Origin of the sequence: Sphingomonas sp. CBMAI 2297 (assembly GCF_029870595.1) — a bacterium.
In the GTDB taxonomy this organism is placed as follows: Bacteria; Pseudomonadota; Alphaproteobacteria; order Sphingomonadales; family Sphingomonadaceae; genus Sphingomonas.
This window is the reverse complement of sequence record NZ_JAPDIR010000014.1, coordinates 1-56,351: the sequence shown is the minus strand read 5'-3', so window position 1 is coordinate 56,351 and position 56,351 is coordinate 1. Positions and strand designations below refer to the sequence as shown.

The following is a 56,351-nucleotide window of genomic DNA, read 5'->3' as shown; positions in this document are numbered from 1 at the left end:
TGCGTTATTCTTCGTCTTCCCACTCAGGCCATGGAGAATCGGAGTTAAATGGCCAAAGCCACCCCTCGTCACCTTCAACATTCTCCACCATCCGTAACGTTTGCTCTGCAGCCCATTTCTTCGGCAGGTTAGCTAAGTCAGCACGTTCGAGATATTCCGCCATCACAACCGCACGCGCGATCCACGCCGTTGCCGCATACAGCACGAGATGGCGTGCTTCCGAAGCATGCTCATCCAGCAGCTTTTTCCATTCTCTGGCAGGTCCGACTCGCGCCAGTTCAAGCGCCGCTGGACGCATTTGATGCAGGTATAGCGTCACCTTTGCGGAACCCATCGGGCCGAGTTCGGCACGCAACTGCTGTTGCATTTGGGGGGGCACCATCCCCTGAGCACGCTCTAGAAGTGGCCCCAGTGCTGCACGAACTGCCTTCATTGCTCTCCCCCAAGCCAACTGCAGCTAAGACTGATCCGTGCAGGGGTACTCGCAAGACCATCGCTCCAAGTCCACCACCGCACCATCCCGCTGCTTCTTGATGGATGAGCCTTTAGGCCGGGCCCGCCTCAGGTAAACCCAGCTCGCTTCCGTGCTGCGCGTGTGCAGCTCCGCTCCCTGCGGGCGCATGCGCGTGGTGTGACCCGAGGCTCGATGCCCCAGCCCCTTTGCTCCCCATGAAGCCGCCGGATGGCCGGTGGCGGAAACCAAGGAGCAGACCGTGACCAAGCAACGCAAACTTCCCGGCACAAAACCCACCCACCGCCTATATAGCGTCGATGGCGAAGGCAAGTCCGCCCGCTGGACCGAGATCGGAGCTGCCTGGCCTAACCGTGACGGCATGGGCTTCTCACTCACCTGCGGCGCGCTGCCATTGCAGGGTCGCATTGTCATGCGCGCGATCACCGAGCGCGCAAGCACTGGCGGGCAATGATGCCCGCCAGCCCGGCGGCGGCTACCACCGCCGTCGGTTCGCGGCCATCACCTGCGCGATGGCCGCGATGACCTGGCTGAAAGCTTGCACGAGCAGGATGATTTCGGTGGTCGTCATGGGTTCCTCCCTTTTTTGCGCCTCACGCGGGATGCGCGATGGACGAGGAAGGACCGGCCGACCGAATGAGCCGAGCATGCACAGGCCGCCAGCCGCGAAGCGGGGCGCTGCTGCACGTCAGGAAGCGAGCCGCCTTGACTGCCCGGCGCGGTCGGCCACAACGCCCGAGAACCTGAGCGCCTCCCGCACGAGCGCGGGAGGAACCCTTGATGATCGCTGTCACCGATTACTGCTACACCTTGCGGCATGACCACCGTTGCCGAGTATTTCGACGCCCTATTGCTGCGTCGGCAAGAAGCGCTCCGTGTGCGCTTCCGCGTCATCCATTACCGCGACAGCTCGCGGCCCCAGCACGCCCATTGCCATGCAAACGTAGATCGTTGGGTAGCAGAGCATCCTAGGCTGGAAGCAGTCAGGGGCTGGCTGGTTAGCGACTATGGCACGACCTGCATGTTTGAGGCGCATTCCATCGCCCGCTTGCCGCGCGGCAGGCTGATCGAGATCACCTATCCGGTGACCCCGCGCTTCCTGCCTCACCGAGGGGCCGCTGCCGATTTCGACTCCCTGAAGCTGAATCACGCCCAACAGTTCTGGCCACCACCACAACCGTTAGGCGAATATTAACCATATCTTAGCGATTGCACCGGTATACTGCGTGAAGATTCACACGCCCTCGAGGCAGGTACTCTATAGCCGCCCAAATTACAGTTTCCGAGCCCGGTCAGCCGCTTGCGGCTGACCCGCTGGCTAGCCAGCGGGTTGAATTGCTGGGGCAGTTGGTTGCCGCGCAATTCGATCTTGAGAACCTAATTGCCAGCCTCGGCGGCGCGGGCGCAGCCCTTGCCGACAACCAGCTTCAACAGCTCATGCAACTGCAGCGGCGCATCGGCTCTGCCGACCCCGCCGCCCTTGCAAGCCTGCGCGGCGAAGTCACCGGCATGTTGGCGCAGGCGCAGCAGGTGGCCCAGCAGGCGCGTGCGGCGGCCAGCGGTGCCGAAACCGCCGACGCCATCGCCCTGGCCACCGCTAGCGCCGATGCGCGCAGCCAGGTCGTCGCCACCATGCAGGACATGCACCGCTTCGATCCCTATTTGCAGTTCGACAGCGCCGAGGAAGAAGCCGCTTACCGCAAGCGCGAAGCCGAGCGCCGCGCCTATATCGACGACGAACTGCACAAGGGCACCCCGGAAGGCAACCTCAACGCCAGCGCCGGTGCCCTCGGCCAGATGGCCGACGCCAAGGCCCACGGCGCGGGCAACAGCCCCGAGTTCCAGCAGCGTTGGGATGCACTGGCCGCCTCGACCGAAAAGCTGCGCGACGAAGTGCGCCGCTCGGGCGGCTCCATCCACGAATTCGACAACCGCCTGCGCATCGACCTGCGCGCGATCCTCAAGAGCAAGGGCCTCACCGACACCGAGATCGACGCACAATTCGCCGCTCGCCCCGATCCGCTGGACGCGATGAAGGCATTCGTCGCCGAAAAGGACTTGGACGCGATCGCGGCGAAGCTGCGCGCGGACGGCGCTTCGCCCGCAGCAGGGCCGATGAAGGAAACGGCAACGCCGTCACCCGCCGCTGCCAGCGTTCTGCCAGAGAATATCAACGATGCGGTGAGCGATCTAAAGGCGATGGGTTTCGCCGTGACCGAACACGATGCGGCAGCAGAGCCGGTACATGGCGTTTCCGGCAAGGTGGTCGCGGCAACCAGCCGGACGACCGCCCTCGGCTAAATGAGCCCTTAGTCCGGGTTATGAAATCCGCCCCGTCCGCCGCAAGCGCCGCAGGTGAAGCCACCACGGCCACCGCAGTATCGGCAGCGGTCATTTCCCAATTGCCCGGTTCCTGCACACGATCCGCAGCGCTCGCTTCCCGTGCCGTTGCAGCGAAAGCAAGGATCAACCCCTGCCGTCACCTGATGCCCTTCAATATCCTTCGGAGAGAAATGGCGCATGGTCGATCCTCGCAATGGCTGAAGCGCGTTGGGCAAAGGTCAGGAAATCGGCACGGTTTCGCCGTGTGCTGCGCGCGCACCCAGCACGTAGCCAACGGTGGTGCACAGGCGACTGTTCGTTTCTGCGTAGCGAAGGCAGCGATCCGCCACCGGCAGCAGCATTGCCATCGTCGGCGCATCGGCCGGTAGCTGCTCGCGTTTGAGATAGCCGCTCACGAAGCCAGTATCGAAGGTGCTGGCCGGAGTTGTCCGCCCTTCGCCGAGGCTCACATAACGCAACGTTCCATCGCGCCCTGCGCGCGTCAGCACGCTCACGCATAGTTGCGCCACACTAAGCGAGAAGCTGGCGCGCGTGGCGTTCAACAGCATGGCGCTTCCAAAAGCAGGATCGCCCGCCGCGCAGTTGGAGCGCAGGTCAGCAACCGAGCTAGCGGCCATGCGGGTAAGTATCGATTGGATACCGCGCTGTTGCTCAGCGCGCACGTCGCGGGCTTGACCCGCCGCTGGAGCAACCAGCGTGAACAAGCCGACCGCCCCGGCCAAAATCAGCCGTCGCATAACCACCCCTCATTGGCTTTGAGACGGGTTGAGCTATGCCTTCCTGCAACAGAATGGGCAATTTTGTTGCAGGGTGATCTGTTTAGATTCAGCTACTTAGCCTGAATAACGCAATGTCAGCTTTGCGCGCTAAATGACGGCACTCGCTGCGCGCTTCGCCAGTTCTGGAAGCAGACATTGGGCATCGCATCCGTGCCGCTCTAGCTGTCAAATAACACCGCTCTACAAATCTCAATAAAGAGGATTACAGAAATTAAATCTGTAAAAGGACAAGTTGTGGCAAATGCCAATAATTAAGCCAAGATCATGGCATTTCATTCGGATTTATTATCCTTGCGCACTTCGATTCTCTCGGCTTCTCTCCCAGCTGCTCCAAAGCAAGCCGGATGCCTGAGGCTGAGGTTACAGGGCCAGCAATGCATTCTACTTTCTTGAGATTCTGGTAGAGCAGGGGAATATATGGCTTCGAGCGAATACCTATTTCGCCAAGGCTTCTAGATGCCCAATAACTAACGACAGGAGTATTGGACGACACAAGTGTAGATATGCTTTTAATATCGTCATCGGACAAGCTATCCGAAGCAACAAGCGATATTACGTAAAGTTCTTCCGCTGATTTTGCTTTATATTCTATAGAATTGCTTGCGCCTATGCCATAGACGCGCTTGCGTACTTCGCGACTGGCGTTTGAATCCTTAATATTTTGACACCCGGACGCGCCCAAGGCTAGCAATGTCAATGAGAGGGCTATCGAACTACGGAAAGTTCTTGAATTACATCGCATGGCTCGCTCCTAGTTAAAATGATGGGCGCCAAGATCTCATCACAGGCATTGTCCCAGGATGTTGCCTGAGAATAGGATTCATGTCTTTCGGTGTAGAGAATGCATGAAATGACTCGCTTGCCAAATCTCTCTTAAACTCCGACGGTAGATTTAAGCCTTCATAGAATCTTGCAGACGATACGGCTCTGTTGCCTCCCGTTTGCCAAGTGTCGCCATATGTGGCGGCGCTTGAAGTTCTTTCACCAGGATAAACCTCAAAAGCTTCAAATCTATTAGCTTTTACCTTTCCACCATTATCAACAATTACGACATGTTGTATTATCCATCCGCCTTTTGGTGATGCCTTGCCCAGTATCCATTGAATAGTCCAACTAGATTGACCTTTACCGCCGTTAGTTGTTCTATAAAATAGCTGCTGATCCTTGGTTTCTTCGTCTTCCCAGTTAAAATTATTATTTATCTCTCCATTTATATTTGTGCCATTGACAATCTTTGGCTTGGGAAATGAGTGGTCCTGCATGTCCGCTACCGCGCAAGCTACGGCTCCAGAACCGCAGCCGCCAGAAGGGAACAGGCTTCCGGTAGCATTACCCGTCGGGTCTTTATTATTGAGCGGATCATTAGAGACATAGCTATATAAGTTTATTTGATCCTCATATCCAATTGGATCCCTTTGCATGAACCGCCCGAGCATCGGCGCATAGATGCGGGCCTTGTAGTAATACATGCCGAGCTCCGGGAGCCACGCCTGGCCGGTGTACTGGAACCGCCCGCCATTGGCCGTGCCCGGCACGCCATATTCGTCATAGCTGTTCACCCGCGTCACGGTGCCGCTCGCATCCGCCACCGCGATGATCGAGCCCTGATAGTCCGCGTACAGATAGAGCGGCGCCGACACTCCGCCGCCCTCATATTGCACCACCGGATCGTCCGCTCCCGCGCCATGGACATAGCGGCGCAGCATCGCGCCCGCGGCGTCATATTCCGCCACCAGCTCGTCGCCATCGTACAGGAACCGCGTGTCGCTCGCCCCGCCATATACCCGGTACAGCCGCCCCAGCGGATCATAGACCAGGTTCGCGCCCGACGACGCCACCACCAGCCGGTTCTCCGCGTCATATGTATAGGCAATGCCCCCGTCCGAGGTCAGGTTGCCGTTGGAATCATAGCCATAGCTGTTCGCGCCCACCGACGCGTAGCGGTTGAGGCCGTCCGCGACATAGGCCCGGTTGCCCGGCACCAGGCCGCTATAGGCATAGGGCGCGATATTGTCCCGGTCCCGCCGGACGATCTGGCCCGCCGGATTATAGCCATAGCCCGTGTAGAGATTGTGCGTCCCCGCGCTCGCCCCATAGATCTGGTATTCGCCCGTGAGCCGCCCGATGCCGTCATAGCTGTAGTTCGTATACCCCACGCCGTGCCACAGATTGCCCCGATTGCCGTCCGGCCGGAACGTCGTGTCCATGATCCCGACCAGGCTGTTCACATTGGTGTGCGTCAGCCGATCGAGCCCGTCATAGGCCGAGGCGAACCAGTTGCCGTCCCCATGCGTGATCCGCGTCCGGTTGCCCCCGGCATCCACCTGGAACGTCAGCGTCCGGCTCACTCCCCCCATCGCCGTCGTCGTCGACAGCCGCCGCCCGAACCCGTCATAGCTGTTGAGCACCGCGTCCGCGCCGCTCGCGCTGTCGAACCGCGCGGCCGTCTGCAGACCCCGCGCATCATAGCTGTAATAGACGCTGCGTGTCATCGAGGCTGGTACGTTGGTACAGGCATAGCCCGCCACGCACGCCGTCGGCACGATCTTCGCCGTCATGCGGTTGAGCGCGTCGAAGGTGAAGCTGAACACCCGCCCGTCGCGCTTCCTCAGCGACGTGCGATTGCCGTTGAGGTCATAGCCATATTCCTCGCGGTCATTGGTGTTGACCGCACCCGAAGTCGCCAGGGCGTTGGCGGGTGTCGAGGGATTGTAGGCGCCCGGCACGCTCGTCGAGGGGAATTGCCACTGCGTCTGGCGGTCATGGCCGTCATAGACCAGCCGCGCCTTGTTGCCGTTCGCGTCGACGACATATTCCTGCTTGCCATTGGCCGTGAAGCCATAGCTGGCATAGGCCTGTTCCAGGCCCGACCCCACCGCCTTGCGCACCTGCACCAGCTGGCCCGCCGGATCATAGATATTCTTCGTGATCCGGTCGATCGGATTGGACGGGTTGCTCTGGTCGCAGGCGCTCGCCGGCAGGCTGCCGAACAGCGCCGGATCCATCCGCACCGCAGTACATTGCAGGCGTCCGACGCTATCGTAGCTGTATTGGGTAACGCTTGCGATCGTGAAGGGATCGCTGTCCGCAAGCCGCCCGGAGAACACCTCCTTCACCTTGCGATCGAGCAGGTCGTAGCTGGTCTCTACCTTCTGCTGCACCGAGAAACCCGACCAGCTGGCCGGCGCGATGCCTTCCGGCTGCCAGGCGGCAAGCTCGCCCTTCTCGACCAGCGTCAGCCGCCCATTGGCGTCATAGGTGTTGCGCACCGCCAGATGGTGGAGCGGTCCCGAACCGTCCGGATCGGGCGCGATCGTCCCCACCACCCGGCGCGCCGTGTCGTACCGCACGCCGACGGTGAAATCCGAAGGCGCGGACTGCGCCATCGCGGCGAGCGGTGCGAGCAAGGCGGCCGAGCCCAGCAGCCGAGCGACAATTTTCTTCATGGTCATGTCCCCCTGCTTCCGCTTCACGAACAGCTCGCAAGACCGGCGCGCGGCTTGGTCTCGAAGATCCTGTTGCCGGTCTCGTCATAGCCGTAGCAGGTGCGCAGGCTGACTCCGCCCGAGCTCACCACCAGTCCGCGCAGCAGCAGGTTGTCCGCCGTGCCGCTCGCGCCATATTCATAGCTGGTGACCGTGATCGGCGCCGCCGGATCGCAGCTCGCCGCGCTGCTGCCGGCATAGGTCTGGCACAGCGTCTCGGTCGCCGGCAGCCAGACCGGCGACGCCGCCGCCACCAGCGCCCCGCCGGAATTCTTCACATAGGCATAGCCCTGCATATAGGTGTAGAGCTTCAACGGCCGCGCCGCGCCCGCAACCGGCGCCGGCTGCATCTCCGACACCATCCCTCCCCAACTGGTATAGGCGAAATCGGTCCGGTTGCCGTTGGCGTCCGTCTTCGATGTCGGCTTGGCGGAGTTTTGCGGGGTGGTGCCGCCATAGCCGAGCTGGACCACCAGATCGGCAAGCCCGCTGCCGGGCTTCGCCTGCATCACCTGCTTGATCAGGCGATTTGCGCCGTCATAGGTGGCAATATATTTGTTGCCCTCCGGAAACGTCGCCTCGGTCAGCAAGGTCCCTTCCGAATTCGTCGGGCCGGAGGTGAAATATTCCTGCGCGCCCATGTATCGATACTGAGTGGTGTTCCCATTGCCATCGGTCGCGGAATAGGGCGTGGACTTGGTGAAGGTCGCGCTGAGCCCATTGCCCGTGGGGTCCATATAGCCCGAATTGTTCGAACCATCCGGATAGAAGCCGGTTTCCTCGACGATCATCCCGGCTCCAAGATCAGCGCCATATTGCCACACCGAGCCGTCGGCGAGCGTCTGCTGGCGGAGTTGCCAGCTGGATCCGTGGACGCCGTAGGTGTTCGCGATCTTGCAGCTGGAATATCCCGATGGCTTGACGCAGGTGATGCCATTGACATCCCAGGCATAGGCCGTCGCGTTGCCGAGCACGTCGGTCACGCCGGCCAGCAGGCTTCCCGTATAGCCCGATGAAAGCGAACCGGTCGTGTAGGTATACCGTGTAGCGAGCGCCGCACCCGTGCAGCTCGACGACGCGGTCACATAGGTTCGCGACAGGTTGAAGCCGCACGCCGCGGACACCGTTCCGCTCGCATTGTAATCGAACACAATTGCATAGCCCGAGCTGTCGCTGACCAGCTTCAGCTTGCCGCCGCCGTCGTACGAAAAGGTCTGAACGCGGCCGTCCGGGAAGGCGATGGTCGATACGCGCTGCGAACCGGTATAAGTCGCCCCCGCGGCGGGCACGGCCGAGGTGAAGCTGTAAATCGTCCCGGACGCGTCGGTATAGACATATTGGCCGCCAACCTTGGTAAGGGTCGTTCCTTCGGAATCGCGATTGCCATTTCCAATGGTCGTGCCTTCGAAGAAGATTCCGCTGGCACTGGTTCCAAGATGCACGGTCGCGCGCCACTCGTTCGGCCTGACCAGGCGCCGCGCGACATAGATGTCGAAGTTGTGACTCGTATGGGCTCCGAAGAACATCGTGTTCGGGTCGGCCGAATAGCTGCCGATTTGATAGCGTTCCAGCTTGAGCGGACCGATCTGGAAATCGTCGACCGAGTAAGTAAAGGAGGCATCGGCCAGATTTACCCCGGTCGGCGTCGTCACATATGTCTTGGGCGGGACGATCTGTGCCGTCGCGGGTACCGCGCCGAGCATCGCCGAGGCCGTGAGAAGCCGTGCAACATGCCTATGCATTCTGGTCTCCATCAGGAATTTGGGGTGGCGGCGCGGCGCGCTAGACGGGCGGCTCGCCGATGCAGACGTTGTTGTTGCCGGTGGCGGTGACGGTGACGGTGCCGGTGGCCGTCGCACCCAGGCTGTTGGCGATCGTGTAGGTGAAGCTCGCCGTGCCGGTATAGGCCGCGCTGAACGTCACCGAGGTGCTGCTGACGATCGAGGCATAGATCGACCCTGACCCCGAGGACGGGTTGATCGAGACCAGCGTCAGCGGAACATTGCCGTTCGGGTCATAGTCGTTCGCCAGCAGGTCCACCGTCTTCGTCGTCGAGCAGACGAACGAGGTCGAGTCATTCACCGCGACCGGCGGCGCCGGCGTCGGCGTCGGCGTGGGTGTCGGGGTCGGTGTGGGAGTAGGCGTCGGCGTGGGTGTCGGAGTGGGTGTGGGCGTCGGCACCGGCGTGGCGCAGGCGGGCGGCGCCCCGGTGCCGGTGAAATATTGCGCGCGATTGCCGGCTGGATCGAAGCACGTCGCCATCGTCACCGCGCTGTTCGGCCCGCCGCTGATCGACGACCGCACCAGCCGTCCCAGCTGATCATATTGATAGGTCGTGCTTTCCTGCGCATGCGCCGGCAGCGACGCGAAACCTATGGCCAGCGTGCTCGTGCACGCCAACAAGCGAAGACGCATATGCCCTCCCCTTTTGAGGGCTACTAGAATTGTGCCCTTCTCGTATCGATCAGGTCACAGAAATTGCCCCGAATCCCATCGATGGAGCGCAGGCTATTTTCGCGAATGGGATAGGTCCATAAACGGAATCAACCAAAATGGTGCAATCGCAGCGCCATGGATTTGATGCGTCGGAAGAAAGGTGAATCCATAGGCTCAGCGGCGAAAATTTATGCCTGCAACCCTATTGCCCATTCTGTTGCAGGAGGAGCGCGTGGCGTTTGCGCGGAACAGTCAGTGGCAAGTTTTCGATGCGACCGGACAGCGCAAGTATCTCAATGCGTATGAGCGCCGCCGTTTTCTGACTACGGCCGATAGCCTCCCCGCCGACAGGCGGGCTCTCTGCTATGTGCTCGCCTACACCGGTTGCCGTATATCCGAGGCGCTCGCGTTGATCCGTGAGCAGATCGAGACCGACCCACCGATGCTGCGCTTCCGCACCCTGAAGCGCCGTCGGCTGATGTTTCGCACGGTGCCGGTGCCTCTCGAACTCGTAACGCGGCTCCTGGCGCTGCCCAAAGCGGCGGATGGGTTGATCTGGCACATGCATCGCGCAACCGCCTGGCGGTGCGTTAAGGGTGTCGCCGTCACGAGCGGCATCTATGGTCCAATGGCCTGCTGCAAAGGGCTGCGCCATGGCTTCGGCATTCACGCCATCGCCAACAATGTACCGGGGAATCTCGTTCAACGATGGCTCGGCCACGCATCTTCCGCGACGACTTCGATCTACCTTGATGCGGTAGGGGTGGAGGAGCGGCAATTTGCGGAGCGCATGTGGTGACCCGGCTCCATCTGACAATTGTCACACAATCTTCACACGCAATCATTGCGCGATACAGTATATCACGCTCAAGTATCAATTTTCGGGAGCGCATCATGCAATTAACTGAACAAGAGAAGGTCTGCCTGCGGAAAGCTGTAGAATTCCGTAAGGAGGCAGCAGCGCACATTGGATTCTCATCCAATGGTGTCTATGCAGATAGCGTCAGGGAAGCGACGGCTGCAATGCTAGGCGAGATAAGTGCCGATAAATATCGAACCTGCATGTCAGAGCAGACTCAAAAACCTCGACCAGTTACTGGTAATCGCCGATAATGTGATCTGTGAGGTGAAGTGTGGTCGAGCAGATAAGTTCCCTCGACATCGCCCTTAAGATTTCTGGGATAATCGTTGCCATTCTAGGTGTATTTTTAGCCTCTATTATGGCAGCGGTCACTCTCCGAACCAACGCTTCCGTCAATTTGAGAAATAAGAAGATTGACGTCATTCTTAACTGCAATAGCAAGTACGACGACATTTATCAGAACAAAATACTAATATTAAAAACTATTTCAAATCAAAAAAATATCTTGTCGCACCTTGAGATGAACAAAATATACGGCCAAGAAATAGACCTATATTATAGAAGGTTCTGGGGATTAAAAAGCGATCAATTTGACTACTGGCTGGCGGGGTATATTGACCCGGAAACCATAATTAGCTGGTTTATGTATACCGTTGATGCAATTCACAACAACGATGCACCTTGGTCAAATATATATCGATTCAAAAATGCCGGTTGGCTTTCAGTAAAAAAGCATCATGAGATAACAAATTTTAGATTTTACAATCTGATAGAGGAACTAATTAAAGAAGAATATTCAAAGATGAGTCAAGCTGAGCTATATGCCATGCTCTTCCATCATTTCGAGAAAATAGAAATGGAAGAAGATAAGCTTATAAAGCTGGTTTCTAGAAAAAGTGCTAGACGCATATCCATGGACGATTTCTATGATAAATTAAATTTAGGACTAAAATGGGCAGTAGGCGCACTGCGCCGCAGGAGTAATCTTGAAAGAAAAATATTTAGACGAAAGAGCTTATATGGGAAGATTTTGATAAGTATCAGCTTGGCTTTTCGAGGTATAAATACGTCTCTTTCGTGGTATACGTGGTGGTACGATCCCTTTGTTTGTTATTCTGAGGAAATTTTTACAGCTTATTATAACTCCAACAATCGGCTGAATATTTCTACTCGTTCGACCTAGAGCGCCCGAAGCGTTACACCGGTTTGATCGAAATGCATCCTGCGCCGCTCGATAATGGCTTCGAGCGAAGGGCGTGTTGAGCCCTCTAGCAAGCGCTTATGGAACTCCGAGGCGATCTCATATTGCCCCGCTTCGATGAGTCGATTGATGGCGTCGAAGGTCTTTTCCTTGAGGGATTCGTCGCGGGTGAAATCCGCTAGCATGGCGGTTTCGATCTCGTGGAAGGCGGCACTGATTTCGGCCATGGTGGTTCCGTGATGGGTGTGGATCGCGGTTAGGTCGCGCTCTTCGGTGGCGACCAGTTTGCCGAGTTCGAGCGCGCTGCCGATGAGGCCGACATAGGCGGTGAATTTATCGAGCCCCGGTGGCAGCACCGTGAAGCCGGTGGCTTCCTGGCCGCGCTGTCGGGCGGCATCGAGCAGCGTTTGCATGCGGTCCATCAATTGCCTGCCTTTCGGTCGATGAGTTGCCTTCCCTCTGCCACCGCGAGGCCAAGCCGCAGCGCGATCTCTGGCGGTGCTGTGCCTGGGCCTGCCACCGTCTCATGCTGGTCGAGGTCACTGGTGAGGTTGCCGAGCTGGTCGAGCACGCGGATGATCCAATCGAACTGCGGCAGCAGCCGCGTGCCGATGAGCGTGGAGAACTGCTCGGCGTCGCCGCGCATAGCCGTCGCCATGCGGGCGACCTGGCCTTCTGCATCTTTGAGCTGACGCAGACGGCGGCTACGGTTCACCTGGTCCATGATGAACGCGCCTGCCGCCGTGACGAGGACAGCTTGCCATGGCAGCTGCCCGGTCATCGCGCGCGTGGCAGCTTGGGTCACGCCCGCGCCGTAATCGAGCTTCTGTGTCCAGTGCCGCTCGAAGGAGACCACGCGCGCGATGCCCTCAATGCTGGCGCTGGCCGGAGCCGCGAGCGCGCCGGGATCGATCCGGTAGCGCCGCAGGATGGTCTCCGCATCCGCCAATGCTGCGGCCAGGGCCGTACGTCCCTGATCGACCGTGCGGATCGCGGCGTTGAACCGGTCACCGGCCTGCGCCCAGTTCGCGCGGTTGAGCTGGTCCGCCTCCACGAGCATGGGCTCAATCTCTTCCGGTCGCCCGCGCTGCCACGCCTCAGTGAGCGTTGCGCCCGCGCGGTCGAAGAAGTGGAGCTGGGGCAGAGCCGCCATGGCATCCGCTAGTTCCGCGCGCTTCAGCCGAAGGATCGCCAACGTGAGCGGCGGCGCGGCGACCGGGGCAGCCTTACTCGCTTCGAGTGAACGGAAATGGAGATAGAACCCAACCGACACCATGAGCATGCCGATCAGCGTCCATTCCACTGCTGCTCCGCCTGCTAAAGGTCGATGCCGTGCGATGCGCACGGCGGCTCGCGTTCCGGCGCGGGATCATGCCCATGCTCACGCGCTCCCCACAGCGTTTCGAACGGGTCAGCTTCCTCCGCCATGACCGGGCGGTAGAAGCTATCTATCGGTCGCTCCGGTTGCTCAGGCGTGATGCTACGCCCGAACCAGCCTTCCTCCACCAGCCGGTGCCGGATGTCGGCGATGGCATCGCCGAGCACGCCGGTGATCTGATCGAAGAGGCTGGCCATACCGACATCTTCGCCAGCCTTTTCGGGTCAACAAGTTGTTGCTTGTCCGAAACGGATCATGATCCGCCCCGTCGGCGCCGCCCGCACGATAAACATGGCGCGGGCCGGGCATGGCCGAGGGGCGGGCATGAGCTATCAGGGCGAACTCGACACCAGGCTGTTGCGGCTCTCGACCAGCGACTATTTCACCCTGCGCGACGCCTGTCAGGGCGTGCATATCTTCGGCGGTATTGGCAGCGGCAAGACCAGCGGCTCGGGCGCGGCGCTGGCAGGTGCATACTTGCGCGCGAGTTTCGGCGGGCTGGTACTTGCCGCCAAGCCGGACGAGGTGGAGCTCTGGCTGCGCTACGCGCAGGCCCATGGTCGCTCCAACTCGGTGTTGTTGTTCGGCGGCGCTGGCGGCGGCTTCAATTTCATCCGCTATGAACTAGCTCGCCAGGGCGCGGACGGGATCGGCAGCGTCATCGAATGCCTGATGCGCATTCTGGAAGCCGCGCGGCTGGCCAAAGCCAGCCCCGGCACCGAGAGCGGCAGCTTTTGGGAGGACACCAGCCGCCAGTTGCTTCGCAACACCATCCCGATCCTGTTCGCCGCCACCGGCGACGTGCGCATCCCCGACATCCTGCGCTTCATCGTCGCCGCGCCGGTCACGCAAGACCAACTCCGCGATCCCGATTGGCAGGAGCGCTCCTTCATGTTTCAGGCGCTGCTCGCGGCACGGCGCAGCCCCATGCACCCGCTCAGTCAGGACGATTTCGACAAGACCGCTCGCTACTGGCGCGATGAATATGCGCAGCTCGATCCGAAGACGCGCGGCAACATCGCCATTTCGTTATCCACCGCGCTCGACCGCTTCAATCGCGGCCGGTTGCAGGCCGCGTTCTGCGGCGAAACCACGCTCATGCCCGAGCTTAGCTTCCACGGCGCGATCATCATCATGGATATGTCGGCGCTGACCTGGAACGAAGACGGCATCGTCGGCCAGCAGCTCTTCAAGTTCATGTGGCAGCGCGCGGTGCTGGCGCGCAACGCGCTCGCGCCGCAGCAGCGCGAGCGCCCCGTGTTCCTCTGGGCCGACGAGAGCCAGTATTTCGTCAACTCGTTCGACGCGGATTTCCAGTCTACATGCCGCTCGAGCCGCGCCTGCACCGTCTATCTTACCCAATCGCTGCCCACCTACTACGCCAAGATCGGCGGCCACGATGCCAAGCACCGCGCCGATATGCTGCTGGCGAATTTCGTGACGAAGATCTTCCACAACAACGCCGACCCCGAAACTAACCGCTGGGCGGCCGAGACTATCGGCCGTTCGCTTCAGCGCCGTGCCACCTTCAGCCAGGGCAGCTCGTGGGGGCACAATATGGGCATGAGTGACGGCGAAAGCGCCAATTGGAACCGCAGCAGCAATGTTGGCGGTGCGAGCGGTCGCCATGGCGGCAGCAGCTCGTACAGCTCGCAAAGCAGCCACGGCGAAGGCGAGAATTGGGGCCGCAGTCAGGGCCTCAATAACGGCGGCAGCGCCAGCGATGGCTACAGCGAGACCATGGATTACGAGATCGAACCGGCCGCATTCTCGCGCCAGTTGCTCACCGGCGGCCGGACGAACGGCAATCACGTGACCGGCATCTGGTTTCAGGCGGGCAAGCGCTTCAACGACAGCGCGCGCAACTACCTGCATGTGCAGTTCGACCAATGAAACGCCCACCCGCATCGGTCATGTTCTTCGGCCATCCGCTGGTCGTGGCCGCCGTTGGATGCTTCGCCCTGTGGCTTGGCTATCTCTGGTGGACGGGCGCGGCCGAAGGTGTTGGTGCGCTCGTCGCCCTTCTCGCCGCGACGGGCTGCGCCCGCGCCGGTGAACGCGCCGGGAAATACCGGCAATGGCAACGCGAATGGAATGCGATGAGCGGCACGCCGCGCGGAGGCGTCAGCCTCGGCGGCCTGCGAAAGGTCGCCGCGATCGTCGGCGGCCTGCTCGCCGGTTTGCTGGCCTTGTCCTACCTGAGCCATCCTACCCTAAGCTGGGCGGCAATCCTGACCCTGCTCGGCCTTGGCATCGCGGTTCTCCGCGCAATGACGGGGGGCGCGAAGACCAAAGCGTCCGCAAAGCGCGCCGCTTCGACGCCCTCGGTCGCGCAATGCCTGCGCCCGCCCGGCCAATCCACGCACCTAAACCAGGCTTACGCCGCCCTGCCGGACTATTGCCGCCGGATGCTTCGTACGCCTTAGCCTCTGCGATGATGCGCCGCCTCTGGGCGAACCACCGTAATGGATTCGATGACCGGATCGCCGTTGGGCGGCGGTCCCCAGATCAACGGTGTGTATTGCTGGATGAACGTGACTTGCCGCCGCGCCAGCTTCTTGCGCAGGTCGCGCAGGAACCGGCCTTCGATGACGACGATGCAGTCGGGCAGGAACAGCTTGATCTGCTCGTCGCCGACATAGCCGATCTGCATCAAAAACCGGTACTGGAACTCGATGCCCTCGGCGATCTGGGTGCCATCGAGCCAGCGCTGCACATCGCAGCTTTCACTTCCGCCGGCGGGCATCGAACCATAGGGCTTGTAAACGCTCGTGCCGGGCATGTCCTCGGGCAGCGGCGCTGGCGCGGGGACGGGCTCCGCCCGGCCCACGCGCTGCACGAAGCTCCGGGGCGTGGGTGACTGCCCCGAAAAGATCGCGTCGAAATCGTCGTTACTCAAGCGGCACCTCCGGGATCGAAGGAGCGTCATGCCGGAATTGCGCGGTGAAGGATTCCGCCATGTCGCCAAGGCGCATCAGGAACCCAGCCAGCGCCACCGGGTCCCGCTGCTTATAGTGCTGCGCTTCCTCATAGAGCGACGCGCGCTTCTTGACCGAGATCCACTGCGTCACCCGCTGGCGCACATAGTCGTAAGCCCGTTCGATATGGCGGGCGACGCCGAGATACGGCTGCGCCAACCGGAAAATCCCCTGCGCCTCCAGCGTGCGGTGATCGATGCGCGCAACCGACCCCGCCGCTTCCAGCGCACGGTTGGCATGGTCCGCCCAGGCGGCCCGCCAGACATTGACGTTGCGCCGCGCCTCGGCCACGTCGAGCGCGGCCTTGTCCTCGTCCAGCCCGGTATTGTTGAAACGCTTGCGCGCCTCGGCGACCGCCCGCGCGATGTCCTCGCGTTCGTTCCAATCCCGCTCCTTCAATGTCGAGAAACCGGTCGGCGTCGCCGGATCGAGCCGCCGCAAGGTGAGCAGCACATGCGCATGCGGCTGGCGGTCGCCATCGGCCGCGCATGGCTCGTGCAGCGCCACGTCGGCGACCATGCCGAGGCTGGTGAAATGCTCCCGCACGAAATCGCGGACCAGGGCAATCTGCTGGCCCCGGTTCAGTTCGCGCGGCAGGGTAATCTCAATCTCGCGGGCAAGCTGGGCGTCGCCCCGCTTCTCCGCCCGCTCGACCTGGTTCCATAATGTCTGCCGGTCGAACACCCATGCCGGGGCAGGTTCGGCATCCGGTGCCATGATCTCGGTATGGAACACGTCGGGCTTGTCGAACTCGAAGTAGCGCCCCTGCGCGATGTCGAACAGCCGCTCGCCCGACCGGTACGCCGCCGCCGCGATGGCCGACCGTCGGGTCGCACCACCGGGTGTAGCGGCGTGCCCAAGCGACCGCGAATGAACCTTCAACCGAAGGTGATAAATCGCCAAACAATCCCCCCGTGGAAGCCGCCGAGAAGAAGCAGAAGGAGGCAGCTATTCCGCTAGGTGTGCACTTATACATTCTCCGAATGTGCACAGGAGAAGAGTTCGCTCCATAGTTGAGTAGCGGCGGTCTTTGCTCGCCCTTGTTGCGGCGCAGCAACATGGCGTTGGCGTCTTCCGTTGCACGATCTGGTGTCGCGGCTCGAAGTGTTGGCCAGTGGCTCTGGGTGGCTTGGCAGTCGTCGCTGATTATACGGCGAGTTGAACGGGTAGGCGGACCTTTGGCCTTCGCTGACGTGCCGCCATGGCAAGGTTCGCCTTACCCTCGATGATACGCATGGTCGCGGCCTGATGATGAAAGTCGCGAAACGCCCCAGCGATCATCGGATCAATGAAAGTCGTAAATGTCTGGCCGTCGGCAGGCTTCGTTAGCACGCCGGGCGGCACATCCCGTTGCCAGCCACGAGCGGCGCGGAACGTGACGACCAGATGCCCAAAGCTGGGATAGGCGTGATCCAGGTGCGCTTCATCAATAGCAATGAGCTTTCCCGAAATATCGCAAGGAACTCGCCGATCGGCATCGCCATGCTCTTTGAAATGCCGCTTCTTTGCTACCACTAGATCGGCAGCCACTGAAGCACGGCATGCATCGTATAGCTCTTGGGCTTGGGACTTTGGTTGCCCCTTAACCGCGCTGATATAGCTAAAATCGGTTTCGCTCCCATCCGTCCGCCGCACCCAAAAGCCCGGCGTCGAATATCCCTCACCAGCGTTTCGGCGTCTCACAAAGAGATCTACGCCGCAGCCAATCTTAGGCGGGCCGTCCATTATAGCGGCATCGTACCGCTCCAAAACTGCTAGCAGGTCATCATGGTCCACGGCGTCTTCGACCGTCTCGTTATCCGCGTACCGGCCAAGCATAGCCTTGAAATGCTCAAGAGCCGCCTTCTGAGACTTCCAGCTACGACCGTTAGAAAGTTCAATCGATTTCATACCTGCTCCTGCGGGTATGATAACCGAGCAGAGAGCCTGCGGTCATCCTCCAATAAATCATCCGAAATGGATGTATGTGGATAGATAGTGCCGCTTTCATCTCCAATCGCTCCCAGTATGATGCACCGGTAATCCGGGGGATACATGGTTGAGGCGATCCAGTTACTGCAGGGCGTAGGGCAGTTCGATTCCATCGCGCCGGGCGCGCAACTGCCATTTGGCCGCATGAGCATGATCTATGCGGAGAACGGTCGCGGCAAAACGACCATGGCCGCCGTGCTACGCTCACTCAGCAACGGCGATGCCCGGTTGATAACCGATCGCCATCGCGTGGGCGCCGCCAATCCACCACACATCGTTGTGGATGCGTTCGGCGGAGGCCAACATACTTTCCAGAACGGCGCATGGTCGGCACCTCTAGCAACGCTGGCAGTATTCGATGATGCGTTCGTGTCGGAGAATGTGTGCTCCGGCATTGAGATCGAGAGCGGCCACCGGCAAAACCTTCACGAACTCATCCTTGGCGCTCAAGGGGTGGTGCTCAATACCGTGCTTCAAGGCCACGTTGCGGCCATTGAGGAACACAATCGTCAGCTTCGCCTAAAGGAAAACGCCATTCCAGCCGCCGCCCGCGCGGGCCTGTCGGTGGACGATTTCTGCGCACTGGTCGCCGTGGATAACGTCGATGCCCGGATTCAGGAGTCGGAACGTGCACTCGCCGCCGCGAAAGCATCGGCCGAGGTGCAGGCAGAGCCGAATTTCGCCGAACTGATACTACCAACCTTTGATGTGGCCGCTCTCAATGCACTTCTCGGGCGTGATATGCCCGAACTTGACGCAGCCGCCGCTGCGCAGGTTCAAGCGCATCTGGCCAATCTCGGGCAGGCGGGCGAACGGTGGGTAAGTGATGGCGTCCACATTCTGTCCCAGGACGATCAGCCCTGGCCGGAGAAGGATTGCCCTTTTTGTGCCCAATCGCTCCACGGGTCAGGCATCATCAACCATTATCGGGCCTATTTCAGCGCCGAGTATGCCGCTCTGAAAAGCGATCTCACCGTCGCCAATCGGAACATTGGAACCACGCATAGCGGCGAAGCTCCGGCCGCTTTCGAGCGGAATGTTGCCACGGCGCTTCAGCGCCGCACCTTTTGGCTCCCCTTTCTTGAGGTGCCGGAGGTCGCGGTTGATACCGCCGAAATCGCCCGGAATTGGAAAGCGGCACGCAATGCAGTGCAAGCGGCGATAGCCGCTAAGCAGGCGGCACCACTTGAGCCCGCCGCACTAAACGATGACGCGGTTGCTGCCATCGACTTGTATCACCGCAATTGCCAAGAACTCTCGGGGATTTCCGCGCAGCTCTTAGCTCTGAATGAGCGGATTGCGGTGGTGAAAGAGCAGGCGCAGGCGGCAAACGTTCCCGCCCTGACCGACGATCTAAATCGCCTCAAGGCCACGGAAAGCAGGTATAGCGCAAACATCGCCCCTTTCTGCGATGATTATCTCGCGGAGAAACAGGCCAAACAGGCGACGGAAACGGCCCGTGCCAATGCTCGCACGGCGCTAGATAACTACCGGCAGAACATCTTCCCGGCTTACGAGGCCGCGATCAACAACTACCTCGGACGTTTCAATGCGGGATTCCGCCTAGGCGGTGTCGGACCTGTCAATAACCGAGGGGGCTCCTCGGCCACATACAACGTCGTCATCAACAATGTTGATGTGCCATTGACGGCAAATGCTGGGCCGTCGTTCCGTACCGCGCTCAGCGCGGGCGACCGCAACACACTCGCCCTTGCTTTCTTCTTCGCGTCTCTAGAGCAAGACCAAGGGATCGCAGGGAAAATCGTCGTGATCGATGATCCGATGACGAGCCTCGATGAACATCGTTCATTGGTGACCATTCAGGAAATCCGGGGTCTTCTAGATCGCGTGAGTCAAATTATCGTTCTGTCTCACTCGAAGCCGTTCCTCATCAGCTTGTGGAAGGCCGCCCCCTACGATGCGCGCGCTGCAATGCGGATCGGCCGCGCGGCGGTCGGATCAACGCTTGAGGAATGGAACGTCAATCAGGACAGCATCACCGAGCATGATCGCCGGTTCGCGCGAACGGCGACCTATTTGCTTCAACCAGATCCAGCCCGAGAGCGGGTAGTTGCGGGTGACCTGCGCCCCATGCTGGAGGCATACGTTCGTGTCGCCTATGCTGGCATCTTTCCTCCGGGGTCCATGCTGGGAAGATTTATCGATCTGTGTCGGCAGAAGCTTGGTGGCGCTGAGCAAATTCTAAACCTAGCAGACACCACGGAGCTTCGCGCACTCCTCGATTACGCGAACCGCTTCCACCACGACACGAATCCGACCTATCAGACGGAGAATATCAACGAGGCGGAGCTTACAAACTTCGCACATCGTACCCTTGCCTTCATGCGTCGGGCTTAAATGTGGGGACAGCTATTAGGTTCAGCCACAATGTCGGGCGTTGCCTCCGGCCCGCGCTCTAGGCGCATCGCGCCCGGAACCGCCGATGCGTTTCCGCCGTCCGGTAACGATCGCTAACGCGAGCTGGGGCGCTGCCCCCGGCGCGCTACGAAGCGCCTTCCGCCCAGCTTCCTCCGCTGCGCTCCGTGCAACCAGTTCCCCGCGAAGCCGCTTTCCGCTTGCCCCCCGATGCTCGCCGCATGGGCAGGGTTTCAGTTCGCACCTGAAACCCAAACCCAAGGAGTTCGTCATGGGAGATGCAATCGACACCAACCCGCAAACCTACCGCTTCATCTGGCGGGGCATCGAGATCGAGGCGCGTTATTGGCCTCTGAAGTGGGGCGTGACCGCCCATCTAGAGATCGAGAGCGTGATGCCCGCACGTGCGCGCTTGCCGATTACCAATACCGGCTACCGCTCGCACTTCCATCCGGTCGGCACCGTGGAGGCGGGGGGCGGCTATGTCGTGGCGCAGGTGACCGCGTGGTTGGATGAAGAGGCCGCGAAACCCGGTTGGCAAACGTACATCGAGGCGAGCCGACAGGGTGAGCTATTCTGAACTGTGGATAGCCGCGCGGTCGGATTGGACGCACCCGCCGCATCGTGGCATCAAGGTCACAATCTGCACAAAAAACGTGCGATGATCCTGCACAAATCCTACACAGGTAAAATCGTACGATAAAATACGCATTATATCAGATGCTTATTTTAACACCTGCCTTGTGCCGGGGTCCCGCTGCCTCATCGACGGGAGAAGAAGCGGGATCGCGGCGCATGGCCAGGATGACTATGGAAGAATGACTGTCCTCAATGTGAGGACGGGTCGATTCTCAGTGCGCCGGCTCGCCCGCGCTCGAATTGCGGTCGACCTTGGCGGTCATGCCGGTCGCGTCGGCATCGTCCTGGGTCTGCGCGTCGGGCGACAGATCGGCGACCGGCGGCGGATTGGTGGCGACATTGGTCGTCGCCGGCGTCTCGACCGGCTGGTCGATCGTGACGTTGCTGAAGGTCTCGGGCTCGCCGATGTTCGCGACGACGGTCTCGTTCGCGCTGGTGTCCTCCGGCTTGCTGCCCGAGCAGGCGGCGAGCGCCAGGCCGGCAACGGCGATCAGTGCGAGGGTACGGGTCTTCATTTCGATCATTTCCCCTTTTCTCAACGTGCGGAAACGGCCGCAGCCGTAATCGCGGAGCGTTTCTCGATCTTTGCTGCGAGATCCTTGTCCCAGCCATAGGGATCGCCGCGGAAGTTCATCGTGCCGTTCGCATTGGCGAAGGCGGTCCAGTAGAGCAGATAGACCGAGACCTGGTCCTGCTCCTGCAGAGTCACGCGCAGCGTATCGCCCTTGGCGAGCGCGGCGCTGATCTGGTCGGGCTGCCAGTTCGGATCGTTGCGCAGCAGCAGCTGCGCCAGCGGACCCGGCTTCTCCAGCCGCACGCAGCCATGGCTGGCGAGCCGGCTGAAGCTGGCGAAGGTCGATTGCGACGGCGTGTCGTGCAGATAGACCGCGTAATTGTTCGGGAAGTCGAACTTGTAGCGGCCGAGCGCGCTCTTGGGCCCCGGCTGCTGCTGCAGGCGGCGGTTCGCGCCGGTGCCGATGATCTTGTAGCCCTGCGCCTTCAGCGCGGCCTCGCCCTTCGGCCACAGCTCCTTGGCGGCGATGCCGGTGGGCACGTTCCAGGGCGGATTGAGCACGATCGAGTGGATCTTCGACTGGAGCATCGGCGTCTCGTTGCCGGGCCGGCCGGTGACGGCCTTCATCGACGCGATCGGGGCATCGCCCTCGAACACGGTGAGCACCGCCGCGGCGATGTTCACCTGGATGCGCTTGGCGGGCAGTTCGCTCGGCAGCCAGCGCCAGCGCTCCATGTTCGCCATGATCTGGCCGACCCGGTCCTGCGCCGGCACGTTGAGCGCGGCGAGCGTACCCGAGGAGACCACGCCGGTGGGGTTGAGCCCGTAGCGGCGCTGGGCGCGGACCACTGCTTCCTTCAGCTCGGCATCGAACTTGTCGCCGGTGGCGATCGCCTGGGGATCCTCCACCGCCAGCCGCTTGCGCAGCGCCGCCACGCGCGGGCCGCTCGCGCCCACCGTCAGGTCCGGCCCCGCGGCGAGCTTCTGCCAACCGCCGGCCGCCACGATCTTGCGATAGGTGGCAAGGCCCTTCTGCAGCGTGTCATAGCCGGCCCAGGGCGGCGGCAGGTCGCGCAGCCAGGCGCCGACCCGGTTCTGCTTCACCGCCTCGGCAAAGGCGGGCAGGGGATCATAGGCGGCGGGGCGCAGGCCCCAGTTCGGATCGAAGTCGCTCTCGGCCAGCCGGCCCGAATGGACCGCCCGGGCATAGTCGAGCGCAGCGCGCACCAGCGCCTCGCTGTCCTTGAAGCTGGGCGCCGGATCGCCGACGCGGCGCAGGCCCTGGGCGAAGCCGGCTTCGTTCAGGATCGGCGCGAGCTCGGCCGCCTGGGCCGCCGTCAGCACCGGCAGCACCACCGGCGGGTTGGGGACGAACGGCGGCACGGGCACGGCCTGGAGCGTGGGCGTCGGCGTGGTCTGCGGCGCGGGAGCGACCTGTTGCGCGACGACGGGCGCCGCTATTCCGGCAAGCGCCGCAGTCCATGCGGCCCGGCGGGCCACCCGGCCCGAAAACACTTTGGTCACTCGCAAATCTCCTCCGCGGCCGCCCTGGGGCCGGGCGACCTGAATCGCCACTTGCTATTAAGCCAAACCGGGCGCGCGTGGCGAGCGTCGAATTTGCACGATGCGACGACGTGCCTTGACATTGGCAACGTTGTCGGACCAGTTTCGGACAAATGCCCGCCAGGGGAAGAAGCGGGCGACGTCCGCAGGGGAGAGATATCTTGGCATCCGCACGTTCCACGCAGACGACGCTGGCCTTCGCCGCCGTCACCACGCTTTTCTTCGCCTGGGGGTTCATCACCTCGCTGGTCGATCCGCTGGTCGCCGCGGTGAAGGGCATCTTCACGCTCACCGACTTCCAGGCCCAGGCGAGCGCGTTCGCGTTCTTCTTCGCCTATTTCGTCGTCTCGCTTCCCGCTGCCGTGCTGGTCAGCAGGTTGAAGGCGGTGCCTTCGATCCTCGCGGCGCTCGTCACGATGATCGCCGGCTGCCTGATCATGCTCGCCGCCGCGAACATCGCCAATTACTGGCTGGTGCTGCTTGGCCTGTTCGTGCTGGCGAGCGGCATCACCATCCTGCAGGTGGCGGCCAATCCGCTCGCTGCCGCGCTGGGCAATCCCAAGGGCAGCCATTTCCGCCTGGTGCTCAGCCAGACGTTCAACTCGTTCGGCACCTTCCTCGGCCCGCTGCTCGGCGCGCACCTGTTCCTCAAGGGCGTCGAAGTGAAGGAAGGCACGGTCGTCACGCCGGAAATCCGCGCCCAGGCGCTGGCCGGCATCGACTCCGCCTATTTCTGGATCTGCGGCCTGATCGCCGCGCTCGCGGTGTTCTTCTATCTGAGCCGCCGTGTCGTCACCGAGGCGGCGCCTCCGGCGACCGGCCCGCAGCGCGGTTTCTGGGCGCTGTTCACCGATGCGCTCACCTCCAAATGGGCGCTGCTCGGCGCGCTCGCGATCTTCCTCTATGTCGGTGCCGAGGTCGCGATCGGCACGCAGATGGCGCTGTTCCTGAATTCGGACGCGATCTGGGGCCATTCGGACGCCGCGTTCGGGGTGCCGGTGCTCGGCTATCTGATGGGCAGCGACGGCATTCCGGGCGTCTCGCTCCAGGAAGCCGGCAAGGCCGTCGCCTTCTACTGGGGCGGCGCGATGGTCGGCCGTTTCCTCGGCTCGGGCCTGCTGACGGTTGTCCGCGCCGACCGCCTGCTGGCGCTGTTCACCGCCATCGCCGCCGCGATGTGCCTCTATGTCTTCGTGGTCGGCGGCGTCACCGCGGGCTTCGTCGCGCTGAGCATCGGCCTGTTCAACTCGATCATGTTCCCGGTGATCTTCACGCTCACGCTCGAGCGTTCCACCGCGAGTGCGGAAGCGACCTCGGGCCTGCTCTGCACCGCCATCGTCGGCGGCGCGGTGCTGCCCCTGCTCGTCGGGCTGATCTCGGGCGCGCATGGCTATGCCTTCGCGCTGGTCGTGCCGGCGGCCTGCTATGTCGCCCTGTGCGTGTTCGCGATCGCTGCGGGCCGTGCGCCGGTGGTCCGGGCCGAGGGCGAGGCTGCGTCGATCCACTGAGAAGACCGTTCGCTTGCCGCCGGATCCAGGGGGAGCCCCCCTCCGGCGGCAAGGAACGGACTGGTGCGCGTAACGCCGTCCGACACGATCCCGTCATCCGCGCGCAATGCCGGGCCGATTCCATAAACGGCCCTGTCCGCTGGAACTTGCGGGCTTTTGTTCCGAAAACCCGTCCCCTCCCTGGGCGCTTCCGCACGGAGCGGCCGGGCGCTAGTGTCGGCGGCATCCGTCCGATGCTGGAGACGCCGTGATGTCGATGGTCCGCCGTGGGTTCCTTGCCGGGATGCTGCTCGTCCCCGCCGCGGCATGTGCCGGGAAATGGCAGGAGAGCGGCGATGAGAAGCGCCAGCGCCAGTTGAAGGAGGACTGGCCCTGGCTGGGCCATTACGCTGCCGACAACGAAAAGCTGATCGCCTCGGGCCGGAAGGTCGACATCGTCTTCATGGGCGATTCGATCACTCAGATCTGGGCCGACAGCCGGCCCGGCTTCTTCACCCCCGGCCGCATCGGCCGCGGCATCGGCGGGCAGACCACGCCGCAGATGGTGCTCCGCATGATGGCCGATGTGATCCGGCTGCGCCCGCGTCTCGTCCACATCATGGCCGGCACCAACGACGTTGCCGGGAACACGGGCAGGATGACGGTCCAGCAAAGCTGCGACAATCTCCAGGCGATGACGGAGCTCGCCCAGGCGCATGGCATCGCGGTGCTGCTCGGCGCGGTGCCGCCGGCCGACCATTTTCCCTGGCGCCCGGGCCTGGATCCGGTCGACCCGATCCGGCGGATCAATCTGTTCCTGGGCAACTATGCCCGCCACGCCCGCGCGACCTTCATCGATTATACCGGGGTGCTGGCCACTGAGGCGGGGGCGATGAAGCCCGGCATGGCCTTTGACGGCGTCCATCCGACCGGCCAGGGCTTCGCCGCGATGGAGAGCGTGCTCGCCCCGGTGCTGAAGGCGCACAGGGCGTGAGGGTGGCGCTCGCGGCATTGGTGCTGCTCCTCGCCGCGCCCGCCGGCGCACAGGTCCTCACCGCCGCGTCGCCCGACGGCAGCAACCGCATCTCGCTCCAGCTGAACGGCGCGGGCACGCCGGTCTATGCCGTGTCGCGCGGCGGCAGCCTGGTGCTCGCGCCGTCGCCGATCCTGCTCGATCTCGATGCCGACACGCTCGGCTATGGCCTGGCGATCACCGGCTCGGAGACGGCCAGCGCGGATGCCCGCTATCCGATCGTCGCCGGCAACGCCGCCGAAGGGCGCGACCATTACAACCAGCTCACTGTGCATTTCCAGGAGAAGGGCGGGGCGAAGCGCCGGATGGACGTGGTGTTGCGCGCCTATGACGATGGCGTCGCCTTTCGCACCGTCGTGCCGGTCCAGCCGCAGACCGCGGCCGCGATCGTCCGCTACGAGCGCACCGGCTTCTATTTTCCGCCGACCTATAAATGCTGGGGCTTCAACGTCGGCAAGTTCGGCTCCAGCCATGAAGGCGAATTCGATCCCGTGGACGTGCCGCACCTGCGCGACCATAATCTCTTCAGCCTGCCTTTCGCCTGCGAGACCGGCAAGGCGGCCTTCGCCCTGACCGAGGCGGACCTGCTCGACTTTGCCGGCATGTACCTCACCGGCCGGGGCGATGGCGGGCCCGGGCTGCAGGTCAAGCTGTCGCCCTCGCTCGATGATTATCGCATCGCCGTCCACACGCGGATCGGCAGCCCGATCGTCACGCCGTGGCGGGTGGTGATGCTCGCCGATCAGCTGGGCAAGCTCAACGAGTCCACCTTGGTCCTCGACCTCTCCAGCCCGAGCCGGATCGAGGACACCGGCTGGATCAAGCCCGGCCTGACGAGCTGGGACTGGTGGAGCGGCCCGGTGATTGCGGCGCTGCCCGGACAGCGCAGCACCACCGCCGTCGCCAAGGCGCTGATCGACTTCGCCGCCGCCAACGGCCTGCCCTATACCATGATCGACGAGGGCTGGTATGCCGGCGCCGGCGGCGGCGGAGTGCGCCGCCCGGGCGTCGACATCACCAAATGGACCGACGCGCTCAACCTTCGCGAAGTGGTCGACTACGCCAGATCGAAGAAGGTCCGCCTCTGGCTCTGGATGCACTGGCAGGCGCTGGACGAGCAGCAGGAAGACGCGCTCGCAGAATATGAGAAGCTCGGCATCGCCGGGATCAAGGTCGATTTCATGGACCGGGACGACCAGTGGATGGTCAACTGGTATGCGCGCACGCTGGCCGCCGCCGCCCGCCACCACATCATGGTCGACTTCCACGGCGCCTATCCGCCGCGCGGGCTGGCGCGCACCTGGCCCAATTTCATGACCCAGGAAGGCGTGATGGGCGCCGAGTACAACAAATGGTCGCGCCGGGTGACGTCGCGCCACAATGTCATGCTCGCCTTCACCCGCGGCCTGATCGGCCCGATGGACTATACTCCCGGCGGCTTCCGCAACGTGACGCCCGAGGCTTTCCGCATCCGCGGCGACCTGCCCTTCGTCCAGACCAGCCGCGCGCACGGCCTGGCGCTGTACGTCGCCTTCCTGTCGCCGGTCGCCGCGGTCTCCGACAGTCCGGACACCTATGCCGCCAGTCCCGCCGGCTTCGACTTCATCAAGGCGGTGCCGGCAAGCTGGGACGAGACGCGCTATCTCGCCGGGGAGACGGGGGAGTATATCGTCCTCGCCCGGCGCAAGGGCGCGCGCTGGTTCCTCGGCGCGCTGAACAGCGAGACCGCGCGCAAGGTCACCGTGCCGCTCGATTTCCTCGGCCGGCGCGGCGCGGCGATGCGATTGTGGAGCGATGGCGACAAGCCCGACGCCGCGATCCTCACCGAACGGCGGGTGGCGGAAGGGGAGGCGCTGACCCTCGATCTCGCCGCGCATGGCGGCGCCGCCGCTATGTTCGAAAAATAGGGTTCAAAACTCGGACAATTGCGGATAACACTCTGACGTCCGACGCGGCGAGCGATCGCGCGGGCAAGGAGAGTGGTGATGCGAATCACGCAAAGGGACCTGGCCGTCGCGGCGGCCGCGCTGCTGCTCGGCTGGGGTGCCAATGCCCTGGCACAGCGGCAGGATGTGCTCGGGCCGGCAGTGTGGGACTGGAACCGGCTGGCCGTGCAGAAGACCGATGTCGGCGCGCTCCGCAATCTCGTCCGTCAGCCCACCGCGACGCTGGCCGAGCTCGAGATGCACGTCACCACGCTCAACCCGGGCCTGTCCTCGCATCCGCCGCACCAGCATCCCAACGAGGAGCTGGTGATCATCGACCAGGGGACGGTCGAGGCGCTTTCGGGCGGCAGATGGGAGCGGCTCGGGCCCGGTTCGGTGATCTTCAATGCGTCGAACGCGCAACATGCGTTGCGCAATGTGGGCGGGACCCCGGCCACCTATCATGTCATCAACTGGAAGACTGCCGCCACGCCGGCGCAGTGACAGGGAGCTTCGAGAAATGGACCGTCGTTCGATCCTTGGCATCGCGGGCATCGCCGCGATGCTGCCGCCCGAAGTTCTCGCCCAGTCGCAGAGCTCGGGCAACGCCCCGTCCGAGAATGCCGCGCCCATCGGCCCCGAGCCGGGCGTGAAGCACAGGATCGATTTCGGCGTGATCGGCCTCGATCATGCGCACATCTATTCGATGACCGACGCGATGATCCGCGGCGGCGGCGTGCTCAAGGCCTTCCATGCGGCCGATCCACGACAGGTGGACATGTTCCGCAAGCGCTATGGCAATGCCGTGAAGCTGGCGCGGAGCGAGGACGAGATCCTCGGCGACAAGACGATCAGGCTGATCGCAGGCGCGCCGATCCCCGATCTCCGCGCCCCGCTCGGCATCCGGGCGATGCGGGCGGGCAAGGACTATCTCGGCGACAAGCCGGCGATCACCAGTCTCGGCCAGCTCGCCGAGGTTCGCCGTACCATCGCCGAGACCCGGCGCAAGTTCGCGATCATGTATTCCGAGCGGCTCGAGGTGCGCGCCGCCGTCCAGGCCGGCGAGCTGGTCCGGCAGGGCCGGATCGGCAAGGTGATCCAGACCGTCAACCTCGCCCCCCACCGCGTCGGCTCGGGCCGGCCGGACTGGTTCTGGGACAAGGCGCGCTATGGCGGCATCCTCACCGATATCGGCAGCCATCAGGCCGACCAGTTCCTGTTCTACACCGGCTCGAAAACCGCGCATGTCGTTGCCGCGCAGACCGGCAACCTGAACTGGCCGGACAAGCCCGGCTTCGAGGATTTCGGCGACATGATGCTCAGCGGCGACGGCGGCACCGGCTATGTCCGGGTCGACTGGTTCACGCCCGACGGGCTGCCGACCTGGGGTGACGGCCGGCTCTTCATCCTCGGCACCGAGGGCTATATCGAGCTGCGCAAATATGTGGACATCGCCGGCCGGCCCGGCGGCAACCACCTGCTGATCTGCGACCGGCAGGGCGTGCAATATATGGACTGCTCCAAGGTCCATCTCCCCTTCGGCCCGCAGTTCATCGCCGATGTCGTCGAGCGCAGCAGCGTCGCGCAGGACCAGGACCAGGCGCTGCTCGCCGCCGAGCTGGTGCTCACCGCACAGAAGAACGCCACCCGGCCGGTTTCGGCCTGAACCAGGGAAGGAGAGAGGCATGCGGCTTTCCAGACGCCAGACGCTCGGGGCCATCGCGGCGCCGATGATCGTGCCGGCGAGCGTGTTCGGAGCGAACGCGCCGTCGAACCGAGTGACGATCGGCGCGATCGGCGTCGGCCGGATCAGCCGCGTCCACGACATGAAGGAGATCCACAAGCATGCCGACGCGCAGATCGTCGCGGTGTGCGACCTCGATACCAGGCGGCTCGGCGCCGGCATGCAGCTGGTCGACGATCGCTATGCCGCCAGCACCGGCAAGCCCTATTCGGGCACGCGCGGCCATGCCGATTATCGCGAGCTGCTCGCCGCGAAGGATATCGACGCGGTGCTGATCTCCACGCCCGACCACCAGCACGCCCCGCTCGCCGTGCATGCGGTGCGGGCGGGCAAGCATGTCTATCTCCAGAAGCCCGCTTCGCTCACCATCGCCGAGGGGCGGCGGATGGCGGACGAAGTGAAGCAGTCCGGGCGGGTTCTCCAGATCGGCTCGCAGCAGCGCGGGCAGGACCCCTGGCCGCAATTCCACCGCGCCTGCGAGCTGGTCCGCAACGGCCGGATCGGCAGGCTGAAGCATGTCGAGATCGGCCTGCCGGGCGATCCTTCGGGCCCCGCGGCGCCGCGGATGCCGATCCCTTCCAACCTCGATTACGATGCCTGGCTGGGGACGACGCCCGAAGTCTATTACACCGAGACGCGCGTCCACCCGCAGAACAGCTTCGAGGATCGGCCCGGCTGGCTCCGCATGGAGCAGTTCGGCGCCGGCATGATCACCGGCTGGGGCGCGCATCATGTCGACATCGCCCATTGGGGCATGGACATGGAGCATAGCGGTCCGGTCGAGATCTGGGGCAGCGCCGAATTTCCCAAATCCGGCCTGTGGGACGTGCACGGGCCGTTCGAGACGCATGCCCGCTATGCCAATGGGGTCACGATGACGATCTCGGGCGCGCTGCCCAATGGCGTGAAGTTCATCGGCGACAGGGGCTGGGTCTTCGTCCAGCGCACCGGCGCGGTCTCTTCCTCCGACCCTTCCAAGCCCGCCGACGTGCCGCTCGCGGCGAGCGATCCCAGGGTCCTCGACAGCGTGATCGGCCCGGACGAGATCCGGCTCTACAAGGCGCCCGAGCAGCATCGGAACTGGCTGGACGCGATCCTGAAGGGCGTGCCGGTCAGCGCGCCCGCCGAGATCGGCCACCGCGCCTGCTCGACCTGCCTGCTCCATCACATCGCGATGAAGACCGGGCGGCGGCTCAAATGGGATCCCGCGGCGGAGCGGTTCATCGGCGACGATGCCGCCAATGCGATGCTCGCCCGCCCGCAACGGGCGAAATACGCGATCTGAGGTCCCCCTCCGTGATCCCGGCCGCGCGCCGGGGTCACGCTTTTTCTTCGCATCGCCGCCCGCCCGGCCCTAGAGGGCGGTGGCAACAGGGCAAGGGAGCGTCGCATGATCCGCACCGGAGTGATCGGCTATGGACTGGGCGGGCTTGCCTTCCACGCGCCGCTGGTGGACGCAGTGCCCGAGCTGGAGCTCGCCGCCGTCGCCACCTCGCGTGCCGATGCGGTGCACGCGCGCTATCCGGACGTGCCCGTCACCACCCCCGAAGCATTGCTCGCCGATCCGGGCATCGAGCTGGTCGTCGTCACCACGCCCAACGACACCCATGTCCCGCTCGCGCGCCGGGCGCTGGAGGCGGGCAAGCATGTCGTGATCGACAAGCCCTTCGCCACCAGCCTTGCCGATGGCGAGGGGCTGGTCGCGCTCGCCAGGGCGAGGGGCCTGCTGGTCAGCGCCTTTCACAATCGTCGCTGGGACGGCGATTTCCGCACCGTCCGCAAGCTGCTGGACGGCGGCGTGCTCGGCGAGGTCATGCTCGCCGAGCTGCGCTGGGACCGGTTCCGCCCCGCGCTCGCCCAGGCGTGGAAGGAAGATCCCGGTGCCGGGGCCGGCATCCTCGCCGATCTCGGCCCGCATCTGATCGACCAGGCGCTCCAGCTCTTCGGCCCGCCCGAGGCGATCCTTGCCGACATCGCGGTCCAGCGCGAAGGCGGGCGCACCGACGATTATTTCGAGCTGACCCTGTTCCATGGCGCGCGCCGGGTGACGCTTTCCGCCGGCCGGCTGTTCGTCACGCCGCGTCCGCGCTTCTGGCTGCACGGCACCCTGGCCGATTTCGCCAAGCACGGGCTCGACCCGCAGGAGGCGCGCGTGAAGGACGGCGCGCGCTACACCGATCCGGGCGTGGGCGAAGAGGAGCCGCAATTCCACGGCCGGCTCACCCGCGCCGATGGCAGCAGCGAGATCGTCCCGACCGAGGCCGGCGACTATCGCGGCTATTATGCCGGCATCGCCAAGGCGATCGCCGAGGGCGCGCCCGTGCCGGTCAGCGGCGAGGACGCGGTGCTGGGACTGCGGATCATGGAAATGGCGCGGGAGAGCGCGCGGGAAGGGCGGCGGCTTTCATTCTGATTGGCCGTCATCTCGCGCCGGGTCGTCATCTCGCCCATGACCGCCGTCCCGGCCTTGCGCCGGGGGGACGAAGGAAGAAGATGAGTCCGCAACCTAGGGCCGCCATCCCACCGCGATCGTCCGCGGCGCCAGCGTCACCGGCACCGTCGCGACGATATCCTTGGCCGAGCTGCCCAGCATCACCTGCACCGTCCCGCCCGCGATCTTCCAGCCATTGCCCGCCGCGTCCCAGGTCGCCAGCAGTCGCGGATCGACCTTGAGCGAAACCTGCTTCGCCTCGCCCGGCGCCAGCTCGACCTTGTCGAACGCGCCCAGCCGCTTCGGCGCTTCCCAGCCCGCGCCGGCGACATAGAGCTGGGGCACCGCCTTGCCTTTCACCTTGCCGGTATTGCGCACGGTGAAGCTGGCCGAGACCGTTCCGTCCTCGGCGCGCGCGCGCAGCCCCGAATAGGCGAATTCGGTGTAGCTAAGCCCGTGCCCGAAGGCGAAGGCCGGCGTCAGCCCCTTGGCGTCATACCATTTATAGCCGACCGTCGCGCCCTCGCCATAGGTCGTGTCGCCCTTGTTGGGCGCGGCGGGCTTGGCCAGCTGGTCGAGGCTCGCGGGGAAGCTGACCGGCAGGCGGCCCGAGGGGTTCGCCTTGCCGAACAGCAGGTTGGCGATCGCGCTGCCGCCCTGCGTGCCCGGATACCAGGCGGCGAGGATGGCGGCGGTCTGGTCGCGCCACGGCGTCAGCACCGGCCCGCCGGTCTCGAGCACCACCACCGTGCGCGGATTGGCCTTGGCCACCGCCGCGATCAGCTTGTCCTGGCCGTCCTCGAGCGTGAGCGACACGTCGAACGCCTCGCCCGCCCATTGCGTGGCGAAGACGATCGCGACATCGGCATCCCTGGCGAGCTTCGCGGCTGCGCCGGCATTGCCGCCATCGGCGAACAGGATCTCGGCATTGGGCGCCTGCGCCTTGATCGCCGCGAGCGGGGCGTCGGGATAATACATCACCGGCCCCGGCCAGGTCGCCGGCTTCAGGCCGGGCACGGCATTGCCGCCCACCGGATAGACCAGCGACGAGCCGCTGCCGGCCAGCACGCCCTTGTCGGCATGCCCGCCGATCACGACGATCTTCTTCACCGCCGGCGAGAGCGGCAGGATCGCGTCGCGGTTCTTGAGCAGCACCGCGCCGCCCTCGGCATCCCGGCGAGTCACGCCGGCATGGTCGGCGAGCATCGCCGGGGCCAGGTCCATCGGCGCGTCGGCGATCGGCTTCTCGAACAGCCCGTTGGCGAACATCGCGTGCAGAATCGCGCCCGCCATCGCGTCGAGCCGCGCCGCTGAGACGTCACCCTTCGCCACCGCGGCCTTCAGCGGCGCGCCGAAATAGGGCTCCTTGTCGAACGGGAAGCCCGAATCCTGGTCGAGCCCGGCATTGGCGGCCGGCGCGGTGGAGTGCGTGGCGCCCCAATCCGACATCACATAGCCCTTATAGCCCCAGTCGCGGCGCAGCACGTCGGTGAGCAGCCAGGGATGCTCGCAGGCATGGATGCCGTTCACGCGGTTGTACGCGCACATCACCGAGCCCGGATCGCCCTTCTCGATCGCGATCTGGAAGGCGAGCAGGTCGCTGGTCCGCGCCGCGCCCTGGTCGATGATCGAATTGCCGGTATCGCGATCGGTCTCCTGGTCGTTCACCGCATAATGTTTCACGGTCGAGACGATGTGGTTCGACTGGATGCCGGCGATCTGCGCGCCCACCATCGTGCCGGCGAGCAGCGGATCCTCGCCGCCATATTCGAAGTTCCGGCCGTTGCGCGGCTCGCGCATCAGGTTGACGCCGCCGGCGAGCATCACGTTGAAGCCCGATGCGCGCGCCTCCGCGCCGATCATCGCGCCGCCGGCATGGGCGAGGTCGACGTCCCAGCTCGCGGTGGTGGCGAGGCCCGAGGGCAGGGCGGTCCGCCCGCGCTTGCGCGCCGCGCCGCCCTGGGTGGCCACGCCCACGCCGGCATCGGTCTGCCACTGGGGCGGGATGCCCAGCCGGGGAATGCCCGGCACATAGCCGGCCGAGCCCTGCCGCGCCTCGGCGGGCGCCTTATAGCCGTTCTTCGGCGCGAAATCGGTGCCGAAATAGCCGAAGACCAGAGTCAGCTTCTCGTCCTCGGTCATCTGGGCGAGCACGGCCTTCACCCGGGCATCGGGGGAGAGGGCGGCGTTCATCCAGGGCCGGGCCTGGTCCTGCGCGGCGGCGGGCGCCGCGGCGGCGAGCGCGATGCCCAGTGCGACCAGCGAGCCCGCGAATGCGTGACGGCGCAGCTTCATGATTCCTCTCCCGCGATTTTTGTCAGCGTTGTCGGGAAGGGTATACAGGTCAAGTGGTGGTAACGCTATCACCGGGATGGCGGGAGAAAGGCTGGCGGTTCCGGAGCCTATGCCCGCCGCGATTATGGAATTGTCATTGCCTTCATTCCCTGCGTCACCCTGAACTTGTTTCAGGGTTCAACGCTCCGCGAGCGGTATCGCCCGTGGCGGGTTGGATGCTGAACAAGTTCAGCATGACGGTGCCGTTCCTGGCGGCGGCCGGCTGCCCGAAACAGGCGGTTACGGCAGATTCGCCTTCAGCTCCGCGATCCACGGACGCGCCACGCCGTCCGAGGGCGCGCGCCAGTCGCCGCGCGGGCTCACCGCGCCGCCGGCCGAGACCTTGGGCCCGTTGGGCAGCGCCGAGCGCTTGAACTGGCTGGTCTGGAAGAAGCGGAACAGGAATTCCTCCAGCCATTTCGCGATCGTCGCCAGGTCATATTGGTGGCGCGCATCCTCGGGGAAGCCGATCGGCCATTGCCCCGCCGCCGCGTCCTTCCAGGCGTGCCAGGCGAGGAAGGCGATCTTGGAGGGCCGCAGGCCGTGCCGGATCGTGTAGTGGAGGAAGAAATCGTGCAGCTCGTACGGGCCGATCCGCTCCTGCGTGCTCTGCATCCTGCCGTCCGCATCGGCGGGCACCAGCTCGGGCGAGATCTCGGTATCGAGGATGCTGGTCAGCACCCGCGCCGCCTCGCCGGTGAACTGGCCGGTCTGCACCGTCCAGCGGATGAGATACTGGATCAGCGTCTTGGGCACGCCGGCATTGACGCCGTAATGGCTCATATGGTCGCCGACGCCATAAGTGCACCAGCCCAATGCCAGCTCGCTCAGGTCGCCGGTGCCGAGCACGAAGCCGTGCCGCTGGTTGGCGAGACGGAACAGATAGTCGGTGCGCAAGCCCGCCTGGACGTTCTCGAAGGTCACGTCATAGACCGGCTCGCCCCTGGCGAAGGGATGGCCGATCCCCTCGAGCATCGTCCGCGCCGCCGGGCGGATATCGATCTCCTCGCCGGTAACGCCCAGCGCGTCCATCAGCGCCCAGGCATTGGCTTTGGTGCCTTCGCTGGTCGCGAAGCCCGGCATGGTGAAGCCGAGAATGTCGGTGCGCGGGCGACCGAGCCGGTCCATCGCCCTGGCCGCGACGATCAGCGCATGGGTGGAATCGAGCCCGCCCGAGACGCCGATGACGATGTGCTTCGCGCCGGTGGCGTCCAGCCGCTTGCGCAGCCCCTCCACCTGGATGTTGAACGCCTCGTAGCAATCCTCCTCCAGCCGGGAGGGGGTGTTGGGCACGAAGGGGAAGCGGCGCAGCTTGCGCAGCAGTCCCTTGTCGGCGTGGTCCGGCCGGTGCTGGAAGGTCACGCGGCGGAAGCGCGTCTCCGGATCGCCATGGTCGGCGGCGCAGTCGTTGAACGTGCCCATCCGCATCCGCTCGAGCCGCAGCCGCTCCAGGTCGATATCGGCGCACACCACTTCGGTGGTCAGCTCGAAGCGCTCGGTGGTGGCGATCAGCTCGCCCAGCTCGTGGATCATGCCCTGGCCGTCCCAGGCCAGGTCGGTGGTGCTCTCGCCGGGGCCGGAAGCGGAATAGACATAGGCCGCCACCGCCCGCGCCGATTGCGCCGCGCACAGCATCGCCCGCTCGCGCGCCTTGCCCACCACGATGTTCGAGGCGGAGAGGTTGCACAGCACCAGCGCCCCGGCCAGCGCGCCTTCGGTGGAAGGGGGCAGGGGAGACCAGTAATCCTCGCAGATCTCGACATGAAAGACGAAGTCGGGAAGTTCCTCCGCCGCGAAGATCAGGTCGGTGCCGAAGGGCACTTTCTGCCCCGCCACCACGATCTCCAGCCCCGCCAGGCCGGCACCGCGCGCGAACCAGCGCTTCTCGTAATATTCGCGGTAATTGGGCAGGTAGCTCTTGGGCACCACGCCCAGGATGCGCCCGCGCGCGATGGCGACGGCGCAATTGTAGAGCCGCCCGTTGCGCCGGAGCGCGGCGCCCACCAGCAATACCGGCCTGAGCTCCGCGCTCGCCGCCACGATCGCGGCGATCCCCGCCTCGGTCGCCTCGCAGATCGTGTCCTGCAGGTGCAGATCGTCGATCGCATAGGAAGTGACGTTGAGCTCGGGATAGACGAGCAGGTCCGCGCCCTGCTCGTCGCCCTGCCGCGCCAGCGCGATCGCCGCCTGGGCATTGGCGGCGGGATCGCCCACCACCACCGCCGGCGTGCACAGGCCCGCGCGGATCATTCCCTGGCGGTGGATCGAATAAAAGGGATGGGACTGGCTCATCGTCTCCGTCTTGCAACCGGTTATGTATCGATCACGCCACACACCTAGTCGCTCGGGCGCGCTTGTGCCAACCCCGCGCAAGCGATACCCGCAGGCCATGCTCCACTGGATCCGCCGCCAGTTCGACGCGCATCCGGTGCGAACCGTCATGGCCGTCTTCGCGGCCTATACCGTCTTCAAGATCAACCTGAAGTTCTTCGCGCCCGGAGGACCCTGGTGGCGCGGCTGGCACGATCAGAAACAATATCTGCAATCGGCCAGGGCGTTCCTGCGCTTCGACCTGAGCCCGGACCAGCATTGGTATCCCTTGCTCTATCCGCTCGCCGGGGCGCCCTTCGCCTGGGCGCCGACGCCGTTCGTGCCGATCAACCTGGCCTGCTATGCGCTTGCCTTCTGGGGCTTCCACCGCGTCTGTGTGCGCTTCGGGGTGGGGAGCCTGGCGGCGGGGCTGCTGTTCCTCGCCGCGACGATCGGCGACCTGCGCATCTCCAAATTCTGGCTCGAGCCCTGGACGACGACCATGTCCGCGGCCTTTGTCTGGCTCGCCTTTGCCGAGGCGGCGGACATGATGTTCGGCGGCCGGCGCCGGCCCTGGCTGCTCGGCGCCCTGCTGGCCGGGATCGCGCTGGTCCGCCCGGCGGACGTGGTGGTGGGCGCGGTGATCGGCGGCTTCGCGCTGTGGCGCCCGGTGCTGATGGAGCGGCGCTGGCCGGATCTCGCCTGGGCGATCGGCGGCGCCGCGGCGGCGTTCCTTCCCTATGCCGTGCTCTATCTCGCCATCTATGGCTGGCGCCTCACCGACTATACGCTGCTCTCGGGCGATTATGGCTTCGCGTTCGCCGATCTCGGCTGGAAGGCGAGCATATTGCTGGTCGATCCCGCGCCCTGGTTCCCCGGCGAGACCGGCCTGTTGCGCGAGCTGCCCTGGCTGCTCACCGGCGCGGCGGGCCTGATCCTGGGCGTGATGCGGCTGCGGGGCCCGGCGCGCTGGCTGGCGCTCTGCATGGCGCTGGCCGCGCTGATCTATACCGCGATGATGCTCGCCTATGTCGATCTGGTGCCCAGCGGCATGTGGCGCTTCTTCAACGCCCATTATTTCAAATGGCTGTTCCCGATGGCGGCGCTGTTCACCTGGCTGCTGCTAAGCTGGCGCGACCTGCGCGGGCTGGCGGTGGTGGCGGCGCTGGTGCTGCTCGCCAGCTTCCGCATCGTGCCGCGACCGGCGATGCCGCAGGAGCCCGCCAAGGCGCTGGCCTTCGCCGCGCCCGCCGCGCCGTGGCAGGACATCTACTTCGCCCGCTCGGCGGTGGTGGACGCGCGGGGCACGCAGCGCAGCCCCGCCGACTACCACCAGCTATGGATGGGGGACCGCGTGATGGCGATCGCCTTCAAGCGGCCGTTCGCGGGCGATGCGCGCTGGTATGGCGTCACGCCGTCCAGCATCGCGACCTGGCCCAAGGGCAGCGGCAAGGCGGAGGTGGCGCTGCCGGGCAGCTGGCCGCAACGGCCGGTCGCGCGCTACGCGACGAAGCTGGCGTTCGGCTATCCCTGCTGGGCGCCGCCTTTCCCGTGCGGCACCGGGCCGGGGCCCGCGCTGCCGCGGAACTAGCCGGGTCAGGCCTTGGCTCAGACCTTGGCGGAGTAGATCATCCGGCCCGGGCCGAGCCGCTCGAACAGCTTGGCCAGCTCGTTCTCGCCCACCGCGAAACAGCCCTGGCTGCGGCCCAGCTTGCCGTGCCGGCCGATCATGTCGGTGTTCGCATACCAGGCCGAATGGACCACGATCGCGCGATCGAGCGCGTTGTTGTTGGTCGGGTCGAGGCCGAGCAGGCGCTGCGAATCGCCATGCTTGCCGACATAATAGTCCGCGGTCAGGAACGCGCCCTCGCAGGTCGCTTCCGAATTCACTTCGTTCGAGAAGCGCTGGAGCAGCCCGGTATGCTGCGGGTCCGAGCCGATGCCGTGCGCGACGAGGAAGCGCTCGACCTGGCCGGTGCCCAGGTTCACCACGAAGAAGCGCGGGCTGTAGGAGGGCGAGGCGAAATCGGCGATCGCGATCCGGTCGTGCGACGGGATGCGCATCGAATGGCGGTTGAGCGCGGCCAGCGCCTTCTTGAACAGCTCGGGGCGGATGCCGGCGGGCACGCCGGGCACCTTGGCGGCGGCCACTTCGGGCGCCTTGGGAATCTCGGGGATCGGCGCCGGGACCGGCAGCGCGGCCGGTGCCATCGCGGTTTCGATCGTGCGCGAGGCGCAGGCCGAAACCACCGCGCCGCTCGCCATCACCAGCGCCGTCCTCAACAAGGCGCGACGCGACTGAATCGTATCGAGACTATCCATCACTATCCAAAAAGCCCGCTGCTCTCGTCCCCAGGGGGAAGCTATACCAGACAGATGGTAAGCGCGTTGCTCAACATCTGTCCCAAGTTGCGCGACTCGCCGCATCGTTCGCCCGGTTCGCCGAAGGCTCTCCGAAATCCGGAACGTTGCCAGCGATTTGCCCGCACGAATATCGCCGATTCGGCAGCGGCACGAAATTAGGTTAATTTCGTTAAGGAATCGCCCTGAGCCGTCCTGGCTCGTCGGATTCGGAGAGCTGTTCGATGCGTTCCGGCACCTTTGCCGTCCTTCTCCTGGCCCTGGCCGCCCTGTTTCCCACTGCTCCCGCCGTCGCGCAGGGGATCGCGTCCGACACGATGCAGATCGCGCCGGAGGGGCTGCGCAACGGCCAATGGGCCTGGTACGAGCAGCCCCAGATCATCCGCGCGAGCACGAACGACTGGGATCCCGTCTCGATCGTGGTGAGCATTCCGGACCAGCGCGCCTATGTCTATCGCGGCGGCAAGCTGGTCGGCGCGAGCACGGTGTCGACCGGCTCGAACGGGCATGAGACGCCCGCCGGCGCCTTCACCATCCTCCAGAAGAAGGTGTTCCACCGCTCGAACCTCTATTCGAACGCGCCGATGCCCTATATGCAGCGGCTCACCTGGGACGGGATCGCGCTGCACGCCGGCCATCTCCCCGGCTATCCCGCCTCGCACGGTTGCATCCGCTTCCCGGCGGCCTTTGCCAGGCAGCTCTATGCGCTGACCGAGATCGGCGGCGACGTGATGGTGACGGACGAGCCGGTGACCAATCCCGAGCGTTCGGGCCCCTCCACGCCGCTCCTGATGGCGGATGCGCGCAACCTGGGCGGCGAGGCGTTCAACATGGTGACCATGCCCGGCATGGCGCCGCGGCCGCAGCCCCAGCCGGCAAGCTGGGTCACCGGCCCGGCGCGGGAGATCGTCCAGCCGCTTCCGCGCCGCGGCTCCAAATAAAATCTGTTGCCCAGGGTGCCCGCGGATCGGCTAAGGCCGCGCGCATGACGATGTCCTTCGCAGATGCCGCCGACGCGCTGGTCGAGGTCGGCCGCCGGCTCGACGCGCGCGGCTGGGCCCCCGCCACCGCCGGCAATTATTCCGTCCGCCTCGACGACGGCAGCGTCGCCGTCACCGTGTCCGGCTGGCACAAGGGCCGGCTGACGCCCGCCGGCATCATGCGGGTCGACCTGGAGGGGAAGGGGCTCACCCCCGGCAAGCCCTCGGCCGAGACCGCGCTGCACCTTGCCATCTACCGGCTGTTTCCCGGCACGGGCGCCGTGCTCCACGGGCACTCGCCCGAGGCCGTCGGCATGACCCGCGCCGCCGCCGATGCCGGCGAATGGGTGTTCGCCGGCCATGAGATGCTCAAGGTCTTCCCCGGCAACGCCACGCACGAGGCCGAGATCCGCCTGCCCATCGTCGACAACAGCCAGGACATGGCGGTGATCGAGGCGGCGGTGACGCCCGCGCTGCTGGCGCCGGGCGCCGCGCCGGCCTATCTTATCCGCAGCCACGGGCTCTATGCCTGGGGCAAGGACCTGGCCGAGGCCGAGCGCGTGCTCGAGGGCACCGAATGGCTGATCGCCGCCGAACTGGCCGAAAGGGCATGGAAGCGATGACGCATCTCAGGGTCTTCGACGAGGCGGGCGGCGCGCCGCTCACCGATACGCGCGATGCCGGCGACATCGCCGCCGCGCTCGGCGGGATCGGCGTCCGCTTCGAGCAATGGCCCTCGCGCCCGCTCGCCGCCGATGCCGGGCAGGACGAAGTGCTCGAGGCCTTCGCCCCCGAGGTCGAGCGGCTCAAGGCCGAGAAGGGCTACCAGTCCGTCGACGTGATCCGCATGGTGCCCGATCATCCCGAAAAGGGTGCCCTGCGCACCAAGTTCCTTTCCGAGCATCGCCATTCGGAGGATGAGGTCCGCTTCTTCGTCGAGGGCGAGGGGCTGTTCACCCTGCGCGAAGGCGAGAGGATCTATGCCGTGCTGTGCGAGGAAGGCGACCTGATCTCGGTTCCGGCCGGCACCCGCCACTGGTTCGACATGGGGCCGAGCCCGCGCTTCACCGCGATCCGCCTGTTCACCAATGCGGACGGCTGGATCGCCAACTTCACCGGCGACGCCATTGCGGACCGCTTCCCCCGGCACGAGCCGGCCTGAGCCAACCACCGTCATCCCCGCGCAGGCGGGGATCCAGAGTCGTGAAGGACGTCGCTCTGCTATCCTGGATCCCCGCCTGCGCGGGGATGACGAAAGGGGCGGGGGGACGAAAGAAGAATGACCCACACTCCACCCAAGGCCATCCTCCTCGACATCGAAGGCACGACGAGCAGCATCAGCTTCGTCGCCGACGAGCTTTTCCCCTATGCGCGCAAGCATCTGGCGGAATTCGTTGCGAACAATCCCGAAGTCGCCGCGCCGATCCTGGCCCAGGTGCCGGGCGACGATCCCGTCGCCACGCTGCTCGCGTGGATCGACGAGGATCGCAAGGAAACCCCGCTCAAGACGCTCCAGGGCCTGATCTGGGCCCGGGGCTATGCCGATGGCGAGCTCAAGGGGCATGTCTATCCCGACACGCCCGAGGCGCTGCGCCGCTGGACGGCAGCCGGCCTCACGGTGAACATCTATTCCTCCGGCTCGATCGCCGCGCAGAAGCTGATCTTCGGCCATTCGATCGCCGGCGACCTGACGCCGTTCCTCAGCCGCTATTTCGACACGACCACCGGCCCCAAGCGCGACAGCGATTCCTATTCCAGGATCGTCGACGCCCTCGATCTCGCGCCTTCCGAGCTGCTGTTCGTCTCGGACATGGCCGCCGAAGTCGATGCCGCGCACGAGGCGGGGCTCCAGGCGCTGCTGATCGACCGCGAAGGCGGCCCGGCCGACATCCATTCTCTGGCGGAAGTGCTCCCATGATCCTCGAAGGCCGTCCCACGCGCTCGATCCGCCGCACCGAAGACGGCAGGGGCGTGGTCATCCTCGACCAGCGCAAGCTTCCCTGGGAAGTGCAATGGGTCGAACTGCGCGACGTCGATGCCGCCGCGGTGGCGATCCGCGAGATGTGGACGCGCGGCGCGCCGATGATCGGCGCCACCGCCGCCTATGGCTATGCGATGGCGCTCGCGGCCGATCCCGGCGACGCGAACCTCCAGGCGGCGTACGAGACGCTGTTCGAGACGCGCCCGACCGCGATCAACCTGCGCTGGGCGCTCGACGCGGTTCGCGCGGCGGTCGCCGAGCTGCCCGAGGGCGAGCGGGCGGCGGCGGCGTTCCGGCGCGCCGACGAAATCTGCGACGAGGATGCCGGGCTCTGCCGCGCGATCGGCGAGCATGGCCTGGAGCTGTTCCGCGAACTCCATGCGCGCAATCCCGATCGCCCGCTCAACATCCTCACCCATTGCAACGCAGGCTGGCTCGCCACGGTCGATTACGGCACCGCCACCGCGCCGATCTATCTCGCGCACGATGCCGGCATCCCGGTCCATGTCTGGGTGGACGAGACGCGCCCGCGCAATCAGGGCGCGCTGCTGACCGCGTTCGAGCTGCGCAACCACGGCGTGCCGCACACGGTGATCGCCGACAATGCCGGCGGCCTGCTGATGATGAAGGGGCAGGTCGACGCGGTGGTGGTCGGCACCGATCGCGTTACCCGCAACGGCGATGTCTGCAACAAGATCGGCACCTATCTGAAGGCGCTCGCCGCGCACGACAATGATGTGCCCTTCTATGTCGCGCTGCCCTACACCACGTTCGACCCGAACACCGAGAGCGGCGCCGACATCCCGATCGAGGAGCGCAGCGCCGAGGAGCTGACCCGGCTGAGCGGGCCGGGGGCAAGCGGGGAAATCGGAACTGTCCGTGTCACCGACTCCCCCGCCGCCAATCCAGCATTCGACGTGACCCCCGCGCGGCTGGTGACGGGCTACATCACCGAGCGCGGGGTGCTGGACAGGATCTGACCCCGGGCGCGCGAGGCGGCGCGGAATGCGTGCCTCGCGCCATCGCCCTTGATCGCAGGACTCCGCCTCAGCGCGGCTCGGTCTTCACCGTGGTGGTCGTGGTGGTCGATGCCGCGGCCGGGCGCGACACGGTGGTGCTGGTGGTCCTGCGCACCGGCGCCTTCCGCACCGTCGTCGTCTTGCGCGCCGCCGGCTGGGTCGTGGTGGTCTCGATCGTGGTCGCGACCGGCTGGGCCGCCGCGGCGCGCACCGCCGCCGCATCCGCCGCCGCCGATTGCGCCGCCTGGGCGGCCATGTCGGCACGGGCGTTCGCCGCCGCCGCATTGCCCTGGGCCACCGCCGCGGCATCTTGCGCGGCCGCGCGCTGGCTGGCCTCCGCCGCCGCGTCCGCCGAAGCCGAGGCCGCCGCGGCCTGCGCATCACGGCGTGCGTCGCGCTCGGCCGCCATGCGCGCGTCCTTGTTGCGCTCGGCCTCGGCCAGTGCCTGGTCGGCCAGGCCCGAGGCGCGGCGCGCTTCGTTGATCGTCGAATCGCGATGGTCGCGCGCCAGCTGGTCCTTGGCGACGCGCAGCGCCTCCTCGGCCTTGGCCATGGTCTCGCCGGCATAGGTCTGGGCACCGGCGGTCTGCGCCGCCTCCACCTTGGCGGTGGCCTCGGTCACGGCGGTGCGCGCCCGGTCGATGCGGCTCTGGGCGAGCGACGGGGTCGCGACGAGCAGCGCGGTCACCGCCGCGCCGCGCATCAGGAACTTGATGTTACGCATGGTACAACTCCAATCTGTCCCGCGGCGCGGCGAACGTGCCGGAAACGAGACGAGTTGCACGCCGCACGGCGAAGCGGGCCGTTCCGTGGGTGAACCGCCCCGCCGCCGGCCGGTCAGCCGCTGGCCAGCCGTTCCCGGGCCTCGGCGATTCGGGCGATCGCGGCGTCGAGCGTGGCGTCTTCCTTGACGAAGCAGAAGCGCGCCACGCTGGTCACCGGCTGCTCGGCATAAAAGGCCGAGACGGGGATGCAGGCGACGCCGGCCTCGTCGATCAGCCGGTTGGCGAAGGCGACATCGTCCAGGGCGATGCCCGAGGCGGCGAGGTCGACCGAGAGGAAATAGGTCGCCGCGCTCGGCAGCACCGCGAAGCCGGCGGCGGCGAGCCCGGCGCGCAGCCGGTCGCGGCCGTGCTGGAAGCGGTGGCGGGCCTCCTGCACCCAGCCGTCCTGGGTGGCGAGCCCCTCGGCGACCGCCCATTGCAGGTTGGGCGGCGTGGTGAAGGTGAGGAACTGATGCGCCTTGGAAAGCACGCGGGCGATGGCGGGGGCGGCGCACATCCATCCGACCTTGAAGCCGGTCAGCGCGAAGATCTTGCCGGCCGAGCCGATCTTCACCGTGCGCTCGCGCATGCCGGGGAAGCCGATCAGCGGCAGGTGGCGGGCGCCGTCGAAGGTGACATGCTCCCATACCTCGTCGCAGATCGCGATCAGGTCGTGCGCGACGCAGAAATCGGCGAGCATCGCCAGCGCGTCCGCGCCGCACATGGTCGCGGCGGGATTGAGCGGGTTGTTGAGGATCAGCGCGCGCGTCCGGCTCGACACCGCGGCTTCCAGCGCCGCCCGGTCGATCTTCCATTCGGGCGGCTGGAGGCGCACGAATTTCGGCACGCCGCCGGCCTGGCGGATCAGCGGCACATAGGCGTCGTAGAGCGGCTGGAAGCAGATCACCTCGTCGCCGGGGGAGACGCAGGCGAAGATCGCGGCGGCCAGCGCCTCGGTCGCGCCGGAGGTTACCACCACTTCCTCCGCCGTCAGGTTGAGCCCCTGGTGGCGGGCATAATGGTCCGCCACCGCATGGCGCAGCTCGGGCAGGCCGAGCATCGGCGGATATTGGTTCGACCGTTCCACCACAGCCCTGGCCGCGGCCTCCAGCACCGCCTCCGGCCCGCGCCCGTCGGCGAAGCCCTGGCCCAGGTTGATCGCCCCGGTCGCGCGCGCGCGGGCGGACATGGCTTCGAAGATGGTGGTGCCCATCCGGGCGTAGAGCGGGTTCATGGGGCCGAGCTTGTGGCGGCTTGCATCTTTGGGTGCAACCGCCGCATTAGCCTGACGTTCAGGCTTGCGCCAATAGAGGAAGACCATGAGCAAGAAGCCGCCACTGCCCGAGGATGCCCAGTCGCCCCACCCGGTCGAGGAGGCGTCGCACGATCACCACGAGGGGAGCGAGGCGCTGCAGGCCGTCAAGGACATTGCCGAGGCCAGGAAGCGCTGGAAGCCCGATGCCAAGCAGATCGGCATGGGCGCCGCGATCGGCATCGGCTCGGCGGCGATCGTCGCCGGCCTGCTCTACTGGCGCGGCGGCAAGAAGTAATTTCTGCCGATCGGCGGCGAACCGGGTTCGTCGCTCGATCTTCGTCCTACGTCGCACCCGCCTCGTCATGCCCGGCACGCCCGGCCACAGGGCCAGCGTGCCGGCGCGACCTGAACCCGACAGTTGCGCCGGCATACATCCCTGTGCCGGACCGGATCGACGCCCGTGCCGGTGCCTGACGGGCGCCTTGCTTGCCGGGGCGCCCGTTTTGGCGCTCCTGTTCGGCCGTTCCCGTCGGTCGGCGGCGCGCCGCCCGGCCCGGCCTATCGGACCTGCCCGCGCGCCTGCGCCACCGCTGCGCGGATGCGGAAGACGTTGAACGCGACCTCGTCCATCTGGACCGGGCCGAGCATGGTGTAGCCGTCCGCCGCGACTGTCCGGGCCAGGCCGCCGAGCAGCATTTCCTGCCGCTGCTTCAGGAAGGCGTCGCCGGTGGGCGGCGGTATCGTCGCGGTCACGGCGCAGCCGCCGGCATCGCAGCGGAAATCGACTTCGGTGAGCAGCGGATAGGCCTGGCGGACATGGGCGATAACCTTGTCCGGCAGGGCCGGAAGGTGCGCCGCGGGGAGCGCCGCCGATGGCGGGCTGCTCGCCGTCATGGCCGGCATGTCCACGCGCACCAGGCCCTCGACGGGCCTGTCCGCGCCGTCCGCGCCGCGCTGGACGAGCCAGGCGCCGCTCGCGACGATCGCGGCGATGCCGCCCAGCACGAGCGCCCGCCGCGCGGCCTTGCGATTCTTTGCCATGCGCACCTCGATGACGGAGCCTCGCCGGGTTCCGCCCCGCGCCGCGGGAATATGGCGGCGCGGGGCGGAGTCGGTCAGCAGATGGTCGAGCCGGCCGGGCAGCCCGGCGAGTTCGGTCCCGAATCCAGATTGGGGTTGAACCCCGGCGTGATGCTGGTGTTCACCGTGGCGGCGAGCACGCCCGAGAAGCGGGCGTCCTTGTTGTCGAAATTGCCGCTGCCGAAATTATAGTTGGAGATCGCGTTGCGGACGCTGGCCGAGGGATAGCCGTTCCAGCTGATCAGCGGCTGGATCAGCCACTGGCCGGTGCCGTTCTCGGGCGGCTCGTCGCCATTGTCGGTCTTCGAGAAGCGCCACAGGTGCGAGAAGCCCCAGGTCTCGTAGTGATAGACCATCTTGACGTGCTGGCCGGTCGAATCGCTCTGGAAGCGCAGCTGGCCGCCGCTGGTGGCGCGGGTTTCCCAGCCGCCATGATCGCCACGCGTGACGCCGACCACGGTGCTGCTGGTGCCCTGGTCGGTCGTCCAGACGATGATCGATTCCCAGTCATAGGCGTGCGAGAAGTCCGACTGCCAGAAATAGCTGTAGACGCGGGCGCAATAGCCGTTGTTGCAGCGGGCGCGCACATAGACGTTGCTCGTCGTCCGGTAGCTGGGGTTGCGGCACGACGCCGGCGGCCGGGTCGCATAGGTCGACGCGCCCGCGCTGATCGCGCCCGCGGCATTGACCGCCGGCACGTTGAAGCAGACGTCGGTGTCGAAGTCGATCGCCGGCTGGAAGCGCTTGTCGAGCGCGGTGGCCAGTTCCGGCAGCGGCGCGACCGGCGCCGGCCAGCCCTGGGCCTGCGCCGCTTGCGGCAGCAGCGTCATGAGCGCCCCGAACGCGGCGATGGCGAGGGAGCGGACAGGCAGCGCGCCGAAGCCCATGCGCGCGCCCTGCCTGTCTTCATGCGATCCGTTCAGCGTCTGAAGTTGGTTTTCCATACAATCTCCCGTTATATGGTGTTTCTTACGTTGCGCATCGCCATCTACCTCCACAATCCATAGAATTGTGAAAGTAAATCCTCATTTTTCAAGCGATTCGCGTGGAGAATTATTTGGATATATTGTGAAATAAATATTTCTGTTTCCGGGTATGATCGTTAATTTTGTTTGAAGAGATGCGTTTGTTTGTGGTTTTATCGACGTGAATAGGGCGATGTTCTGGTAAACAATTTTCTTTGGGCATGGGGCCATGGGCAGGCAGGCGATGCTCGGTTCCCTTCCATGTCGTCCCGATGCCGGCGCGCGCGCACGCCTTCACAGGAGGAGACGGGGGATTGCGCGTATCCGGACAAAGTTTTTGCAGGCGCGGCGATCCGGCGTCCGCGAAAGGCTGGCGCACCCGAAGGGAGCGGCATCGAACCCGCCAGGGTTCGCAAGCGCGAACGCGCGCCCGAGCTCATGCGAGGTTCCGGAACAAGAAATGGCGCGCCCGAAAGGGAGTGACATCGAACCCGCCAGGGTTCGCAAGCGCGAACGCGCGCCCGAGTTCATGCGAGGTTCCAGAACAAGAAATGGCGCGCCCGGCTGGATTCGAACCAGCGACCACGAGCTTAGAAGGCACGTGCTCTATCCAACTGAGCTACGGGCGCGCGCAGCGTTGCCCTAGCGTGGATTGCACGGCAGCGGAACCGGGATCATACTCCTTGCATGAGCCAGGGGGACGGAAAGCCGGTGCAGGTCGCCGCGAGCGCGCTGCGGGGCGGGCATTTCCGCTACTACGACTTCGTGATGGCCGCCTTCGTCGCCATCATCCTGCTCTCGAACGTGCTCGGCGCGGGCAAGGTCTCGCAGGTCTGGCTGCCGTTCTACAACGGCTATTGGCCGTTCGGCGCCGGCATCCTGTTCTTCCCGATCTCCTATGTGATCGGCGACGTGCTGACCGAGGTCTATGGCTATGCCCGCGCCCGCCGGGTGATCTGGGCGGGCACCGCCGCGGTGCTGTTCATGGCGTTCATGTCCTGGGTGGTCGTGGCGCTGCCGCCGGCGCCGAGCTGGGGCAACCAGGCCGCGTACCAGACGATCTTCGGCCAGGTGCCGCGCATCGTCCTCGCCTCGGTCTGCGCCTTCTGGGCCGGCGAGTTCGTCAATTCCTATGTCCTCGCCCGGATGAAGATCCTGACCGACGGCAAGATGCTGTGGACCCGCACGATCGGCTCGACGATCGCCGGCGAGGGCGTCGACAGCCTCATCTTCTATCCGCTCGCCTTTCTGGGCGCGGAGGGGTGGACCACCACGCTGGTCGTCCAGGTGCTCTTCACCCAATGGGCGCTCAAGGTGGCATGGGAAGTGATATTGACGCCGGCCACCTATCTCGTCGTCGGCTTCCTCAAGCGCCGCGAGGGCGTGGACGTGTTCGACAAGGGAACTGATTTTACCCCATTCGCCATGCGGGTGTGACGCACCCTCATGGCAACGACCTCCGGGAGACAGGGCATGACTGCGACGACGGAAGAGACTTTCGGCAGCACCGGGCACGTCAACATCTTCTTCCGCGCCTGGCTGCCCGAGGGCGATGCGCGGGCGGTGGTGGTCCTCTGCCATGGCTTCAACGCGCATAGCGGCCAATATGCCTGGGTCGCCGCGCGGCTGGTCGAGCGCGGTTTCGCCGTCTATGCGCCCGACCTGCGCGGACGCGGGCGCTCGGGCGGCGAGCGTTTCTATGTCGAGGACATTGCCGATTACGTCCATGATCTCGGCGGGGCGATCGCCATCGCCAAGTCGCGCCATCCCGGGCTCAAGGTCTTCCTGCTCGGCCACAGCGCCGGCGGCGTCACCGGCGCCACCTATGTGCTCGACAACCAGGCCGAGATCGCCGGCTTCATCTGCGAGAGCTTCGCCTTCCAGGTGCCGGCGCCCGGCTTCCTGATCGCCGCGATCAAGGGGCTTGCCCATATCGCGCCCCATCTCGGCGTGCTCAAGCTCAAGAACGAGGATTTCTCGCGGGATCCGGGCGTGGTGGCCGCGCTCAACGCCGATCCCTATATCAAGGACGAGACGCAGCCCGCTGCCACCGTCGCCGCGCTCGCCCGGGCCGATGAGCGGCTCCGCGACAGTTTTCCCGCGATCACGATCCCGCTGCTCATCCTGCACGGCACCGACGATCATGCGACGGTGTGCCATGGCAGCGAGTTCTTCCATGAGACCGCCGGGTCGAGCGACAAGACGCTCAAGATCTACCCGGGGCATTATCACGACCTGCTCGCCGATCTCGGCAAGGAAAGCGTGATGGGCGACGTCCTCGATTGGATCGAAGCGCGAGTATAGCTGCAAATTTACGGAAGTTACGTATTTGTGGCTAATATAGTGGATTATTGTTACATATATTTGCCGAAACGGCCGATCCGCTGCGGGAACTCTCTATAGCGAGGGAAGTGGCAACCATATTGTTGCCTCCGCTGAGAGATTTGCCATGCACTGGTTCATCGCCAACGCGCCCATTCGCAAGAAGCTGCTCGTGTCGTTCGGTTCCATGGTGGGGCTTGTCGGGCTCACGCCGCTGACGTTGATGCTCATGCCCAGGCTCGCGCTCGCCGCCGGCGTGCTCGCCACGCTGGTCGCCGCCGTGCTGGGCGTCTGGTATCGGCACGCGATCGCCACGCCTTATGTGACGACCGTGGTGCGCATGGAGGCGCTGGCCGCCGGCGATCTGGCCAGCCCGATTCAGTTCACCGACTATCGGGACTGTGTCGGCCGCCTGACCAAGGCGATGTTCTCGTTCCGCGACACCGCCGCCGCCCAGATCCGGCAGAATGAGGAAGCCGAGCATCATGGCGAGATCGTGCGCGGCATGACCGTCAATCTCGAGCGGCTGGCCGAAGGCGACCTGACCGCCGACATCGTCGAGGAATATCCCGCCGCCTATGCGAAGCTGCGCGACAATTTCAACGCGGCGCTCGCCTCGCTGCGCAAGCTGCTCGGCGCGGTGGGGGAGAGCAGCGCCGCGATCCGCACCGGATCGGGCGAGATCGCCCAGGCGTCGGAGGATCTCGCGCGCCGGACCGAGGCGAATGCCGCCAGCCTCGAGCAGACTTCGGCCGCGATCACCCAGATGGACCAGCGCCTGAAGGCGACCGCCGCCGCGGCGAGCCGCACCGTGGCGCGCGCCGATGGCGCCACCACCACGGTCTCGGGCGGCCGCGAGGTGGTCGATCAGGCGGTGCAGGCGATGAACCGCGTCAACGACAGCGCCAAGGGCATCGACTCGGTGATCGAAGGGCTCGACAAGATCGCCTTCCAGACTCGCGTGCTCGCGATGAACGCCGCCGTCGAGGCCGGCCGCGCGGGCGAGGCGGGCAGGGGCTTCGCGGTCGTGGCCGACCTGGTCTCGGCGCTGGCCATGCGCGCCGAGGAAGAGGCCGGCCGCGCCCGCGAGCAGCTCACCGCGACTCAGGTCGACATCCTCGCCGCCGTGGAGATGGTCGAGAAGGTCGATGGCGCGCTGGCGAACATCGCCGAGGATGTGGGCGATGTGCATACGCTGCTCAACCAGATGGCCGACGACAATCAGGCCCAGTCGGTAGCGATCGGCGAGATCAGCACCGCGATCGGCGCGATGGACCAGTCGACTCAGCAGAATGCCGCGATGGTCGAGGAGACTTCGGCGGCGGCGCGCAATCTCACCGTGGAGATCGCCACGCTCGCCGACCAGGCCGGGCGCTTCCGGGTGACGGGCGGCGGGCGGCCGCTGTCCTTCCCGACTCCGGGCCTGGCAGCGTCGTCACGCGGCGAGCAGGCGGTGTCCGCGCTGCACTGAGCCGGGCGGTGGGCGGCCTACGCCACCGCCTCGAGCAGGCCCTCGAACAGGCGCCGGCCGTCGGTGCCGCCATGCGCGGCCTCGATGCGGCGCTCGGGGTGAGGCATCATGCCGAGCACATTGCCCGCCTTGTTGAGCACGCCGGCGATGTTGCGGGCCGAGCCGTTGATGTCGGCGGCGTAGCGGAAGGCGACACGGCCTTCGCCTTCGACCCGGTCGAGCGTTTCGGCATCGGCGAAGTAGTTGCCGTCATGATGCGCCACGGGGATCGTGATCGCTTCGCCCGAGCGATAGGCCGAAGTGAAGATCGACTGCGAATTGTCGACCGTCAGCGGCACGTCGCGGCACACGAAGTTGAGGCCGGAATTGCGCATCAGCGCGCCGGGCAGCAGCCCGGTCTCGGTGAGCACCTGGAAGCCGTTGCAGATGCCGATCACGGGCATGCCCTTGTCGGCCGCCTCGACCACGGCCCGCACCACCGGCGATCGCGCCGCGATCGCGCCGCAGCGCAGATAGTCGCCATAGGAGAAGCCGCCGGGCAGGGCGATCAGGCCCAGGCCCTGGGGCAGCTCGCTCTCGCCGTGCCAGACCATATGGGGCTTCACCCCCGTCACCGCCTCCAGCGCGACTGCGATGTCGCGATCGCAGTTGGAACCCGGAAAGACGATGACCGCGGTCTTCACAGCTTTTCCACCCGGTAGTTTTCGATGACGGTGTTGGCGAGCAGCTTGCGGCACATCTCGTCAACTGCTTCGTCGCTGGTCGAATCGGCCAGCTCGAGCTCGAAGATCTTGCCGGCGCGGACATCCTCCACGCCCTCGAACCCGAGGCCGCCCAAGGCATGCTGGATGGCCTTGCCCTGGGGATCGAGCACGCCGTTCTTCAAGGTGACGATGATGCGGAGCTTCATGGGCAGGGCCTATGGCGCCCCCGGGGCTTCGCTGCAAGGCTGGAGTTCAGGCATCTGGCGATCTGCCGGGCAATGCCATGCATCCCGGATGTCGAGACGGCGCCGCATCGCATGGTGGCTCGTTTGTGGGCTGGCCACCATCCTCTATTGGACGGCCCTGGGTCTCGATTTCCTGGCGCTGCAATATTGCCACGGGTTGAACTGTGCGATCGGTGCATCCGCGCGAGCGGCGCGGGCGAACGAGACGCTGGCCATTGGCGGTGCGCTGTTCCTGCTCCTGGCCGCAGGCGTGCTGGTGGCCGCGATGCGCCGCGCGGGGCGCATGCGATCCTGACCGAGCTTATTTTCCGCGGCGCTTGCGATGGCTTTCCAGGTCGAGCACGGCCGAATCATCGCCTTCCGGAAACAGGCCGAGCCGGCGCGCGACTTCCTGATAGGCTTCGACTTCGCCGCCCAGGTCGCGGCGGAAGCGGTCCTTGTCGAGCTTCTCGCCGGTGGCGATGTCCCACAGGCGGCAGCCGTCCGGGCTGATCTCGTCGGCCAGGATGATGCGGCTATAGTCATTGTCCCAGATCCGGCCGAATTCGAGCTTGAAGTCGACCAGGCGGATGCCGATGCCGGCGAAGAGGCCCGACAGGAAGTCGTTCACGCGGATGGCCATGTCGGCCATGTCGTGCAGCTCTTCCTGGCTCGCCCAGCCGAAGCACAATATGTGCTCGTCGGTGACCAGCGGGTCGCCGAGCGCATCGTCCTTGTAGTAATATTCGATGATCGTCCGGGGCAGTGGCGTGCCTTCCTCGATCCCCAGCTTCTTGGAGAGCGAGCCGGCGACGATGTTGCGCACCACCACTTCGATCGGCACGATCTCGACCTGGCGGATCAGCTGCTCGCGCATGTTGAGGCGGCGGATGAAGTGCGTCGGGATGCCGATGCCGGCGAGCAGCGTGAAGACATGCTCGGAAATCCGGTTGTTGAGCACGCCCTTGCCGTTGATCGTGCCCTTCTTCTGGGCGTTGAAGGCCGTCGCGTCATCCTTGAAATACTGGATCAGCGTGCCGGGCTCGGGACCCTCGTAGAGGATCTTAGCCTTGCCTTCGTAGATCTGCCGGCGGCGTGCCATCGGGTGCTCGTTCCCCTGGAAAGTCATTGCCCCGGCGGCGCGGGGAATCCGCTGGCCTGCCGGGGCGAGAGGTGGGGCTATACCCAAAGGGGGAGAGGGGTGCAATCATGCATCCTCGCCCATGGGTGCTAATCCGGCACTTTGCCACTTGCAGGCGGCGAGGCGGGGGCGGTGCGCGCCGTCCCCGCTTGCCGGGCAATCAGTGCGTATGCTCTTCCGCGTCGTCGCGGGAGAACCAGCGCTGGATGAGGTTGCGATTGTCGCTACGGGCGCGATTGTCCCGGCCGTCATGGCTCCCCTCATGGCCATTGTCATAGCCGTCGTCGTGACGCGGCTCGACATCGGGGCCCACCGCGCGGCCATGGATGATCCAGCGCAGGACCAGCACCACCGCCAGCATCAGCAGGCACCATGGCCCGATGCTGGCGAGCAGCTGGACGAGCTGGGCGACCGAATTCTCGAGCGTCTGGCCCGCGGTGCGGAAATTGGCCTCGGACGATCCCAGGCCGCTCAGCGCGCTGCTCGATTCATAGGTGAACAGCATCGGCGTGTTGGCCAGCGTCTGGCCCTGGCTCGCCTCCACCTCGGCGATCACCGCGAGCGCGTTCTGCAGGCGCGCGGCGCGGGCCTGGCCGTCCGGCGTGGTGCTGGTGCGCGCATTCTGCAGCTGGTCCTGCAGCCGCTTCACCACCGCGATGCTGCGCGCCGAGGCGGTGGCGTCGGCGCCGCTGATCTCGGTGTCGGTCAGCACGCCATAGGCGGTCGCCACATTCGCGGTGACGGCATCGCCGAACCGGCGCGCGATCGACGGATCGATGCGGATGGTGAGCACCGCGCGGGTGTGGTTGCCGTCATCGACGCGATACCGCATCGCGAGGATGCGGCAGCGCGCCGGCCCCATCCGGTCGCAGGCATCGGCATTGGACTGGAGCACGCCCTTCACCTTGGCGCCGGGCAGGCGATAGGCATAGCGATAGTCGAAGCCGGTGCCGGTCGAGGCGAACGCCTCGGCATTGGCCGCCGATCCGAATTCGGAACGGTCCTTGCCGTCCGCCGGCGGTCGATTGAGATCGTCGCATCCCGCGAGCAGCGCAAGCGCCGCCAATGCCCAAACGACTCGCATGGGTTCCTCCCTGTTCCTTGACCAAGGAGTAACCATATTTTGTGACGGGCCCAACATGAATGGATCGAGCCGCGCATCCCTTTTCGGGATCGGGGTCCGCGATATCAGCGATGCTTATGGTTGGCGGGCGGCGTTGCAGGCCGCCCGCCGCTTCGCGGTTCCGAGGGATCGATCAGGGAACGGCGGAGATCCGGACCACGCCGCCGCGCTGGGCCAGCGCATGCTGGCGCGCCGCGGCGATCTGCTGGCGGGCAAGCGCCCGGCAGCGCAGCGCGTCGGGCGCCGGGGTCAGATAGCCGGGCCGGTCGGCCGGGCAGACCTGGTCGAGCGCCCGGGCGAGGCGCCGGTCCAGCGCCCGGCGGTCCGCGGCGCGCGACAGGTCGAGATCGGCATAGGAGATGCGAACGCTCCCATCGCCCTGCCGGGCCTGGGCGATCACCGGCACGGCGGCCGGGGAGAGGATCAGCAGGAGCGGGATGAGGGTCTTGATCATGGCTTGGTTCCTTGGATGTCGCGCCATGTTCGGCACCCCGTTCATTTGCGCCCGAACCCGCCGCCGGGCCAACAAATCATTGGCAAAGTATCATAAGCTGTGCTTGTATATAGAGATGCGTCGCCTTCCTCCGCTCGCCGCCGTCCGCGTGTTCGAGGCCGCTTCCCGGCACGGCAATTTCACGCGCGCCGCCGAAGAACTGGGGATGACCCAGGCGGCGGTGAGCTATCAGATGAAGCTGCTCGAGGAGCGGCTGGGCGCGCCGCTGTTCGCGCGCAGCGGGCGCGGCATCGCGCTCACCGATCTCGGACGGCGGATCGCGCCGCAGGTGACGGGCGCGTTCGATGCGATGGGGGACGCCTTTGCCGCGGTCCATGCCGAAACGGAAAGCGTCATCAGCATCACCGCGCCCCGCACCCTGGCGACCAACTGGCTGGCGAGCCGGCTGGGCTCGTTCCAGCTCGCGCGCCCGGACCTTGCCGTGCGGCTGCATGTCGGGGACGAGATGATCGACCTGCTGGCGGGCGAGGCCGATGTCGCGCTGCGCGGCGCGCCGGGCCCGCTGCCGGGGCATGGCTGCCATTTCCTGATGCGGATGCCGATCACTCCGCTCGCCAATCCCGCCTTCCTCGCCGAGCATCCGCCGATCCGCACCCCGCGGGACCTGCTCGAGCTACCGCGCCTCACCTATCGCGACGATTGGTGGGACTTGTGGTTCGCGGCGGCGATGGGTGCGGCGCCGGATACCAGCCAGGCGGCGGGCATCCGCTTCGATTCGCAGATCCTGGACGGCAATGCCGCGATCGCCGGGCACGGCGTCGCGATCCTGAGTCCGCCGATGTGGCAGACCGCGATCGATGCGGGGCAGCTCGTCCAGCCGCTTCCCCAGATCGCGCAGTACCGGAACGCCTTCTGGCTGATGTATGCCGATGGCAAGCGCAACCAGCCGAAGATCCGCGCCTTTCGCGACTGGCTGCTGGAGGAAGTGAAGACCGCATTGGGGGACGATCCGCATGGCGCGCTCGTCCCCCCGGAGGCGGCTTAGAAGCGCACCCCGATGCCGGTCAGCAGCTGGTGGCGGTCTTTCTTGAAGTTGCCGATATCCTCATAGCGCGTGTAGCGATATTCGGCCTTGGCATAGACGTTCGAGGTGAGCTTCTGCTCGAGGCCGGCGCCCAGCCGAACGCCGTTGGACTTCAGGTCGTCATATTTCTTGCCCGTGCTGGAGCGCGTGCTGTAGCTCTGCTCGGCCCAGCCGGCCTTGGCGTAGATCAGCGTCCTCGGGCTCAGCGCATAGCCGATGCGCCCGGAGATATCGATGTCGCGCCCGGCGCTGGTCCGGTAGGTTTCGGTGGTGTTGGGCGGGAAGGGGCCGAATTTGGTGTTGCCGGCGACCATCCAGCCGATCCCCGCCTCGACACCGAGCGTGACGCGCTTCCCGATGGCGACGTCATAGCCGACAGCGCCGCCGGCGCGCATGCCGGTCAGTTCCTTGCCGCTGACGGCGTCGTCGCCGCTCTGGTCGAGGCCGATCGTGGCTTCGACGCGCGGTCCGGCGAAGCTGCTGGCGGGGGTATTGTTGGTTTCCTGCGCAAGGGCAGTATTCGCGCCGACGAGGCAAGTCGCGGCGGCGGCGATCAGGATCGCGTTACGCATTATTGTGTGCTTTCGTTCGAGTTCCCCTGTGTTTCGGAGACGGAACGAGCTTAGGTATCCCGTAATAGCCTGTAGAAAAATTTCGATACCTGAGGAGGATTACGGAAAACGGCAAGTAGTTGTTGGGATTAAGGCGGGGATTATGGCGGCATCGTGGCTGATCGCCGGGTGCTGGCCCTATTCTATGCGCAATGGATATCGGGAGTGTGGGCCGCCGATGGCTTCATCCGCCCGGTCACCCCGTGCGAGATATCAGATGGGGAATCCTGAGGTGCCCGCCCGTGGTACCTGCCTGAAGCCGCTGAGTGACGATCCGCCCCGGGGCACGGCCCAAGCCCTTGCCGTCATCCCCTTTCCTTCAGCCGTGATCCCCGCGGCCCCTCGGTCATCCCCGCGGCCCCTTCGTCATCCCTGCGGCCCCTTCGTCATCCCCGCGCAGGCGGGGATCCAGGGCCAAGGGCGGATTGCGCACGGTCAAGCCCCGCGCTTCGGAGAGTGCTCGCCCGCTGGGATCTTTGTCCCCCGCTATCCTGGATCCCCGCCTGCGCGGGGGTGACAGGGAAGGGATGGCGGCGAAGGGGGGACGGGGG

General features: G+C 65.3%; 54 protein-coding genes and 1 tRNA gene. 28 read left to right on the top strand and 27 right to left on the bottom strand.

Annotation, left to right across the window (positions count from 1 at the left end):
* Nucleotides 1–4: 4 nt before the first annotated feature.
* Nucleotides 5–433: a hypothetical protein gene (locus tag OMP43_RS17805; protein ID WP_280280878.1), complete on the bottom strand. Its 429-nt coding sequence runs from the start codon at nt 431–433 to the stop codon at nt 5–7.
* 280 nt (nt 434–713) lie between these two features.
* Between OMP43_RS17805 and OMP43_RS17800 the strand changes: the two genes are divergently transcribed.
* The 3 genes from OMP43_RS17800 (at nt 714) to OMP43_RS17790 (ending at nt 2,773) form a co-directional block, all read left to right on the top strand.
* A complete protein-coding gene (locus OMP43_RS17800) occupies nt 714–926 on the top strand; it encodes a hypothetical protein (protein WP_280280877.1) in 213 nt (70 codons plus the stop codon).
* Between the two features lie 363 nt (nt 927–1,289).
* Nucleotides 1,290–1,667, top strand: coding sequence for a hypothetical protein (locus OMP43_RS17795; protein WP_280280876.1), 378 nt, complete (start codon nt 1,290–1,292; stop codon nt 1,665–1,667).
* A gap of 140 nt (nt 1,668–1,807) precedes the next feature.
* On the top strand, nt 1,808–2,773 hold the full coding sequence (locus tag OMP43_RS17790; protein ID WP_280280875.1) for a hypothetical protein: 966 nt from the start codon (nt 1,808–1,810) through the stop codon (nt 2,771–2,773).
* Between the two features lie 260 nt (nt 2,774–3,033).
* On the opposite strand, the gene OMP43_RS17785 is transcribed toward OMP43_RS17790, so the two are convergent.
* The 4 genes from OMP43_RS17785 to OMP43_RS17770 all read right to left on the bottom strand — a co-directional run bounded on the left by OMP43_RS17785 (nt 3,034) and on the right by OMP43_RS17770 (nt 9,494).
* Nucleotides 3,034–3,552, bottom strand: a complete 519-nt coding sequence (locus OMP43_RS17785) for a hypothetical protein (protein ID WP_280280874.1) — start codon at nt 3,550–3,552, stop codon at nt 3,034–3,036.
* 797 nt (nt 3,553–4,349) lie between these two features.
* Nucleotides 4,350–7,046 carry an RHS repeat-associated core domain-containing protein gene (locus OMP43_RS17780; RefSeq protein WP_280280873.1) on the bottom strand — a complete coding sequence of 899 codons (2,697 nt, stop codon included), beginning with the start codon at nt 7,044–7,046 and terminating at the stop codon, nt 4,350–4,352.
* A gap of 17 nt (nt 7,047–7,063) precedes the next feature.
* A complete protein-coding gene (locus OMP43_RS17775; RefSeq protein ID WP_280280872.1) occupies nt 7,064–8,821 on the bottom strand; it encodes a hypothetical protein in 1,758 nt (585 codons plus the stop codon).
* 40 nt (nt 8,822–8,861) lie between these two features.
* Entirely contained in the window at nt 8,862–9,494 is a 633-nt protein-coding gene (locus OMP43_RS17770; RefSeq protein ID WP_280280871.1) for an Ig-like domain-containing protein, read from the bottom strand.
* A gap of 211 nt (nt 9,495–9,705) precedes the next feature.
* Here OMP43_RS17770 and OMP43_RS17765 point away from each other — a divergent pair, with 211 nt between their 5' ends.
* Both OMP43_RS17765 and OMP43_RS17760 read left to right on the top strand, forming a co-directional pair.
* A complete protein-coding gene (locus OMP43_RS17765) occupies nt 9,706–10,314 on the top strand; it encodes a site-specific integrase (RefSeq protein ID WP_280280870.1) in 609 nt (202 codons plus the stop codon).
* Between the two features lie 334 nt (nt 10,315–10,648).
* Entirely contained in the window at nt 10,649–11,560 is a 912-nt protein-coding gene (locus OMP43_RS17760) for a hypothetical protein (protein WP_280280869.1), read from the top strand.
* Here OMP43_RS17760 and OMP43_RS17755 read toward each other — a convergent pair.
* Genes OMP43_RS17755 through OMP43_RS17745 form a run of 3 tightly spaced genes read right to left on the bottom strand, consistent with a single transcriptional unit; the run spans nt 11,557 to nt 13,153 of the window.
* Nucleotides 11,557–11,991 carry a hypothetical protein gene (locus OMP43_RS17755; protein ID WP_280280868.1) on the bottom strand — a complete coding sequence of 145 codons (435 nt, stop codon included), beginning with the start codon at nt 11,989–11,991 and terminating at the stop codon, nt 11,557–11,559. The genes OMP43_RS17760 and OMP43_RS17755 overlap by 4 nt on opposite strands.
* Nucleotides 11,992–11,999: 8 nt before the next feature.
* Complete coding sequence (locus OMP43_RS17750; protein WP_280280867.1) at nt 12,000–12,881, bottom strand: hypothetical protein; 882 nt, start codon at nt 12,879–12,881, stop codon at nt 12,000–12,002.
* Nucleotides 12,882–12,895: 14 nt separating this feature from the next.
* Nucleotides 12,896–13,153, bottom strand: coding sequence for a hypothetical protein (locus OMP43_RS17745; RefSeq protein ID WP_280280866.1), 258 nt, complete (start codon nt 13,151–13,153; stop codon nt 12,896–12,898).
* A 58-nt stretch (nt 13,154–13,211) separates the two neighbouring features.
* Between OMP43_RS17745 and OMP43_RS17740 the strand changes: the two genes are divergently transcribed.
* Entirely contained in the window at nt 13,212–14,849 is a 1,638-nt protein-coding gene (locus OMP43_RS17740) for a TraM recognition domain-containing protein (RefSeq protein WP_280280865.1), read from the top strand.
* Nucleotides 14,846–15,382 (top strand): hypothetical protein, encoded by a 537-nt coding sequence (locus tag OMP43_RS17735; protein ID WP_280280864.1) that lies wholly within the window; start codon nt 14,846–14,848, stop codon nt 15,380–15,382. The genes OMP43_RS17740 and OMP43_RS17735 overlap by 4 nt, the downstream gene beginning before the upstream one ends.
* On the opposite strand, the gene OMP43_RS17730 is transcribed toward OMP43_RS17735, so the two are convergent.
* The 3 genes from OMP43_RS17730 to OMP43_RS17720 form a co-directional block, all read right to left on the bottom strand.
* Complete coding sequence (locus OMP43_RS17730) at nt 15,379–15,855, bottom strand: hypothetical protein (RefSeq protein WP_280280863.1); 477 nt, start codon at nt 15,853–15,855, stop codon at nt 15,379–15,381. The two genes, OMP43_RS17735 and OMP43_RS17730, sit on opposite strands and share 4 nt — an antisense overlap.
* The gene (gene mobQ, locus OMP43_RS17725; RefSeq protein ID WP_280280862.1) at nt 15,848–16,837 is read right to left on the bottom strand and encodes a MobQ family relaxase; all 990 of its coding nucleotides are present in this window, start codon (nt 16,835–16,837) and stop codon (nt 15,848–15,850) included. Before mobQ ends, OMP43_RS17730 begins: the two co-directional genes overlap by 8 nt.
* A 243-nt stretch (nt 16,838–17,080) precedes the next feature.
* On the bottom strand, nt 17,081–17,824 hold the full coding sequence (locus OMP43_RS17720) for a DCL family protein (RefSeq protein WP_280280861.1): 744 nt from the start codon (nt 17,822–17,824) through the stop codon (nt 17,081–17,083).
* Nucleotides 17,825–17,968: 144 nt separating this feature from the next.
* Here OMP43_RS17720 and OMP43_RS17715 point away from each other — a divergent pair, with 144 nt between their 5' ends.
* Nucleotides 17,969–20,263: an AAA family ATPase gene (locus OMP43_RS17715; protein WP_280280860.1), complete on the top strand. Its 2,295-nt coding sequence runs from the start codon at nt 17,969–17,971 to the stop codon at nt 20,261–20,263.
* A 289-nt stretch (nt 20,264–20,552) separates the two neighbouring features.
* On the top strand, nt 20,553–20,861 hold the full coding sequence (locus OMP43_RS17710; protein WP_280280859.1) for a hypothetical protein: 309 nt from the start codon (nt 20,553–20,555) through the stop codon (nt 20,859–20,861).
* A gap of 271 nt (nt 20,862–21,132) precedes the next feature.
* Here OMP43_RS17710 and OMP43_RS17705 read toward each other — a convergent pair whose 3' ends face one another.
* Nucleotides 21,133–21,435 carry a hypothetical protein gene (locus OMP43_RS17705; protein WP_280280858.1) on the bottom strand — a complete coding sequence of 101 codons (303 nt, stop codon included), beginning with the start codon at nt 21,433–21,435 and terminating at the stop codon, nt 21,133–21,135.
* A gap of 20 nt (nt 21,436–21,455) precedes the next feature.
* Entirely contained in the window at nt 21,456–22,958 is a 1,503-nt protein-coding gene (locus OMP43_RS17700) for a L,D-transpeptidase family protein (RefSeq protein ID WP_280280857.1), read from the bottom strand.
* A gap of 200 nt (nt 22,959–23,158) precedes the next feature.
* Here OMP43_RS17700 and OMP43_RS17695 point away from each other — a divergent pair, with 200 nt between their 5' ends.
* The 7 genes from OMP43_RS17695 (at nt 23,159) to OMP43_RS17665 (ending at nt 31,599) form a co-directional block, all read left to right on the top strand.
* Nucleotides 23,159–24,505 (top strand): MFS transporter, encoded by a 1,347-nt coding sequence (locus OMP43_RS17695; protein ID WP_280280856.1) that lies wholly within the window; start codon nt 23,159–23,161, stop codon nt 24,503–24,505.
* A gap of 250 nt (nt 24,506–24,755) precedes the next feature.
* Complete coding sequence (locus tag OMP43_RS17690; protein WP_280280855.1) at nt 24,756–25,478, top strand: GDSL-type esterase/lipase family protein; 723 nt, start codon at nt 24,756–24,758, stop codon at nt 25,476–25,478.
* Nucleotides 25,475–27,424 carry a glycoside hydrolase family 97 protein gene (locus tag OMP43_RS17685; RefSeq protein ID WP_280280854.1) on the top strand — a complete coding sequence of 650 codons (1,950 nt, stop codon included), beginning with the start codon at nt 25,475–25,477 and terminating at the stop codon, nt 27,422–27,424. Before OMP43_RS17690 ends, OMP43_RS17685 begins: the two co-directional genes overlap by 4 nt.
* 78 nt (nt 27,425–27,502) lie before the next feature.
* Nucleotides 27,503–27,946, top strand: a complete 444-nt coding sequence (locus tag OMP43_RS17680) for a cupin domain-containing protein (protein WP_280280853.1) — start codon at nt 27,503–27,505, stop codon at nt 27,944–27,946.
* Between the two features lie 16 nt (nt 27,947–27,962).
* The gene (locus OMP43_RS17675) at nt 27,963–29,108 is read left to right on the top strand and encodes a Gfo/Idh/MocA family oxidoreductase (protein WP_280280852.1); all 1,146 of its coding nucleotides are present in this window, start codon (nt 27,963–27,965) and stop codon (nt 29,106–29,108) included.
* Between the two features lie 19 nt (nt 29,109–29,127).
* Complete coding sequence (locus OMP43_RS17670; RefSeq protein ID WP_280280851.1) at nt 29,128–30,471, top strand: Gfo/Idh/MocA family oxidoreductase; 1,344 nt, start codon at nt 29,128–29,130, stop codon at nt 30,469–30,471.
* A 105-nt stretch (nt 30,472–30,576) separates the two neighbouring features.
* Nucleotides 30,577–31,599 carry an oxidoreductase gene (locus tag OMP43_RS17665; protein ID WP_280280850.1) on the top strand — a complete coding sequence of 341 codons (1,023 nt, stop codon included), beginning with the start codon at nt 30,577–30,579 and terminating at the stop codon, nt 31,597–31,599.
* A gap of 93 nt (nt 31,600–31,692) precedes the next feature.
* Here OMP43_RS17665 and OMP43_RS17660 read toward each other — a convergent pair whose 3' ends face one another.
* Together OMP43_RS17660 and OMP43_RS17655 are read right to left on the bottom strand one after the other, a co-directional pair.
* Entirely contained in the window at nt 31,693–33,912 is a 2,220-nt protein-coding gene (locus tag OMP43_RS17660) for a glycoside hydrolase family 3 C-terminal domain-containing protein (protein WP_280280849.1), read from the bottom strand.
* A gap of 279 nt (nt 33,913–34,191) precedes the next feature.
* The gene (locus OMP43_RS17655; protein WP_280280848.1) at nt 34,192–36,243 is read right to left on the bottom strand and encodes an NAD(+) synthase; all 2,052 of its coding nucleotides are present in this window, start codon (nt 36,241–36,243) and stop codon (nt 34,192–34,194) included.
* A 97-nt stretch (nt 36,244–36,340) separates the two neighbouring features.
* Between OMP43_RS17655 and OMP43_RS17650 the strand changes: the two genes are divergently transcribed.
* A complete protein-coding gene (locus OMP43_RS17650) occupies nt 36,341–37,852 on the top strand; it encodes a hypothetical protein (protein ID WP_280280847.1) in 1,512 nt (503 codons plus the stop codon).
* 17 nt (nt 37,853–37,869) lie between these two features.
* Here the strand turns inward: OMP43_RS17650 and OMP43_RS17645 are convergent, their stop codons facing one another.
* Nucleotides 37,870–38,583, bottom strand: a complete 714-nt coding sequence (locus OMP43_RS17645) for a murein L,D-transpeptidase catalytic domain family protein (protein WP_280280846.1) — start codon at nt 38,581–38,583, stop codon at nt 37,870–37,872.
* Nucleotides 38,584–38,846: 263 nt separating this feature from the next.
* Here OMP43_RS17645 and OMP43_RS17640 point away from each other — a divergent pair, with 263 nt between their 5' ends.
* The 5 genes from OMP43_RS17640 to mtnA all read left to right on the top strand — a co-directional run bounded on the left by OMP43_RS17640 (nt 38,847) and on the right by mtnA (nt 42,563).
* A complete protein-coding gene (locus tag OMP43_RS17640; RefSeq protein WP_280280845.1) occupies nt 38,847–39,563 on the top strand; it encodes a L,D-transpeptidase family protein in 717 nt (238 codons plus the stop codon).
* Between the two features lie 44 nt (nt 39,564–39,607).
* Nucleotides 39,608–40,225 carry a methylthioribulose 1-phosphate dehydratase gene (gene mtnB / locus OMP43_RS17635; protein WP_280280844.1) on the top strand — a complete coding sequence of 206 codons (618 nt, stop codon included), beginning with the start codon at nt 39,608–39,610 and terminating at the stop codon, nt 40,223–40,225.
* Nucleotides 40,222–40,764 carry a cupin domain-containing protein gene (locus tag OMP43_RS17630; RefSeq protein WP_348538610.1) on the top strand — a complete coding sequence of 181 codons (543 nt, stop codon included), beginning with the start codon at nt 40,222–40,224 and terminating at the stop codon, nt 40,762–40,764. Before mtnB ends, OMP43_RS17630 begins: the two co-directional genes overlap by 4 nt.
* Nucleotides 40,765–40,881: 117 nt before the next feature.
* Nucleotides 40,882–41,520 (top strand): acireductone synthase, encoded by a 639-nt coding sequence (mtnC, locus tag OMP43_RS17625; RefSeq protein WP_280280842.1) that lies wholly within the window; start codon nt 40,882–40,884, stop codon nt 41,518–41,520.
* Entirely contained in the window at nt 41,517–42,563 is a 1,047-nt protein-coding gene (gene mtnA / locus OMP43_RS17620; protein WP_280280841.1) for an S-methyl-5-thioribose-1-phosphate isomerase, read from the top strand. The genes mtnC and mtnA overlap by 4 nt, the downstream gene beginning before the upstream one ends.
* A 67-nt stretch (nt 42,564–42,630) precedes the next feature.
* Here mtnA and OMP43_RS17615 read toward each other — a convergent pair whose 3' ends face one another.
* Both OMP43_RS17615 and OMP43_RS17610 read right to left on the bottom strand, forming a co-directional pair.
* Nucleotides 42,631–43,326 (bottom strand): hypothetical protein, encoded by a 696-nt coding sequence (locus tag OMP43_RS17615; protein ID WP_280280840.1) that lies wholly within the window; start codon nt 43,324–43,326, stop codon nt 42,631–42,633.
* A 113-nt stretch (nt 43,327–43,439) separates the two neighbouring features.
* Nucleotides 43,440–44,600 carry an aminotransferase gene (locus OMP43_RS17610; RefSeq protein ID WP_280280839.1) on the bottom strand — a complete coding sequence of 387 codons (1,161 nt, stop codon included), beginning with the start codon at nt 44,598–44,600 and terminating at the stop codon, nt 43,440–43,442.
* 85 nt (nt 44,601–44,685) lie between these two features.
* Here OMP43_RS17610 and OMP43_RS17605 point away from each other — a divergent pair, with 85 nt between their 5' ends.
* Nucleotides 44,686–44,916 (top strand): hypothetical protein, encoded by a 231-nt coding sequence (locus OMP43_RS17605; protein WP_280280838.1) that lies wholly within the window; start codon nt 44,686–44,688, stop codon nt 44,914–44,916.
* Between the two features lie 263 nt (nt 44,917–45,179).
* On the opposite strand, the gene OMP43_RS17600 is transcribed toward OMP43_RS17605, so the two are convergent.
* The 3 genes from OMP43_RS17600 to OMP43_RS17590 form a co-directional block, all read right to left on the bottom strand.
* Nucleotides 45,180–45,662 (bottom strand): hypothetical protein, encoded by a 483-nt coding sequence (locus OMP43_RS17600; RefSeq protein WP_280280837.1) that lies wholly within the window; start codon nt 45,660–45,662, stop codon nt 45,180–45,182.
* A 74-nt stretch (nt 45,663–45,736) separates the two neighbouring features.
* Nucleotides 45,737–46,645, bottom strand: coding sequence for an NPP1 family protein (locus tag OMP43_RS17595; protein ID WP_280280836.1), 909 nt, complete (start codon nt 46,643–46,645; stop codon nt 45,737–45,739).
* Nucleotides 46,646–47,218: 573 nt separating this feature from the next.
* Nucleotides 47,219–47,295, bottom strand: a tRNA-Arg gene (locus tag OMP43_RS17590).
* Between the two features lie 58 nt (nt 47,296–47,353).
* On the opposite strand from OMP43_RS17590, the gene OMP43_RS17585 reads away from it, so the two are divergent.
* From OMP43_RS17585 to OMP43_RS17575, 3 genes are all read left to right on the top strand, one after another.
* Nucleotides 47,354–48,103: a queuosine precursor transporter gene (locus OMP43_RS17585; RefSeq protein ID WP_280280835.1), complete on the top strand. Its 750-nt coding sequence runs from the start codon at nt 47,354–47,356 to the stop codon at nt 48,101–48,103.
* Nucleotides 48,104–48,139: 36 nt separating this feature from the next.
* Nucleotides 48,140–48,970, top strand: coding sequence for an alpha/beta hydrolase (locus OMP43_RS17580; protein ID WP_280280834.1), 831 nt, complete (start codon nt 48,140–48,142; stop codon nt 48,968–48,970).
* Between the two features lie 145 nt (nt 48,971–49,115).
* A complete protein-coding gene (locus OMP43_RS17575) occupies nt 49,116–50,459 on the top strand; it encodes a methyl-accepting chemotaxis protein (RefSeq protein ID WP_280280833.1) in 1,344 nt (447 codons plus the stop codon).
* 17 nt (nt 50,460–50,476) lie between these two features.
* Here the strand turns inward: OMP43_RS17575 and purQ are convergent, their stop codons facing one another.
* Complete coding sequence (gene purQ / locus OMP43_RS17570) at nt 50,477–51,142, bottom strand: phosphoribosylformylglycinamidine synthase subunit PurQ (protein WP_280280832.1); 666 nt, start codon at nt 51,140–51,142, stop codon at nt 50,477–50,479.
* Nucleotides 51,139–51,369 (bottom strand): phosphoribosylformylglycinamidine synthase subunit PurS, encoded by a 231-nt coding sequence (gene purS, locus OMP43_RS17565; protein WP_183996438.1) that lies wholly within the window; start codon nt 51,367–51,369, stop codon nt 51,139–51,141. The genes purQ and purS overlap by 4 nt, the downstream gene beginning before the upstream one ends.
* On the opposite strand from purS, the gene OMP43_RS17560 reads away from it, so the two are divergent.
* Nucleotides 51,356–51,703, top strand: a complete 348-nt coding sequence (locus tag OMP43_RS17560) for a hypothetical protein (protein ID WP_280280831.1) — start codon at nt 51,356–51,358, stop codon at nt 51,701–51,703. The two genes, purS and OMP43_RS17560, sit on opposite strands and share 14 nt — an antisense overlap.
* 6 nt (nt 51,704–51,709) lie before the next feature.
* On the opposite strand, the gene purC is transcribed toward OMP43_RS17560, so the two are convergent.
* The 3 genes from purC to OMP43_RS17545 form a co-directional block, all read right to left on the bottom strand.
* Complete coding sequence (gene purC, locus OMP43_RS17555; protein WP_280280830.1) at nt 51,710–52,489, bottom strand: phosphoribosylaminoimidazolesuccinocarboxamide synthase; 780 nt, start codon at nt 52,487–52,489, stop codon at nt 51,710–51,712.
* Nucleotides 52,490–52,688: 199 nt separating this feature from the next.
* Nucleotides 52,689–53,612 (bottom strand): hypothetical protein, encoded by a 924-nt coding sequence (locus OMP43_RS17550; RefSeq protein ID WP_280280829.1) that lies wholly within the window; start codon nt 53,610–53,612, stop codon nt 52,689–52,691.
* Nucleotides 53,613–53,784: 172 nt separating this feature from the next.
* Entirely contained in the window at nt 53,785–54,105 is a 321-nt protein-coding gene (locus OMP43_RS17545; protein WP_280280828.1) for a UrcA family protein, read from the bottom strand.
* A gap of 115 nt (nt 54,106–54,220) precedes the next feature.
* On the opposite strand from OMP43_RS17545, the gene OMP43_RS17540 reads away from it, so the two are divergent.
* Nucleotides 54,221–55,150, top strand: coding sequence for a LysR substrate-binding domain-containing protein (locus tag OMP43_RS17540; RefSeq protein ID WP_280280827.1), 930 nt, complete (start codon nt 54,221–54,223; stop codon nt 55,148–55,150).
* On the opposite strand, the gene OMP43_RS17535 is transcribed toward OMP43_RS17540, so the two are convergent.
* Nucleotides 55,147–55,761, bottom strand: coding sequence for a porin family protein (locus tag OMP43_RS17535; protein WP_280280826.1), 615 nt, complete (start codon nt 55,759–55,761; stop codon nt 55,147–55,149). The two genes, OMP43_RS17540 and OMP43_RS17535, sit on opposite strands and share 4 nt — an antisense overlap.
* Nucleotides 55,762–56,351: the final 590 nt, after the last annotated feature.

Coding starts and splice junctions, on each gene's coding strand:
- OMP43_RS17720 (WP_280280861.1), bottom strand. CDS start 17,824: ATGAAATCGATTGAACTTTCTAACGGTCGTAGCTGGAAGTCTCAGAAG.
- mtnA (WP_280280841.1), top strand. CDS start 41,517: ATGATCCTCGAAGGCCGTCCCACGCGCTCGATCCGCCGCACCGAAGAC.
- OMP43_RS17675 (WP_280280852.1), top strand. CDS start 27,963: ATGGACCGTCGTTCGATCCTTGGCATCGCGGGCATCGCCGCGATGCTG.
- OMP43_RS17540 (WP_280280827.1), top strand. CDS start 54,221: ATGCGTCGCCTTCCTCCGCTCGCCGCCGTCCGCGTGTTCGAGGCCGCT.
- OMP43_RS17585 (WP_280280835.1), top strand. CDS start 47,354: ATGAGCCAGGGGGACGGAAAGCCGGTGCAGGTCGCCGCGAGCGCGCTG.
- OMP43_RS17560 (WP_280280831.1), top strand. CDS start 51,356: ATGCGGAGCTTCATGGGCAGGGCCTATGGCGCCCCCGGGGCTTCGCTG.
- OMP43_RS17785 (WP_280280874.1), bottom strand. CDS start 3,552: ATGCGACGGCTGATTTTGGCCGGGGCGGTCGGCTTGTTCACGCTGGTT.
- OMP43_RS17715 (WP_280280860.1), top strand. CDS start 17,969: ATGGTTGAGGCGATCCAGTTACTGCAGGGCGTAGGGCAGTTCGATTCC.
- purS (WP_183996438.1), bottom strand. CDS start 51,369: ATGAAGCTCCGCATCATCGTCACCTTGAAGAACGGCGTGCTCGATCCC.
- OMP43_RS17740 (WP_280280865.1), top strand. CDS start 13,212: ATGATCCGCCCCGTCGGCGCCGCCCGCACGATAAACATGGCGCGGGCC.
- OMP43_RS17805 (WP_280280878.1), bottom strand. CDS start 433: ATGAAGGCAGTTCGTGCAGCACTGGGGCCACTTCTAGAGCGTGCTCAG.
- OMP43_RS17775 (WP_280280872.1), bottom strand. CDS start 8,821: ATGCATAGGCATGTTGCACGGCTTCTCACGGCCTCGGCGATGCTCGGC.
- OMP43_RS17655 (WP_280280848.1), bottom strand. CDS start 36,243: ATGAGCCAGTCCCATCCCTTTTATTCGATCCACCGCCAGGGAATGATC.
- OMP43_RS17605 (WP_280280838.1), top strand. CDS start 44,686: ATGAGCAAGAAGCCGCCACTGCCCGAGGATGCCCAGTCGCCCCACCCG.
- OMP43_RS17535 (WP_280280826.1), bottom strand. CDS start 55,761: ATGCGTAACGCGATCCTGATCGCCGCCGCCGCGACTTGCCTCGTCGGC.
- OMP43_RS17550 (WP_280280829.1), bottom strand. CDS start 53,612: ATGCGAGTCGTTTGGGCATTGGCGGCGCTTGCGCTGCTCGCGGGATGC.
- OMP43_RS17690 (WP_280280855.1), top strand. CDS start 24,756: ATGTCGATGGTCCGCCGTGGGTTCCTTGCCGGGATGCTGCTCGTCCCC.
- OMP43_RS17745 (WP_280280866.1), bottom strand. CDS start 13,153: ATGGCCAGCCTCTTCGATCAGATCACCGGCGTGCTCGGCGATGCCATC.
- OMP43_RS17755 (WP_280280868.1), bottom strand. CDS start 11,991: ATGCAAACGCTGCTCGATGCCGCCCGACAGCGCGGCCAGGAAGCCACC.
- OMP43_RS17705 (WP_280280858.1), bottom strand. CDS start 21,435: ATGAAGACCCGTACCCTCGCACTGATCGCCGTTGCCGGCCTGGCGCTC.
- OMP43_RS17650 (WP_280280847.1), top strand. CDS start 36,341: ATGCTCCACTGGATCCGCCGCCAGTTCGACGCGCATCCGGTGCGAACC.
- OMP43_RS17765 (WP_280280870.1), top strand. CDS start 9,706: ATGCCTGCAACCCTATTGCCCATTCTGTTGCAGGAGGAGCGCGTGGCG.
- OMP43_RS17600 (WP_280280837.1), bottom strand. CDS start 45,662: ATGGCAAAGAATCGCAAGGCCGCGCGGCGGGCGCTCGTGCTGGGCGGC.
- OMP43_RS17575 (WP_280280833.1), top strand. CDS start 49,116: ATGCACTGGTTCATCGCCAACGCGCCCATTCGCAAGAAGCTGCTCGTG.
- OMP43_RS17710 (WP_280280859.1), top strand. CDS start 20,553: ATGGGAGATGCAATCGACACCAACCCGCAAACCTACCGCTTCATCTGG.
- OMP43_RS17780 (WP_280280873.1), bottom strand. CDS start 7,046: ATGACCATGAAGAAAATTGTCGCTCGGCTGCTGGGCTCGGCCGCCTTG.
- OMP43_RS17645 (WP_280280846.1), bottom strand. CDS start 38,583: ATGGATAGTCTCGATACGATTCAGTCGCGTCGCGCCTTGTTGAGGACG.
- mtnC (WP_280280842.1), top strand. CDS start 40,882: ATGACCCACACTCCACCCAAGGCCATCCTCCTCGACATCGAAGGCACG.
- OMP43_RS17545 (WP_280280828.1), bottom strand. CDS start 54,105: ATGATCAAGACCCTCATCCCGCTCCTGCTGATCCTCTCCCCGGCCGCC.
- OMP43_RS17630 (WP_348538610.1), top strand. CDS start 40,222: ATGACGCATCTCAGGGTCTTCGACGAGGCGGGCGGCGCGCCGCTCACC.
- purC (WP_280280830.1), bottom strand. CDS start 52,489: ATGGCACGCCGCCGGCAGATCTACGAAGGCAAGGCTAAGATCCTCTAC.
- OMP43_RS17795 (WP_280280876.1), top strand. CDS start 1,290: ATGACCACCGTTGCCGAGTATTTCGACGCCCTATTGCTGCGTCGGCAA.
- OMP43_RS17680 (WP_280280853.1), top strand. CDS start 27,503: ATGCGAATCACGCAAAGGGACCTGGCCGTCGCGGCGGCCGCGCTGCTG.
- OMP43_RS17670 (WP_280280851.1), top strand. CDS start 29,128: ATGCGGCTTTCCAGACGCCAGACGCTCGGGGCCATCGCGGCGCCGATG.
- OMP43_RS17580 (WP_280280834.1), top strand. CDS start 48,140: ATGACTGCGACGACGGAAGAGACTTTCGGCAGCACCGGGCACGTCAAC.
- OMP43_RS17665 (WP_280280850.1), top strand. CDS start 30,577: ATGATCCGCACCGGAGTGATCGGCTATGGACTGGGCGGGCTTGCCTTC.
- OMP43_RS17660 (WP_280280849.1), bottom strand. CDS start 33,912: ATGAAGCTGCGCCGTCACGCATTCGCGGGCTCGCTGGTCGCACTGGGC.
- OMP43_RS17595 (WP_280280836.1), bottom strand. CDS start 46,645: ATGGAAAACCAACTTCAGACGCTGAACGGATCGCATGAAGACAGGCAG.
- OMP43_RS17615 (WP_280280840.1), bottom strand. CDS start 43,326: ATGCGTAACATCAAGTTCCTGATGCGCGGCGCGGCGGTGACCGCGCTG.
- mtnB (WP_280280844.1), top strand. CDS start 39,608: ATGACGATGTCCTTCGCAGATGCCGCCGACGCGCTGGTCGAGGTCGGC.
- OMP43_RS17770 (WP_280280871.1), bottom strand. CDS start 9,494: ATGCGTCTTCGCTTGTTGGCGTGCACGAGCACGCTGGCCATAGGTTTC.
- OMP43_RS17640 (WP_280280845.1), top strand. CDS start 38,847: ATGCGTTCCGGCACCTTTGCCGTCCTTCTCCTGGCCCTGGCCGCCCTG.
- OMP43_RS17610 (WP_280280839.1), bottom strand. CDS start 44,600: ATGAACCCGCTCTACGCCCGGATGGGCACCACCATCTTCGAAGCCATG.
- OMP43_RS17735 (WP_280280864.1), top strand. CDS start 14,846: ATGAAACGCCCACCCGCATCGGTCATGTTCTTCGGCCATCCGCTGGTC.